The following is a 56,327-nucleotide window of genomic DNA, read 5'->3' on the forward strand; positions in this document are numbered from 1 at the left end:
CGCTGGGCTTCGGTTTCGGCGATGACGACCGGCCCAGCGCGTCGCTGGCCGTGTCGCCCACCAGCGCGGCGCCCGGCGACACCTTGCGCCTGGTGGCCGCGGCAAGCGACGACTATGGCGTCGACTTCGTCGAGTTCTACCGGATCGACGGCAGCGGCTCCACGCTGCTGGGCTTCGACGGGCTGCCGCCCTACCAGCTCGACACCACGGTGCCCGCCAACGCGGCCGGCAGCGTGCAGTACTTCGCCCGTGCGGTCGATGGCGGCGGGCAGCGTGGCGACAGTGCGGTCGTGTCGGTCGGCATCGGTCCCTGAGCGGGGCGTCGTCGACGAGAGACGATCGGGAGACGGAGACGCTGCAGCTGCCGGCCTCGTGCCGACGCTCAGCGCCCCGCGTCCAGCACCCGCAGGATCTCGCGCCCGTAGGCCTCGAGCTTCTTCGCGCCGACCCCGCTGACCTCGCCCAGGTCGCCCAGCGTGGCCGGCGCACGGCGCGCCATCTCGGCCAGCGTGGCGTTCGAGAAGATGATGTAGGTGGGCAGGTTGTGCTCACGCGCCACCTCGCCGCGCCAGGCGCGCAAGGCCTCGAAGCGAACCTGCGCGGCGGCGTCCAGGTCGGCTGGCGCGCCGCTGCCCTTCGCACCCCGGCCGGCGCTGCCACCGCCGCGGGCGAGGCGTCCGCGCTTCGGTGTGTCGCTCGGCACGCGCAGCAGCAACTGCACCTCGCCCTTGAGCACCGCGCGCGCGCCGTCGGTCAGCGCCAGCGTGTTGTATTCGCCCTCGGACACCACATGGCCCAGCGCGACCAGCTGGCGCAGCACGCCTCGCCACTGCTGCTCGGACAGGTCGGCGCCGACGCCGAAGGTCGACAGGCCGTCGTGGCCGTACTGTGCGACCTTCTCGGTGGCCTTGCCGCGCAGCACGTCGATCAGGTGAGCGGCGCCGAAGCTGCGCGGCCCGCGGCCGTGCTGACCGAAGCGGTAGATGCACGACAGCAGCTTGCGCGCGGCCTCGGTGGCGTCCCACACCGCCGGCGGATTCAGGCAGTTGTCGCAGTTTCCGCAGGACCGACTGGGCTCGCCGAAGTAATCGAGCAACCGCATGCGGCGGCAGTCGTGCGCCTCGGCCAGCGCCAGCAGCGCGTCGAGCTTGCCGCGCTGGGCGCGCTTGAACTCCTCGCCGGCCGGGCTGTCGTCGATCATGCGGCGCTGGTTCACCACGTCGGCCAGGCCGTAGGCCATCCAGGCCTCGGCGGGCTCGCCGTCGCGGCCGGCGCGGCCGGTCTCCTGGTAGTAGCTCTCGATGTTCTTCGGCAGGTCGAGGTGGGCGACGAAGCGCACGTCGGGCTTGTCGATGCCCATGCCGAACGCGATGGTCGCGACCATCACGATGCCGTCCTCGCGCAGGAAGCGGTTCTGGTGCCGCTGCCGCACCGCGGCGTCGAGCCCGGCGTGGTAGGGCAGCGCGGTGATGCCCTCCGTCTCGAGCCAGGCCGCGGTCTCGTCGACCTTCTTGCGCGACTGGCAGTACACGATGCCGGCATCGCCCTCGTGCTCGTCGCCGATGAAGCGCAGCAGCTGCTTGCGCGGATCGTCCTTTTCGACCACGCGGTAGCGGATGTTCGGCCGATCGAAGCTGCTGATGAAGACGCGCGCGTCCTCGAGCTGCAGGCGCGACACGATGTCGGCGCGCGTGTGCTCGTCGGCCGTCGCGGTGAGCGCGATGCGCGGCACGTCGGCATAGCGCTCGTGCAGCACGTGCAGGCCCAGGTAGTCCTCGCGGAAGTCGTGGCCCCACTGGCTCACGCAGTGCGCCTCGTCGATCGCGAACAGGCTCAGCAGTCCGCGCTCGTGCAGCGAGTCGAGCTGACCCAGCATGCGCGGCGTGGTCAGCCGCTCCGGCGCAGCGTACAGCAGCACCAGGCGGCCGCTCATCATCTCGCGCTCGATGCGCTGCACGTCGGCGAGTTCGAGCGAGGAGTTGAGGAAGGCCGCATGCACGCCGGCTTCCTCGAGCGCGCCGACCTGGTCGTGCATCAGCGCGATCAGCGGGCTCACCACCACGGCCACGCCGTGGCCGGCGCGGTGGCGCGCGATCGCCGGCACCTGGTAGCACAGGCTCTTGCCACCGCCGGTGGGCATCAGCACCAGCGCGTCGCCGCCGGCGCTCACGTGGTCGACGATCTCGGCCTAGTGTCCGCGGAAGGCGGTGTAGCCGAACACCTGCTGCAGCACGTTCAGCGGGTCGGTGGCGGGCAGGGTCGGGTCGGTTCGCGGCGGGGTCACGGGGCGGATGCTAGCGGAGCGCCCGCGTGTGCCGGCCGGGCGCGGGCGTCAGGGCCTGCCGGGAGCGGAGTCCTGGAATGCGGTGGTGGCGGTGCCCGAGTCCGGCGGCATCGTCGACGGCACGGCCGGCAGGCGTCGCAGCTGCAGCTCGGCCAGCTCGGCGTACAGCGGCCGGCTCAGCAGCCGCGAGACGCCGCTGGCCCCCAGCGCCGCAGCCATCAGGCTGAGCACCATCGCGTGGCCGTCGACCATCTCCATCACGATGATGAAAGCCGTGATCGGCGCCTGCGTCACGGCGGCCAGGAAGCCGGCCATGCCGATGGCGATCAGCGCCGCGCCGGCCGGCGAGCCGGTGAGCTGCGCGATGTCGGCGCCAATGCCCGCGCCGACCGACAGCGAGGGCGCGAAGATGCCGCCCGGCACGCCGCTCCAGGTCGACAGCCAGGTGCTGATGAACTTGAGCAGCACGAACAGCACCGGCAGGCCGGGTTCGCCGTCCAGCAGGCCCTTGGTCTCGTCGTAGCCGCTGCCATAGGTGAGGCCGCCGCTGACGATGCCGATCAGCGCCACCACGAAGCCGCAGCCGGCCGCGAAGCGCACCGGATGGCGCCGCCGCAGCGCGCAGAAGCGATCGGGCGCACCGACCATCGACACGATCAGCAGGCGCGAGAACAGGCCGCCCAGCAGGCCCGCGCACAGCACCACCAGCAGGCCGGGCAGCAGCACGCCGCTGTCGAGCCGGCCGACGCGGATGACGCCGAAGTACGTGGAGTTGCCGAAGGCCGAGACCGCCACCAGGCCGGCCAGCACGATGGCGGTGATGATGAGTCCGCTGTTGCGGTTCTCGATCTTGCGCGACAGCTCCTCGATCGCGAACACCACACCGGCCAGCGGCGCATTGAAGGCGGCGGCGATGCCGGCGGCGCCGCCGGCGATCAGCAGGCCGTGGTCGGTGACGCTCGATCGCGACGGCAGCCAGCGGCGTGCATGCAGCATCACTCCGGCCGCCACCTGCACCGATGGTCCTTCGCGCCCGGCCGACAGCCCGGCCAGCAGCGCGCCCGACGCCAGCACCAGCTTGGCCACGCTCAGCCGCAGCGACACGAACAGCCCACGCTGCGACGGCGAGGTGCGCGTGTCCAGCGCCGCCAGCACCTGCGGAATCCCGGAGCCGGCGGCCCCCGGCACCCAGCGCAGCGTGACCCACACCAGCGCCGCGGTGAGCGCCGGCATCCAGACCAGCGGCAGCAGCGGGTGCAGGGCGCGCAGGGCACCGAAGCCCTCGAGCGCCAGCTCGCTCAGCATCGTGAAGCCGACCACGGCGAGCCCCGCGGCGACCGCGTACGCCAGCACCACAGCGCGATCGCGCCAGGCGCGCCAGTCGACCAGTTCCTGGCGAACGGCCTGGGTGAAGTCGGGTTGCTTCTTCAAGGGTGCGGGACGGTGCGACGGTGCGCGAGCGGCGGCCCGCGCACCCACGGATGATGCCTGGGCCGGCTCATGCAAGAAGCGGGCGCAGGGCCATCGGGGTGGCGGGCATAATCATCGGCCGCCCCGGATTCCCGGGCCGCGGACCCCTCCGAATCCCTTCTTTCTCCTTACTGCGCGGGAGCAGCGGCATGGCCTCCATCAACAAAGTCATCCTGATCGGCAACCTGGGCCGCGACCCCGAGGTGCGCTACACGCCCAGCGGTTCGGCGGTGTGCAACATCAGCCTTGCCACCACCCGCAACTGGAAGAGCAAGGACAGCGGCGACAAGGTCGAGGAGACCGAATGGCACCGCGTGGTGTTCTACGACCGCCTGGCCGAGATCGCCGGCGAGTACCTGAAGAAGGGCCGCCCGGTCTACGTCGAAGGCCGCTTGAAGACCCGCAAGTGGCAGGACAAGGACGGCGCCGAGAAGTACACCACCGAGATCATTGCCGAGCAGATGCAGCTGCTCGGGGGCCGCGAGGGCATGGGTGGCGGTGACGACGGCGGTGGCGGCGGCTATTCCCGGGGTGACGAAGGCGGCGGCGAGGCCCCGCAGCGCGCGGCGCGCCCGCCGCAGCGACCGGCCGCCTCGCGCCAGGCGCCTGCACCGGCCCCGCAGAAGTCGGCCACCGGCTTCGACGACATGGACGACGACATCCCGTTCTGACGCGTCCCCGGCGCACCGTCCCGCAGGGCCTGCAACCCGAGGTTGCCGGCCCTTTTTCAATGCGGCCCGGGGCCGCGCGTTCCCCACATTCGGCGAAGGAGTACAGGCATGGCGGTCGAGGCAGCAGGCAACGAACAACTGGTCCGTGTGGTGGTGCTGCTGGCCGCCGGCGTGGTGGCGGTGCCGCTGTTCAAGCGCCTCGGCCTCGGCTCGGTGCTCGGCTACCTGGCCGCCGGGCTGGCGATCGGGCCGTTCGGCCTGGGGTTGTTCGTCGACGCGCAGACCATCCTGCACGTGGCCGAGCTGGGCGTCGTGATGTTCCTGTTCGTCATCGGGCTGGAGATGCAGCCCAAGCGCCTGTGGAGCCTGCGCCGCGAGATCTTCGGCCTGGGCCTGGCCCAGGTGGTGGCGTGCGGCGCATTGCTCACCGGCGTCGGCATGCTCGCCGGGCTGTCGGCGCCGGTGGCCTTCGTCGCCGCGATGGGCTTCGTGATGACCTCCACCGCCACCGTCATGCTGATCCTCGACGAGCGCGGCGAGACGGCCACCTCGCGCGGCCAGCGGGTGGTCTCGATCCTGCTGCTGGAAGACCTGGCCATCGTGCCGCTGCTGGCCATCGTGGCCTTCCTCGCGCCGGCGCACGCCGATGTCGACAGTTCCATCTGGCGCGCGCTGCTGCTGGCGCTGGTGGCGGTGGGCAGCGTCACGATCGCGGGGCGCTGGCTGCTCAATCCGATGTTCCGGCTGCTGGCGGCGGCGCGCGCGCGGGAGGTGATGACCGCGGCCGCGCTGCTGGTGGTGCTGGGCGCTGCGCTGCTGATGCAGTTCGGCGGCCTGTCGATGGCGATGGGCGCCTTCCTCGCCGGCGTGATGCTGTCGGAATCGAGCTTCCGGCATCAATTGGAGGCGGACATCGAGCCCTTCCGCGGCATCCTGCTCGGCCTGTTCTTCCTGAGTGTCGGCATGTCGCTCGACCTCACGGTGTTCGCCAGCCACTGGCCCCAGGTGCTGGGCGGCGTGGTGGTGTTCATGCTGGTGAAGGCGGCCGGCATCTACGTCGTGGCGCGCGCGCTCGGCGCGCCGCACGGCGACGCGCTGCACCGCATGGTGCTGATGGCCCAGGGCGGCGAGTTCGCGTTCGTGCTGTACTCGGCCGGCGTCAGCGCCGGGCTGCTCGACGGCCCGATGAATGCGGTGCTCACCGCGATCGTGATCCTGTCGATGGCGCTCACGCCGCTGGCGGTCGGGGCCCTGCGCTGGATGCTGCCGCGTGGCGCGGCCTCGCTCGAGGGCGTGGACCGGGCCGACGGCCTGACCGGCAGCGTGCTGATGATCGGCTTCGGCCGCTTCGGTCAGGTGGCCAGCCAGGCCCTGCTGGCGCGCGGGGTCGACGTGGCGATCATCGACTCGGACACCGAGATGATCCAGAGCGCCGACGGCTTCGGCTTCAAGGTCTACTACGGCGACGGCACCCGGCTCGACGTGCTGCACGCCTCCGGCGCCGCCACGGCCGAGGCGATCGCCGTCTGCGTGGACGACAAGGCGGCGGCGCTGAAGATCGTCGAGCTGGTGAAGCACTCGTTCCCGCAGGCCCGCCTGCTGGTGCGCTCCTTCGATCGCGAGCACGCGCTGAAGCTCATCGCCGCGGGCGTGGACTACCAGGTGCGCGAGACCTTCGAGTCGGCCAGTGCCTTCGGCGAGGCCGCGTTGCGGGCCCTGGGCGCCACGCCCGACGAGGCCGCGCAGGTGGCGGCCGAGGTGCGCCGCCGCGACGACGAGCGCCTGCAGCTGCAGATCACCGGCGGCCTGCGCGCGGGGGTGGGCATGATGCTCAGCAACCGCATGAAGCCCACGCCGCTGACCAAGCCGGCCCGTGCCGGCCTCGCCTTGAACGAAGAGACCGCGTCGGTCACGGCCAACGCGCCTTAGGACCTGCGCGACACGGGCGCGAGCCCTCCGGCAGCGTCAACAGGTCCTGACCGACGCCGAGCGGCCCCGGCCCCGGCGCGCCTTATGCGCCGCGCCGCTATCGACCACCGGAAAGCTTCGTTGGCCGGTGCGGCGAGTCTCCCTATCGTGCGGGCACTGCATCCCCGCACGGAGCCGCCTTGTCACTCTTCCGCTGTCCGGCCTGAACCGATCGCGACCCCTTTGACGCGGGGGCGGTTGCAGGCTGCGTCTCCTTCGCTTGTCTCTGCCTTCTGGCCTGGTTCATCGGCCGCCCCCGTCCTTTCTTTCCTCGTTGTTGCGCGCGGCGGCGATCGTCGCGTCCACGAACCGGAGTTCCCCATGAGCCATTCGGATTCTTCTTCCTCGTCCCGCTGGAGACGGCTGCCGCAGTCGGCCCGTCGCCACCTGCTGCAGGCCTTCGGCGCCGCCGCCGGCGCCGCGGCGCTCGGCACCTGGCCGCTGGCGCGTGCACAGTCCTCGGGCGCGGCGCGCGAGCCGCTGCGCGTGGGCTACCAGAAGTCGGCCAGCCTGTTCGTGCTGCAGAAGGCGCAGGGCTCGCTGGAGAAGAAGCTCGCGCCGCTGGGCGTGGGTGTGAAGTGGATCGAGTTCCCGGCCGGGCCGCAGTTGCTGGAAGGCCTGAACGTCGGCTCGGTCGACATCGGCCATGTGGGCGAGGCGCCGCCGATCTTCGCGCAGGCGGCCGGCGCCGACTTCGTCTACATCGGCCACGACCCGGCCGCGCCGGAGGCCGAGGCCATCGTCGTGCCGCAGGGCTCGGCGATCAGGAGCGTGGCCGAGCTCAACGGCAGGAAGGTCGCGCTGAACAAGGGCTCGAACGTGCACTACCTGCTGGTGCGCGCGCTCGAGAAGGCCGGCCTGAAGTACGCCGACATCCAGCCGGTCTTCCTGCCGCCGGCCGATGCGCGTGCCGCCTTCGAGAAGGGCGCGGTCGATGCCTGGGCGATCTGGGATCCCTTCCTCGCCGCGGTCGAGAAGCAGACCGGTGCGCGCGTGCTGGTCGACGGCCGCAACGGCGTCGCCAACAACTACCTGTTCTACCTGGCCGAGCGCAAGTTCGTGCAGAAGAACGGCGACGTGATCCAGGCGCTGTTCGCCGATTCGCAGGAGCAGGGCCGCTGGCTGAAGGCCGACTTGAAGCGCGCCGCGGCGATCATTGCGCCACTGCAGGGCCTGGACCCGGAGATCGTCGAGCTCGCGCTGCGCCGCTACAACTTCAATGTCACGCCGCTCAGCGAGCAGGTCGCGGCGCAGCAGCAGCAGATCGCCGACGTGTTCCACGAGCTCAAGCTGATCCCCAAGCCGATCCGCGTGGCCGACGCGCTGCCCGCGGTGCGCGTCGCGCAGAAGCAGCCCTGAGGTGACGGCGATGAGCTTCCATCGACATGCGTTGTTCGCCGGCGTGCTGGCGCTGGCCACCGGGCTGCTGGGGTTCGCGCCGGGGGCGCACAGCCAGCCGGCCGCACCGAAGGAGATCCGCATCGGCTTCCAGAAGAGCGCCGTCAACCTGGTGATCCTCAAGCAGCAGGGTGCGCTGGAGAAGCGCTTTCCCGACAGCAAGGTGTCGTGGATCGAGTTCCCGGCCGGGCCGCAGCTGCTGGAGGCACTGGCGGTCGGCAGCCTGGAGATCGGTCTGACCGGCGACTCGCCGCCGGTGTTCGCGCAGGCGGCCGGCAAGGACCTGCGCTACGTCGGCGCCGAGCCGCCCAAGCCGCAGAGTTCGGCCATCCTCGTGAAGCCCGACTCGCCGCTGCGCACGCTGGCCGACCTGAAGGGCAGGAAGGTCGCGTTCCAGAAGGGCTCCAGCGCGCATTACCTCGTGGTGCGCGCGCTGGCGCAGGCCGGGCTGCAGTGGAGCGACATCACGCCGATCTACCTGCCGCCGTCGGACGCGCGTGCCGCCTTCGAGCGCGGCAGCGTCGACGCCTGGGCCATCTGGGACCCCTACTACGCCGCGACCGAGCTCGACATCCAACCGCGCGTGCTGAGCAATGGCGTGGGCCTGTCGGGCAACAACTCCTTCTACCTGGCATCGACCGCGTTCACGCAGAACCACCCGCAAGCGGTGCAGGTCCTGCTCGACGAGCTGACGCGGGCCGATGCCTACGTGCAGTCGCACCGCAAGGAGTCCGCGCAGTTCATCGCCGACTTCAGCGGCCTGAGCCTGGCGACGGTGCACCTGTTCATTTCGCGCCGCCCGCCATCGCCGGTGAAGCCGCTGTCGCCGGCGCTGGTGGCCGACCAGCAGCGTGTGGCCGATGCCTTCCAGCAGCTCGGGCTGATCCCCAAGCCGGTGGCGGTGGCCGAGATCGTGTGGCAGCCCGGCGCCCCGGGGGCGGCGCGCCTCGCGAACGCCGCCCGCTGAGACAACAAGAACGACACGACCGAAGACGAAGGAGAGACGAGCGATGAAGCTGCTCTGGTTCATTCCCACCCACGGCGACTCGCGCTACCTCGGCAGCGCGCAAGGCGCACGCGCTGCGGACTACAACTACTTCCGCCAGGTCGCGATCGCGGCCGACAGCCTGGGCTACGAGGGCGTGCTGATCCCGACCGGTCGCTCCTGCGAGGACCCGTGGGTCGTGGCGTCCAGCCTGATCGGCGAGACGCGGCGCCTGAAGTTCCTGGTCGCCTTGCGGCCGGGGCTGGTGGCGCCGTCGCAGTCGGCCCGCATGGCGGCCACTTTCGATCGGCTGTCCGGCGGGCGCCTGCTGGTGAACCTGGTGACCGGCGGCGACGCCGAGGAGCTGGCCGGCGACGGCCAGTTCCTGAGCCACGCCGAACGCTACGAGCAGTCGGTCGAGTTCATGAAGATCTGGCGCGAGGTGATCGCGCGCTCGCACGAGCCGCAGAACGCGGTCGACTTCGACGGCAGGCATCTGCAGGTGAAGGGCGCGAAGCTGCTCTACCCGCCGATCGCGAAGCCCTATCCGCCGCTGTTCTTCGGCGGCTCGTCGGAGGCGGCGCACGAGCTGGCGGCCGAGCAGTTCGACACCTACCTCACCTGGGGCGAGCCGCCGGCCGCGGTGGCCGAGAAGGTGGCCGACATCCGGCGCCGCGCGGCGAAGCACGGGCGCACGCTGAGCTTCGGCATCCGCCTGCACGTGATCGTGCGCGAGACCGAGGACGAGGCCTGGCGCGCTGCCGGTGCATTGCTCTCGCACCTGGACGACGCCACCATCGCCGCCGCACAGCAGCGTTTCGGGCAGATGGATTCGGTGGGCCAGCGCCGCATGGCCGAGCTCAACAAGGGCAAGTTCAACCGCGCCAACATCCGCGAGGGCCTGGAGATCTCGCCCAACCTGTGGGCCGGCGTGGGCCTGGTGCGCGGCGGCGCCGGCACGGCGCTGGTCGGCAACCCCGAGCAGGTGGCCGCGCGCATCAAGGAGTACGCGGCGCTCGGGCTCGATCACTTCATCCTGTCGGGCTATCCGCACCTTGAAGAGGCTCACCGCGTGGCCGAGCTGGTGTTCCCGCTGCTGCCGCTGCAGCGCGAGACCGGCGCGGCGGCGGCGACCCATGTGCTCAGCGGGCCGTTCGGCGAGATCGTCGCCAACAGCTTCGTGCCGCCGCCGGCCGTCGCGCCGGTGCGCGTGAGTGCCAGCTGATCGACGGCCGGAAGGAGCCCACCATGTCCGTCATCGATGCCGCCGAGCCCGCGCCGGCGAGCGGTGCCGCGCCGTCCCGGCTTGCGCCGCGACGGACCTCCGGGGCCGCGCTGCGCCGCCTGCTGCCCTGGCTGCTGCCGGTCGCCCTGCTGAGCGGCTGGCAGCTGGCGTCGCAGCTGGGCTGGCTGTCGACCCGCATCCTGCCCGAGCCCTGGGCGGTGCTGAAGGCGTTCTGGACGCTGGCTGCATCGGGCGAGATGTGGCAGCACGTGGCCACCAGCACCTGGCGCGCCTTCGCCGGCCTGGCGATCGGCGGCGGCCTGGGCCTGGTGCTCGGCCTCGCGACCGGCACTTTCCGCACGCTCGAGACCGCGCTCGATTCGACGCTGCAGATGGTGCGCAACATCCCGCCGCTGGCGATGATCCCGCTGGTCATCCTGTGGTTCGGCATCGACGAGGGCGCCAAGCTCTTCCTGGTCGCCTTCGGCGTGTTCTTCCCGGTCTACCTGAACACCTTCCACGGCATCCGCGCGGTCGACCCGGCGCTGATCGAGATGGCGCGCAGCTACGGGCTGTCGGGCTTCGCGCTGTACCGGCAGGTCATCCTGCCGGGCGCGCTGCCGAACATCCTGGTCGGCCTGCGCTTTGCGCTCGGCCTGATGTGGGTGCTGCTGATCGTGGCCGAGACGATCTCGGCGCAGGCCGGCATCGGCTACATGACGATGAACGCGCGCGAGTTCCTGCAGACCGACGTCGTGCTGGTCGGCATCCTGCTCTACGCGCTGCTCGGCAAGCTGGCCGATCTGGCGGCCAAGGCGCTCGAGCGCTGGTGGCTGCGCTGGCATCCCGGCTACCGGTCGGTGCCGTGACGTCCCCCTTCTCTTCCGCTGCGGCACGACCATGCACCACCTCGAACTCGAACTGAACGAACTCGCGGTCGCGACGGCGCCCGAGTTCGCGTGGGCCGGCACGCGCCGGACCGATGCGCGCGGCGCGCCGGCCGCCGCCGAGGCGCCGGCCATCGTGCGCAGCACGAACGACACGCCGCGCGGTACCGCACTGCGGCTCGACCGCGTCGGCAAGCAATTCGGCGACCGTGTGGTGCTCGATGCGATCGACCTGCGCATCGAGCCCGGCGAGTTCGTCGCCATCGTCGGCCGCAGCGGCTGCGGCAAGAGCACGCTGCTGCGGCTCGTGGCAGGACTCGAGAGTGCGAGCCGCGGCAGCATCTCACTCGACGGCGCGGACGAGCCGCTCGCACAGCGCCGAGACCTGCGCGTGATGTTCCAGGACGCCCGCCTGCTGCCCTGGAAGCGCGTGCTGGACAACGTGGCGCTCGGCCTCGAGGGGCGTGATGCGAAGGAACGGGCCCGCGAGGCGCTCGCGCAGGTGGGCCTGGCCGAGCGCGCCGACGACTGGCCGGCGGTGCTGTCAGGCGGCCAGCGCCAGCGCGTGGCGCTGGCGCGCGCACTGGTGCATGCACCGCGCCTGCTGCTGCTCGACGAGCCGCTGGGGGCGCTGGATGCGCTGACGCGCATCGAGATGCAGCGCCTGATCGAAAACCTGTGGCGCCGCCACGGCTTCACCGCACTGCTGGTGACGCACGACGTGGCCGAGGCGGTGGCGCTGGCCGATCGCGTGCTGCTGATCGAGGACCACCAGGTGGTGCTCGACGAGCGCATCGCGCTGGCCCGGCCGCGCTCGCGCGGCGACGCCGGCTTCGCCGCGCGCGAGGAAGCCATCCTGCAGCGCGTGCTGCAGCAGCCGGCCGCCGAGCCCGTGGTCTCGGAGGCGCTGCCCGATCCGTACCGGGCCCATCGGCTGCGGTGGGCGGTCTGAGGGGGCAGCGGCCCGACCCATTCCCCCACCGCCCCGCGCGCCGCAGCCGCACAGGCACACTGCCGGCATGACGACGAGCGCGCGGGGCGGCAACGAGGACGACTGGCTGGTGGCCTGCCTGTGTGCGGAGTGGTGCGGCACCTGCCGCGACTACCGTGCGGTTTTCGAGGCGCTGGCGCGCGAGCAGCCGGCGCTGCGCTGCGTGTGGGTGGACATCGAGGACGACAGCGATGCGCTCGCGCCGCTCGACCTTGACATCGAGAACTTCCCGACCGTGCTCGTGGCGCGTGGCGCCGAGCTGCGTTTCTTCGGCACGCTGCTGCCGCATGCCACCACGCTGGCGCGCACGCTGGAAGCCGCGCGCGGCGCAGCGCTGGTCGCACTGCCGGCGGCGCAGGCCGAGGCGCTGGTGACGACGGTGCGCACGATCGGGCAGCCGGTGCGCTGAGCGCGGCCCGCCGCGCGGGCCCACATGCGGTTTGCGCATGTGGGCAGGCGAAGAGCTTCGTTGGTTGCAGAAGCGGTGAAGGCTACCTTCAGGTTTTGCACTGAAGAGGAAGTCCCCGCATGAGCATCACCGCCATCAATGTCCGCAACCAGTTCCGCGGCAAGGTCAAGGAGATCATCGAAGGGCCGGTGGTGTCGGAGATCGACGTCGAGACCCCGGCCGGACTGATCGTGACCTCGGTCATCACCACGCGCTCGGTCAAGGAGCTGCAGCTGGTGCCCGGCAAGGAAGTGATCGCGCTGGTCAAGTCGACCGAAGTGTCGATCGCCACGCTGTAGGCCGCACGCCATGCGCACCGCGGCGTTCCAGGTGCCTCGCCTGCTGGTGGTGCCCGGCCTGAACGACAGCGGGCCGGTGCACTGGCAGAGCTGGCTGCAGTCGCAGTACCGCGACGCCGAGCGCGTGGTGCAGCGCGACTGGTCCAACCCGCAGCTCGAACGCTGGGCCGCCCGCGTCGACGCGACACTGGAGCGCGCGGCGGGGCGCAGCCGCGGCGGCGAGCCGGACTCGTTCGTCGCGGTCGCGCACAGCTTCGGCTGCCTCGCGCTGGCCCGCCACCTGGCGCAGCGGCCCGATTCGCCGGTGCGCGCCGCGCTGTTCGTCGCGCCGGCCGACCCCGACAAGTTCGGCGTCGCCGGGCTGCTGCCTCAGCAGCGCCTCGCGGTGCCGAGCACCGTGGTGGCCAGCGACACCGATCCCTGGATGACCGCCGCCAGCAGCCGCCGCTGGGCCCAGCGCTGGGGCAGCGCCTGGTTGACGCTCGGCGACGCCGGGCACATCAACGCCGAGGCCGGCTTCGGCCCGCTGCCGCTGGCGCGGCGCTGGGTCACCGCGATGAGCGCGCGCCTCGCCCGCGAGCAACGGCTCGAACGCGCGACGCTGGCCGAGTGGTCGTTCGCGGTCCGAGGGGCGGCACACCGCCGCGGGTCGTCCTTCCTCCTCGATTCCCTGCCTCCATCCCATCCAGGAGCTCCACCATGCCAAGCCTGAGACTCGGCGACATCGCCCCCGATTTCGAGCAACAGTCCACCCAGGGTCCGCTCCAGTTCCACGCGTGGCTCGGCGACAGCTGGGGCGTGCTGTTCTCTCACCCGGCCGACTTCACGCCCGTCTGCACCACCGAGCTCGGATTGACGGCCCGCCTCAAGGCCGAGTTCTCCAAGCGCAATGTCAAGGTGATTGCGCTGTCGGTCGACCCGGTCGACAAGCACGGCGCGTGGATCGAGGACATCAACCGCACCCAGAACGCGGTGGTCGACTTCCCGATCCTGGCCGACGCCGACCGCAAGGTCAGCGAGCTCTACGACCTGATCCATCCGAACGCCAGCACGACCGCCACGGTGCGCTCGCTGTTCGTCATCGACCCGGCGAAGAAGATCCGCCTGACGATCACCTACCCGGCCTCGACCGGGCGCAATTTCGACGAGATCCTGCGCGTCATCGATTCGCTGCAGCTGACCGAATACCACAGCGTCGCGACGCCGGCGAACTGGAAGGACGGCGACGACGTGGTGATCGTGCCCGCGCTGCAGGACGCCGAACTGATCCGGCAGAAGTTTCCGAAGGGCTATACCGCCGTCACGCCCTATCTGCGCCTGACGCCGCAGCCCAATCGCGCCTGAGACTTCTTCGAGAAACGCATAAGCGTCCTTGCTTTCATTCGTTCCGCGTTGAAGCGGCGCTTTCTAGCATCTCCCCATTCGCTCATTCCCGCCCTGATTCCGTGATCCCGAGGACCTTCATGACCCGTTTCGCTTCCGTCCGTGGCGCGCTCGCCGCCTCGATCCTTGTTTTGGCCGCCGGTGCCGCCGCCGCCAAGGACGTGACCCTGCTCAATGTCTCCTACGACCCGACGCGCGAGCTCTACGTCGAGTACAACGCCGCCTTCGCCAAGTACTGGAAGGGCAAGACCGGCGACAACGTGACCGTGAAGCAGTCGCACGGCGGCTCGGGCAAGCAGGCTCGCTCGGTGATCGACGGCATCGACGCCGACGTGGTGACGCTGGCGCTGGCCTACGACATCGACGAGATCGGCGAGAAGGCCAAGCTGCTGCCGGCCGACTGGCAGAAGCGCCTGAAGCACAACAGCTCGCCCTACACCTCCACCTACATCTTCCTGGTGCGCAAGGGCAACCCGAAGGGCATCAAGAACTGGGACGACCTGGTGAAGCCGGGCGTGTCGGTGATCACCGCGAACCCCAAGACCTCGGGTGGCGCCCGCTGGGGCTACCTGGCGGCCTACGGCTTCGCGCTCAAGCAGCCCGGAGGCGACGATGCCAAGGCGCGCGAGTTCGTCGGCAACCTGTTCAAGAACGTGCCGGTGCTGGATTCCGGCGCCCGCGGCTCCACGGTGACCTTCGCCGAGCGTGGTATCGGTGACGTGCTGCTGGCCTGGGAGAACGAGGCTCACCTTTCGCTGAAGGAGTTCGGCGTCGACAAGTTCGACATCGTCTACCCGCCGCTGAGCATCCTGGCCGAGCCGCCGGTGACGGTGGTCGACAAGGTGGTCGACAAGAAGGGCACCCGCGACGTGGCCCAGGCCTACCTCGAGTACCTGTACACCGCGGAGGGCCAGGAAATCGCCGCGCGCAACTTCTACCGGCCGATCGACGAGAAGGTCGCGGCGAAGTACGCGAAGAACTTCCCGAAGGTCAACCTGTTCACCATCGACGAGGTGTTCGGCGGGTGGGCCAAGGCGCAGAAGACCCACTTCGCCGACGGCGGTGTGTTCGATCAGATCTATACGAAGAAGTAAGCACCGGGATTTTTTCGAGAGCAGGCGCCCACTTGCTGGGCGCCTGTCGGCGTTTGGCTACGCCATTTTTCTCATAAGCATTCGACGAATCTGTCGTTCCCGTTTTAAGCGACGGTCCCTAGCATCCGCTCCCATCGACCTTTCCGCGGGGACTCCGGGCCCTGCCACATCATGTCTCTCCTGCCTTCGTCGCTGCGGCGCGCACTGATCGTTTCTCCCCTGTTGCTGGCCGCCGGCTGGGCCACGGCCGCCGGGCCGACGCTGCTGAACGTCAGCTACGACGTGGCGCGCGAGTTCTACAAGGAGATCAACCCGGCCTTCCAGAAACAATGGAAGCAGGCCAGCGGCGAGGACGTGACGATCAACCAATCCCACGGCGGCTCGAGCAAGCAGGCCCGCGCGGTGATCGACGGTCTGGAGGCCGACGTCGTGACGATGAACCAGTCGAGCGACATCGACGCCATCGCCACCCGCGGCAAGCTGATCCCCGAAGACTGGGCGAAGCGGCTGCCGAACAACGCCGCGCCCACCACCTCGGTCACGGTGATCCTGGTGCGCAAGGGCAACCCGAAGAAGATCGCCGACTGGCCCGATCTCGCCAAGCCCGGCGTCAGCGTTGTGATCCCGAATCCCAAGGTCACCGGCAACGGTCGCTACAGCTATGTGGCCGCCTGGGGCTCGGCCATCAAGGCCGGCGGTACGCCGGCCCAGGCGCGCGAGCTGGTGCAGAAGATCTTCGCCAACGTGCCGGTGTTCGACGGTGGCGGCCGTGCGGCGACCACCACCTTCGCACAGCGCAACATCGGCGACGCGCTGGCGACCTTCGAGTCGGAGGTCAACCTGATCAAGGCCGAGTTCGGCGACAACTTCGACGTGGTCTACCCCAAATCGACCATCCTGGCCGAGAACCCGGTGAGCGTGATCGACACCGTGGTCGACAAGAAGGGCACGCGCAAGCAGGCCGAGGCCTACCTGAAGTTCCTGTGGTCCGACGAGGCCCAGGAGATCGCCGCCAAGCACCAGTTGCGCCCGCGCTCGCCCGCGCTGCTGGCGAAGTACGCGAAGGACTTCCCGAAGGTCAACACCTTCACGATCGACGAGATCTTCGGCGGCTGGAGCAAGGCGCAGAAGGAGCACTTCGACGACGGCGGGATCTACGACCAGATCCTGGCGGCGCGCAAGTGATCGTGCCGGTTCGATCATTTTCCTGAAGTACTGACCGTGTTCCTCTCTCGCGCCCTGCTGCGGCGACACAGCGTGCTGCCCGGCTTCGACCTCGCGCTCGGCTTCACGCTGCTCTACCTGAGCCTCATCGTGCTCATCCCGCTGTCGGCCGCGTTCCTGAAGACCTTCACGCTCACCTGGCCGGCGTTCTGGGAGGCGGTGAGTTCGCCGCGGGTGGTGGCGTCCTACCGGCTGACCTTCGGCGCCTCACTGGCGGGTGCGCTGCTCAACGCGGTGTTCGGGCTGGTCATCGCCTGGGTGCTGGTGCGCTACGAGTTCCCGTTCAAGCGCATCGTCGACGCGCTGGTCGACCTGCCATTCGCGCTGCCCACCGCGGTGGCCGGCATCGCGCTCACCGCGATCTATTCGCAGAACGGCTGGATCGGGCAGTACCTGCCCTTCAAGGTGAGCTTCACGCCGGTCGGCGTGTTCGTCGCGCTCACCTTCATCGGCCTGCCGTTCGTCGTGCGCACGCTGCAGCCGGTGCTCGAGGACCTGAGCAAGGAGATCGAGGAAGCGTCCGCCACCCTGGGCGCGAGCCGCGCACAGACCTTCCGGCTCGTGATCTTCCCGATCCTGATCCCGGCACTGCTGACCGGCTTCGCGCTCGCCTTCGCACGCGCGCTGGGCGAGTACGGCTCGGTGATCTTCATCGCCGGCAACCTGCCACTGGTCAGCGAGATCACGCCGCTGCTAATCATCACCAAGCTCGAGCAGTACGACTACGCCGGCGCCACCGCGATCGCGGTCGTGATGCTGGTGTCGAGCTTCGTGCTGCTGCTGGGCATCAACCTGCTGCAGGCCTGGTCGCGCCGTCGCCAGGGAGGAAACTGACATGACGACCGGCGCCACGCTGGCCCTGAAGGCCGCTGCACCCGCTGCGGCGGTCGCTCCGACGAACCTGCGCAACGCCACCTCGGAGGCGCCCTGGGTGCGCCGCACGCTGATCGGCATCGCGCTGGTGTTCCTGACGGTGTTCCTGTTCGTGCCGCTGTTCGCGGTGTTCTACGAGGCGCTGAAGAAGGGCTGGGATGTCTATCTCGCGGCGATCGTCGAGCCCGACGCGCTGTCGGCCATCCGGCTCACGCTGCTGGCGGCAGCGGTGTCGCTGCCGCTGAACCTGGTGTTCGGCGTGGCGGCGGCCTGGTGTATCGCCAAGTTCAACTTCCGCGGCAAGAACATCCTGCTGACGCTGATCGACCTGCCGTTCTCGGTGAGCCCGGTGATCGCCGGCCTGATCTTCGTGCTGGTGTTCGGCCTGCAGGGCTGGCTGGGCGGCTGGCTGCGCGAGCACGACCTGAAGATCATCTTCGCGCTGCCTGGCATCGTGCTGGCCACGGTGTTCATCACCTTCCCGTTCATCGCGCGCGAGCTGATCCCGCTGATGCAGGCGCAGGGCGTCGAGCAGGAAGAGGCGGCGCGCGTGCTGGGCGCTTCGGGCTGGCAGATCTTCTGGCGCGTGACGCTGCCCAACATCAAGTGGGCGCTGCTGTATGGCGTGATCCTGTGCAATGCGCGGGCGATGGGGGAGTTCGGCGCGGTGTCGGTGGTCTCGGGCCACATCCGCGGCCAGACCAACACGATGCCGCTGCACATCGAGATCCTCTACAACGAATACCAGTTCGCGGCGTCGTTCGCGGTGGCTTCGCTGCTGGCCGGGCTGGCGCTGGTGACGCTGGTGCTGAAGTACCTGGTGGAGCGACGGGTGAGAAACCAGATCAAGGGCGCGAGCGCGCTGGAGGCCGTATGAGCATCGAAGTCCGTAACCTGAACAAGCGCTTCGGCCCCACCGTCGTCTGCGACGACATCTCGATCGACATCCCCTCGGGCGAGCTGGTCGCGCTGCTCGGACCCTCGGGTTCTGGCAAGACCACGCTGTTGCGCATCATCGCGGGCCTGGAAGTGCCCGACAGCGGCAGCGTGCTGTTCCACGGCGAGGACGCCACCCGCACCGACGTGCGCGAGCGCCAGGTCGGCTTCGTGTTCCAGCACTACGCGCTGTTCGCGCACATGACGATCTTCGAGAACGTGGCCTTCGGGCTGCGCGTGCGCCCCAAGGCCACGCGGCCCAGCGAAGCCGAGATCCGCAGCAAGGTCACCGCGCTGCTGAAGCTGGTGCAGCTCGACTGGATCGCCGACCGCTTCCCGCACCAGCTGTCGGGCGGCCAGCGCCAGCGTATCGCCCTGGCGCGCGCGCTGGCGGTGGAGCCCAAGGTGCTGCTGCTCGACGAGCCCTTCGGGGCACTCGACGCCAAGGTGCGCAAGGAGCTGCGCCGCTGGCTGCGCCGCCTGCACGACGAGGTGCATGTGACGAGCGTGTTCGTGACCCACGACCAGGAGGAGGCGATGGAGGTCGCCGACCGCATCGTCGTGATGAACCAGGGCCGCGTCGAGCAGGACGGCCCGCCGGACCAGGTGTACGACCACCCGGCGTCGCCCTTCGTGCTGCAGTTCCTGGGGGACGTGAACCTGTTCCACGGCCGCTTCGGAGCAGGCCGGGGCGATGCGAAGGTCAGCGGCGAGGTCAGCTACGTACGCCCGCACGAGCTGGCGATCCTGGCTGCACCGGCCGAGGGCTCGCTGCCGGTGACGCTGTCGCAGGCGCTGACCGTGGGGCCTAACACGCGGGTGGAGTTCAAGCGCGTGGACGACGGCAGCTACATCGACGTCGAGCTGCCGCGCTCGGAGTTCCATGCGCTGCGCGAACGCTTCCCGCTCGATCCCGGCGCCACCGTGCACCTGCTGCCGCGCCGCGTGACGCGCTTCGCGCAGGAGTCCGAAGCCGATCCGGCCGCGATGATCTGATCGGGTCCCGGTCGGGCCGTCGCACCCGACCGAGCCGCGCACTGCTCAGAGTTCGACCTTGCCGCCGTCGAGCGCGCGCTGCACCACCTTGCGCGTCAGCGACGGCGCAAAGCTCTCGATGAAGTCGTACACATAGGCCCGCAGGTAGCTGCCGCGCTTGAGCGCCAGGCGCGTCATGTTCACGGCGAACAGGTGGCGCGCGTCGAGCGCGCGCAGGTGGCGATCGCGCTCGTCGTCGTAGGCGATCGAGGCGACGATGCCGACGCCCAGGCCCAACTCCACGTAGGTCTTGATCACGTCGGCGTCCATCGCCGTCAGCGCCAGCGTGGGCGTGAGGCCCTCGCGCTCGAAGGCCTCGTCGATGTGCGAGCGGCCGGTGTAGCCGGCGTCGTAGGTGATCAGCGGGTATTCGGCGAGCCGCTTCAGCGTGAGGGCGCCGCCGTCGAGCAGCGGGTGGTCGGGCGGCACCAGCACCGCGTGCGTCCAGCGGTAGCAGGGCAGCGCCACGAGGTCGGGGTACTGCGCCAGCGCCTCGGTCGCGATGCCGATGTCGGCCTCGCCGTCGAGCAGCATCTGCGCCACCTGCTTCGGCGAGCCCTGGTGCAGCTGCAACTGCACGCCCGGATGGCTGCCGCGGAAGTCGCGCACCGCTGGCGGCAGCGCGTAGCGCGCCTGCGAGTGGGTGGCGGCGATGGACAGCGGGCCGTGGTCCTGCTGGGCGTAGTCGGCGCCGGCGCGCTTGAGGTTGTCGGCGTCGTGCAGCAGCCGCTCCACGATCGGCAGCACCGCCTCGCCGGGGGCGGTGAGCCCGGTCAGCCGCTTGCCGGCGCGCACGAAGATGTCGACGCCGAGCTCGTCTTCGAGCTCGCGGATCTGCCGGCTCACGCCCGGCTGCGACGTGTGCAGCGCCTCGGCCACGTCGGTGAGGTTGAAGCCGAGCCGCACCGCCTCGCGGACGGAGCGCAGTTGCTGGAAGTTCATCGGGTCAGCCGCGAAGGCGAAGGCTTCGCGAAAACGAAAGTTTCCGAGTGTCCGGGCTGGCCGCGCGCGAGGGAACGACCGTTTCGTTGTTTGCTTTCGCGCCGTCGGCATAAGGCCCTCGGCGCGCGCGGCGCACTCAGTCCGCGGCGGTCGGGCCGGACGCCGGCTGCGCGGCCTTGGCCGCGAACGCCGCCCGCAGCGCCTTCAGCTTCTCGCGCGGGTCTTCCTTCACGCGGCCTTCTTCCAGCTTCATCTCGGCGATGAAGCGGCTGGGCGCGCCGGCCACGGTCTCGCGGCCGCGCTTGCGGCGCTTGAGCCAGCTGACCGCCAGGGTGCTGCGGGCGCGGGTGATGCCCACGTACATCAATCGCCGCTCCTCCTCCAGCCGCTGTACCAGCGCTGCCGCGGTGAGCGATTCGTCGTCGGTCTTGAACGGCAGCAGGCCCTCGTTGACGCCGGCCAGCACCACGTGCGGCCACTCCAGCCCCTTGGCAGCGTGCAGCGTGGAGAGCGTCAGCACGTTCTGATCGTCGCCGCGCTCGGCCAGGCTGATGATCACCGCGATGGTCTGCGCCACTTCGAGCACGCTGCGCCGCTCGCTCTCCTGGCCGCTGCCGTCGTCGGCCGTCTCGCCGCCGCAGCGCCTGGCGATCCACTCGACGAAGTCGAGCACGTTCGACCAGCGCGCCGCGGCCAGCTTCTCGCTGTCCTCGCCGTCGTGCAGATGCTGCTCGTAGCCGATGTCCTTCAGCCAGCCCATCAGCAGCGCGCGCGCATCCTCGGCACCGACGGTCTGGCGTGCGCGGTACTCGAGGTCGTTGACGCAACGGCCGAACTCGTGGAGCGAGCCGACCGCCTTCGCGCTGAGCACCGTGCCGAGCGATTCCGCGAACAGCGCTTCGTAGAGAGACACCTTCCAGCGGCCGGCGAACTCGCCCAGGCCGGCCAGCGTCTGGTGGCCGATGCCGCGCTTGGGCGTCGTCACGGCGCGCAGGAAGGCGGGGTCGTCGTCTTGGTTCACCAGCAGGCGCAACCAGGCGCACAGGTCCTTGATCTCGGCGCGCTCGAAATAGCTCTGGCCGCCCGACACCTTGTACGGGATCTGCGCCTTGCGCAGGGCCTGCTCGAACACGCGCGCCTGGTGGTTGGCGCGGTAGAGGATCGCGAAGTCCTTCCACTCGATGCCCTGCCCGCCCACCGCGCCGGCCGCCGCGCCGCCCTGGCCGCGCAGCGCCTGGATGCGCGCGACCGCGCGCTCGGCCTCGTGTTCCTCGCTGTCGCTCTCGACCACGCGCACCGGCTCGCCGTCGCCGAATTCGCTCCACAGCTTCTTGTCGAAGATCTTCGGGTTGGCCGCGATCACGTGGTTGGCGGCGCGCAGGATGTTGCCGGTCGAGCGGTAGTTCTGCTCCAGCGGGATCACCTGCAGGTCCGGGTAGTCCTGCGGCAGGCGCTTGAGGTTGTCGATCGTCGCGCCGCGCCAGCCGTAGATGCTCTGGTCGTCGTCGCCGACCGCGGTGAACATCGCCGGCCGGTCGCGCCCGCCCTGGCCGTCGCCGACCAGCAGCTTGAGCAGTTCGTACTGCTGCGCGTTGGTGTCCTGGTACTCGTCGACCAGCACGTGGCGCAGCGCGGCCTGCCACTTCGCGCGCACCACGTCGTGCCGCTGCAGCAGCGCCACCGGCAGGCCGATCAGGTCGTCGAAGTCCACCGCCTGGTAGGCGGCCAGCCGCTCCTGGTAGCGCGTCATCACGCGCGCGGCCTGCACCTCGTCGGGGTTCTTCGCCTCGGCTTCGGCCTGGGCCGGCGTCAGGCCCTGGTTCTTCCAGAGGCTGATGGCCCACTGCCAGCGCCGCGCGGTCTTGGCGTCGGTGGTGCCGCCGGCGTCGCGCAGGATGCCCAGCACGTCGTCGCTGTCGAGGATCGAGAACTGCGGCTTCAGGCCCAGCGCCGCGCCGTCCTCGCGCAGCAGCCGCACGCCGAGCGAGTGGAAGGTGCTGATCAGCAGGCCCTTGGCCGGCCGCGCCCCCACCAGGGCCTTGGCGCGCTCGCGCATCTCGGCCGCCGCCTTGTTGGTGAAGGTGATGGCGGCGATCTGCGACGGAGCCAGCCCGGCCTCCAGCAGGCGCGCGATCTTGTGCGTGATCACGCGCGTCTTGCCCGAGCCGGCGCCGGCCAGCACCAGGCAGGGGCCGGCCAGGTGGTGAACCGCCTGCATCTGGGCGGTGTTGAGCGAGACAGGCGCGGACAAGGAGGACGGAGCGGAGACGACGGGACGGAGCCGTGGCGAACGGCGGGGCGCGCGATGATAGCCAAGCGCTGCCGGCCGAGGCCTCGGTGCGCGGCCTGACATACTGCCGCCGCGATGCAAGCGATCCTGTCCGTCACGGTGCCGTTCTTCGCGCTCGTGCTGTGCGGCTACCTCGCGGCGCGCACGCGCGTGATGCCGGAGGCCGCGATCCCCGGCCTCAACGCCTTCGTGCTGTTCTTCGCCCTGCCCTGCATGCTGTTCCGCTTCGGCGCGGGCACGCCGATCGGCAACCTGCTGAACCCGACGATGCTGGCGGTCTACACGCTCGCGGGCCTCGGCCTCGTGGCGCTGACCGTCGTGCTCACTCTCGGTGCGCGCGTGCACCTCAAGGATGCGGCCTTCGGCGCGCTGGTGGCCGCTTTCCCGAACAGCGGCTTCATGGGCATGCCGATGATGACGGCGCTGATCGGTGCAGCCGCGGCCGGCCCGGTGATGGTCACGCTGCTGGTCGACATGTTCATCGTCAGCTCGGTCTGCCTCGCGCTGGCGCAGATGCATGCGGCCTCGCACCTGCCGCTCGGCGCACGCCTGCGCAACGCGCTGCGCGGGCCGATCGCCAACCCGCAGCCCTGGGCCATCGCGCTCGGGGCGCTGTTCTCTGCCGCGGGGCTGGTGCTGCCGGGGCCGCTGGCGCGCATCGTCGAGCTGCTGGCCGCCGCCGCGACGCCGGTCGCGCTGTTCACCATCGGCGCCGTGCTGTGGCGGGCCGGCGAGCACGCACGCCTGGACGCCGCCGCCAGCGACGGCGCGCGGCGTGCGTCCCTCGTCGCCGTGTTGCCGCTCGCGCTGATCAAGCTGTGCGTGCACCCGGCGCTGCTGTTCGCGATCGGCAGTGCGGCCATCGCGGTGGGCGCCGCGCTGACGCCTTTCAACCTGATGGTGCTGACGCTGACCGCCGCACTGCCGTCGGCCAGCGGCGTCTCGCTGCTCGCCGAGCGGCACGGTGCCGACACCGGGCGGGTGGCCCGCGTGATCATGGCGTCGACCGTGCTCGCCTTCGTCAGTTTCTCGGCGCTGGCGTGGTGGTTCGGCGTGCAGGGCGGCTGAGTTTGCGTGCGCCCTGAAGCGGTGCGCGGCCCGTGCGGCGCGCGATTTGTCGCGTTGGCGACAGCCTCGGGGGTGTGGTGGCAGGTGTTGCGTGAATGCGTCAGAAGCGCGGTTCTCGCGCCTGTTGCAGATCGTAAATGGTGGCTCCGGGCGGCGGCTTCACTAAACTTTCACGAGGCACCAACCGGTCCGCGTCTTCGATCAAGACGTTGGTTGTTCCGCCCCGCCAACCCTCCACGAAAGAGAGATTCCTGATGAAGAAACTCGCCCTCGCCGCCGCCCTGTGCGCGGCATTCACCGGCAGCGCGTTCGCCCAGAGCAGCGTCACGCTGTACGGCCGACTCAACACTTCCATCGAGTTCCAGGACAACGATGTGTCCGACGCGACCGTGATGAAGAACAACGCATCGCGTTGGGGACTTCGTGGCAACGAAGACCTCGGCGGTGGACTGAGCGCGTTCTTTCAACTCGAATCCGGCTTCGGCTCTGACGATGGCACCGGTACCGGTGGTTTCGGACGCGACGCCTATGTCGGCCTGAAGAGCACGTCTTGGGGTCAGATCAAGATGGGCAAGATTGCCCTCGGCGCTCTGTACGGCAGCACGATCGACTACATCGGCGTCTTCAACCATGACACCGGCACGACCTCGGAAGACAACATCTATTCGTTGCGTGTTGGTTTCAGCAATGCCGTCGAATACACCAGCCCGAATTTTGGTCCGGTCTCGTTCGCGGTGACGGTTGCTGCCGGTGAAGGCACTGGCCCGAAGACTTATGAAGGCGTTGTGAACTACGACGTCGATGGCCTGCACATCGGCGCTGGCTACAGCAAGAGCGAAGATACGTTCGGCAACGACACGATCAAGGGCTTCTCGGCTGGCGCGGCCTACACGATGGGTCCGTTCCTGTTGGGGCTGGCTTACGAAAATTCCGACGACGTCGTACTTGGCAAGCGCAATCAAGTGACGGGTACCGTTCAGTACACCGTCGGCGCTAGCGAGTTCCACGTGTCGGTCGGCTGGGCGGACGAGTGGGATAACTTGGCCGATTCCGATGCCATCCAGTACACGCTGGGCTACAACTACAACCTGTCCAAGCGCACCAAGGTCTATGCGTTCTATTACGCAATTGACAACAACTCGTTCCCGTACGGCGGGTCTGGCACGGCCACCCTGCCTGTGCTGGCCGACAACAAGTTCTCGTCGATTGGTCTTGGCATCCGCCATAACTTCTAAGTCTCGCGACGCACTTCGAAAAGCGGCCTCCGGGCCGCTTTTTTGCATCAACAATCCGGTGACAATCGGTCACCGCCGATGTGTCGCCATCGATTCCGGAGCCCCCACGAGGATCCCGCATGAAGCTCACGACCCGCCAGTTTCTGAAGACCGCCGGCCTGTTCGGTGCCGGCCTGCTGCTCGCCGCCTGCGGCAAGAAGGAAGAGCCGGCGCCCGCCGCCGCCCCCGCTTCCGCGCCCGCGCCGGTGGCTTCCGCTCCGGCGCCCGCGCCCGCCAAGGTCTACGTCGTCGGCACCGATGCCGCCTACGCCCCGTTCGAGTTCCAGAACGAGAAGGGCGAGATCGTCGGCTTCAGCATCGACCTGCTCCAGGCCGTGGCCGCCAAGGGCGGCTTCGAGGTGAAGTTCGTCAACACGCCGTGGGAAGGCATCTTCAACGCGCTGCAGCAGGGTGACCGCGACCTGCTGATCTCGTCGATCACCATCACCGACGAGCGCAAGCAGACGATGGACTTCTCCAACCCCTACTTCGACGCCTTCCAGCTGATCGCGGTGAAGGCCACCTCCAAGGTCGCGAAGTTCGACGACCTGAAGAAGCTCAAGGTCGGCGTGCAGACCGGCACCACCGGCGACGAGGTCGTGACCAAGCTGCAGGGCAAGAACAGCGCCAACGTCAAGCGCTTCGAGTCGACGCCGCTGGCGTTGAAGGAGCTCGAGGCGGGCGGTGTCGATGCCGTCGTGGCCGACAACGGCGTGATCATCAACTACGTCACCAACAACGCGGGCGCCAACTTCAAGACCGTCAGCGACAGCGCCTTCGCGCCCGAGCAGTACGGCATCGCCGTCAAGAAGGGCAACGCCGAACTGCTGGAGAAGGTGAACAAGGGCATCGCGGCCATCAAGGCCGACGGCAGCTACGACCAGGTCTACGCCAAGACCTTCGGTGCAGCCGCTCCCGCGGCGGCGGCTTCCAAGTAAGCAGCGGCTTCAGGACCCCGAGGATCTCCCATGGACTTTCGCTGGGAGATCCTGGCCGGCTACGGACCGCTGTTCCTGGCCGGCGTCCTGATGACGATCAAGCTGACGATCGTCGCGATCGTCGCCGGTCTCGCGCTCGGGCTGGTGCTGGGCCTGATCAGCAGCACGCGCTATGCGCCCAAGCCGAGGTCGCCGCTGGGGGCGGCGCTGCTGAAGCCGGCGCAGTGGCTGACCATCGCCTACGTCACCTTCTTCCGCGGCACGCCGCTGTTCGTGCAGATCCTGCTGGTGCACTTCGCGCTGATGCCGGCGCTGATCCACCCGGACAACGGCCTGCTGCTCACCGGCGAGGCCGCGCGTGAGTTCCGCCAGAACTACGGCGCCTTCTTCTCCGGCGCGCTGGCGCTCACGCTGAACGCCGGCGCCTACATCTCCGAGATCTTCCGCGCCGGCATCCAGAGCATCCACGGCGGCCAGACGCAGGCGGCCTACAGCCTGGGCCTCACGCACGTGCAGAGCATGCGCCACGTGATCCTGCCGCAGGCCGTGCGCCGCATGGTGCCGCCGCTGGTCAACGAGGCGGTCACGCTGATCAAGGATTCGTCGCTGGTGTCGGCGATCGGCCTGGCCGAGCTGGCGCTGGCCGCGCGCACCGTGGCCGGGGCCTACTCGCGCTACTGGGAACCCTACCTCGCGATCTCGGCGGTCTACCTGCTGCTCACTTGGCTGCTGTCCACGCTGGCCAAGCGGCTCGAATCGCCCGACCACCTGCGCGGGCGCTAGATCGCCAGCGGGTCCACGTCGACGGCCCAGCGCAACAGCCCCTTCTGCTCCGGCCGCTTGCGCCGCAGCGTGGCGTCCCAGGCCGTGAGAAAGCGCTGCAGCGCCGGCCGCGAGGCCGACTCCACCAGCAGTTGCGCCCGCTCCATGTCGGCCACGCGCTGCACGCTCAGCGGCACCGGCGGGTAGAGCGCCACCTGGTGCTGCTCGGCGAGTTCGCGGGCCTCGTCGCTCACCACCCGCAGCCAGGCCTGCGCCACCGACTGCTCGCGCGCGTCGGCGCGCAGCAGCGCCAGGTGGGTGTAGGGCGGCAGGCCCGCCGCGCGCCGCTCGGCGAGCTGCGCCTGCGCGAAGGCCGCGTAGTCGTGCGTGCGCAGCGCCGCGTACAGCGCGTGCTGCGGGTGCCAGGTCTGCACCCACATCTCCGCGCGATCGGCCTGCTCCGCAGCACGGCCGGCACGACCGGCGGCCTGCATCAGCAACGAGAACTGGCGCTCCGGCGCGCGGAAGTCGCTGCTGAACAGCGCCGCGTCGGGGTTCACCGCCGCCACCAGCGTCATGCGGCGGAAGTCGTGGCCCTTGGCGATCATCTGCGTGCCCACCAGCACGTCCACCTCGCCGGCGTGCACGCGGGACAGCTCGGCCTCCAGCGCGCCGCTGCGCCGCGTGGTGTCGGCGTCGATGCGACCCACGCGTGCGCCCGGCAGCGCCAGGGCCAGCTGCTCCTCCAGGCGTTCGGTGCCGCGGCCGGTGGGCTGGATGTCGGCATTGCCGCAGTCCGGGCAGGCGCGCGGCACGCGCTCGGTGAGGCCGCAGTGATGGCAGCGCAGCGTGCGGTCGAGCTTGTGGAACACCCGCCAGGCGCTGCAGTGCGCGCAGGCGCTCTTCCAGCCGCACTCGGTGCAATGCAGCACCGGCGCGTAGCCGCGGCGGTTCAGCAGCACCAGGCTCTGCTCGCCGCGCGCCAGCCGCTCGCGCAGCGCGCCCAGCAGCGCGGGCGACAGCGCGCTGTCGCGCAGCACCTCCTTGGGCAGCCGGCTCATGTCGACCAGCCGCACCGTGGGCAGCACGCCGCCGCCGATGCGCGCGGCCATGGTCAGGCGGGTGTAGCGGCCGGCACCGCCCTCGGTCGCCGGAAGCGCGTTGTGCCAGCTCTCCAGCGACGGCGTGGCCGAGCCCAGCAGCACCGGCACGCCCTCGACGCGGCCGCGCACCACCGCCAGGTCGCGGGCCGAGTAGCGCGCCCCCTCCTGCTGCTTGTAGGACGGGTCGTGCTCCTCGTCGACGATCACCAGCCCCAGCCGCGGCAGCGGCGCGAACACCGCCAGCCGCGTGCCGAGCACGAGGTCGGCCTCGCCCAGCAGCACCATCAGCCAGTGCTTCAGCCGACGCGCCGGCGTCAGGCCGCTGTGCAGCGACACCACCCGCCGCCCTGGGAAGCGCGCCAGGAAGCGCTCTTCGAGCTGCGGCGTGAGGTTGATCTCCGGCACCAGCACCAGCGCCTGGCGGCCGGCCTCGACCACGCGCTGCGCCTCGCGCAGGTAGATCTCGGTCTTGCCGCTGCCGGTGCTGCCGTGCAGCAGCGTCACGGGGGCATCGCCCGCGCTCGCGGCCAGCGCTTGCAGCACCTGCGCCTGCTCGGCGCTGGGGGCGGGCAGCGCGCCCTGCGCGCCGCTGGGCGGCAGCAGCTTGGCGCGCAGTCGCGTGAGCCGGCGCTCCAGCTGCGTGGCGCTCAACATGCGCAGTTCGGGCGGCAGCACCGCCAGCGCCACCTCGCCGGGGCTGCGCTGGTAGTACGAGGCAGCAAAGTCCACCAGCTCGCGCCAGGCGGCCGGCAGCGGCGGCAGCGCGTCGAACACCGCGGCCACCTCGCGCAACGTCACGCCATCGGGCACCGCCGAGTCCTCACCGGAGCGCGTGTCCCAGGCCACGCCCAGCACTTCACGGCGACCCAGCGGCACGCGCAGCAGGGTGCCTGGCGTGAGCGGGCGCTCGCTCAAATATCCGAGCGCCGCCTTCAGGCCGCTGTACTGCGGTGCGTCGATCACCACCGGCACCACGACCGGCTCGCGGGCGGGCGCCGGGGGCTCAGCGCCCGCCGCCGGTGCAGATGTGGCGGCCGCTCGCGATGAAGGTGACTTGCCCAAGGAATCTCAAGTTCTTATCAAGGAAAGCGGCCAAGCCGTTGATTCGTTTGGGGTTTTCGAGCTATCCACGTGCCCTGTGGAAAACTTTGTGGGAAACCTGCGCAAACGCACGCTAACTGCTTGATAGCACAGGCCGCGGCTTGCGCTGATGCTTTCGAAGGCAGAAAAATGTCTATATAAGAATCAACGACTTAGCGCATCCATCGGTCGAAAGGCTGTTGCGATGCAGCAGCCTCATCGCGGTGCGGGGCTTGACACGATTCTGGGGATAAGTCAGGCCTCTCGGGCGTCGTTTGCGGGTAAACCCGGCTTGCCGGATGCACCCAGCGCCGTCTCGACCCCCGGGTCAGCCGGCGGCGCCGCGCTGCTGCCGTGAATAGGAATGCACCGCATCCACCAGCACGCTCACGCTGTCGGGCGGCGTGTGCTGGCTGATGCCGTGGCCGAGGTTGAACACGTGGCCGCTGCCGGCCGACGGCGCGCCATAGCTGTCCAGCGTGCGCGCCACCTCGGCGCGGATCTGCTCCGGGTCGGCGAACAGCACGTTCGGGTCCAGGTTGCCCTGCAGGGCCACGCGGTCGCCGACGCGCGCGCGCGCCGCGCCGAGGTTCATGGTCCAGTCCAGGCCCACCACGTCGCAGCCGCTGTCGGCAATGGCCTCCAGCCACAACCCGCCGCCTTTGGTGAACACGATCTGCGGCACGCGATAACCGCCTTGCTCCTTCTTCAATTGGCGCAGCACGCGCTCGGTGTAGGCCAGGCTGAAGCGCTGGAAGGCGCCGTCGGCCAGCACGCCGCCCCAGCTGTCGAAGATCATCACCGCCTGCGCGCCGGCCTCGATCTGCGCGTTCAGGTAGGCCGCCACCGCATCGGCGTTCACCTCGAGGATGCGGTGCATCAGGTCGGGCCGGCGGTAGAGCAGGGTCTTGACGAGGCGGTAGTCGTCGCTGCCCGCACCCTCGACCATGTAGCAAGCCAGCGTCCACGGGCTGCCCGAGAAGCCGATCAGCGGCACCCGCCCCGGCGCGCCGGCCGGCGCCAGCGCACGCCGGATCGACGCCACCGCGTCGAACACGTAGCGCAGCTTCTCCATGTCGGGCACCTGCAGCTTGGCCACGTCGGCCTCGTCGCGCAGCGGGTGCGCGAAGCGCGGGCCCTCGCCCTGCGCGAAGCTCAGGCCCAGGCCCATGGCGTCGGGCACGGTGAGGATGTCGCTGAACAGGATGGCCGCGTCGAGCGGGTAGCGGTCCAGCGGCTGCAGCGTCACCTCGGTGGCGTACTGCGGGTTGGTGGCCAGCCCCATGAAGCTGCCCGCCTTGGCGCGCGTGTCGCGGTACTCGCTCAGGTAGCGGCCGGCCTGGCGCATCAGCCACACCGGCGTCACGTCGGTGGGCAGGCGCAGGCAGGCGCGCAGGAAGCGGTCGTTCGCGAGCGGCGGCAGGGAGGCGGTGGGGGTGGCAGTCATCGGTCGATTATCGCGGCCCTATCATCGGCGCCGACCATGGCCCGCGCGCAGATCCTGATCGTCGAAGACGAACCCGGCATCGCCGACACGCTGAGCTACGCCCTGCGCACCGAAGGCTTCGAGCCGCTGTGGTGCGCCACCGGCGAGGCGGCGCTGCAGCATCTGCCGCCGCAGGCGCCCGCCCCGGCGCTGGTGATCCTGGACGTGGGCCTGCCCGACCTCAACGGCTTCGAGCTCTTCAAGCGCATCCGCGAGCGCGCGGCCGATCTGCCCGTCGTCTTCCTTACCGCGCGCAGCGACGAGATCGACCGCGTGGTGGGCCTGGAGCTCGGCGCCGACGACTACGTGGCCAAGCCCTTCTCGCCGCGCGAGCTGGTGGCGCGCGTGCGCACCGTGCTGCGCCGCACGGCACGCGCCTCTGCTTCGCCGCCGCCCACCACCGTGGCCGGCGCCTTGACGCCGGCCGCTGCCGCGCTTCCAACCCCGATCGACGTGGACGAAGGCCGGCGCCGCATCCGCTACTACGGCCGGCCGCTGGAGCTGTCGCGCTACGAGTACGGCCTGCTCAAGACCCTGGCCGAGCGCCCGGGCCACGTGTACACCCGCGACGTGCTGCTGGAGCGGGTGTGGGACGACCCCGGCGACAGCTTCGACCGCACCGTGGACGCCCACGTGAAGACTCTGCGCGCCAAGCTCAAGGCGGTGGCGCCCACGCTGGAGCCCATCCGCACGCACCGTGGCAGCGGCTACGCGCTGGCCGAAGACCTGCCAGCCGAACTGCCGCGCGCATAGATCGGCCAGCCAGCCAGTGACGAAGCGCAACCGCATCTTCATCGGCATCCTGCTCGCCTATGCGCTGGGCGTGGCGCTGCTGCTGTGGCGGCTGGTGGGCGACATCGACCCGCGCTACCGCGAGTCGGCCGAGGAATCGCTGGTGGAAACGGCGCACCTGATGGCGAGCTGGATCGAGAGTCGCTCCAGCGAGGAGGGCATCGCCATCGACGCGCTGCGCCCGGTGTTCCGCGCCCTCTACGCGCGCGAGTTCCGGGCCGACATCTTCGGCTTCGAGAAGACCCGCGTGGAGCTGCGCGCCACCGTGGTGGACCGCTCGGGGCTCGTGCTGTTCGACTCCCTGGCCCGGCACGAGGGCGAGGACCACTCGGCCTGGCGCGACGTGCGGCTGGCGCTGGCCGGCGAGTACGGCGCCCGCACCTCGGCCGACGTGGACGGCGACCCCCACACCTCCGTGATGTACGTGGCCGCGCCCATCGTCGTGGGCGGCGAGATCGTCGGCGCGGTGTCGGTGGGCAAGCCTGTGCAGAGCTTCGGCCAGTTCGTGGAGAAGGCGCGCCGCCGCACGCTGCTGGTGGGGGCCACCTCGGTGGCCGCGGTGCTGCTGCTGGTGGTGATCGTCTCCATGTGGCTGGTGCGGCCCTTCGGCCTGGTGGCCGACGTGTGGCGCAGCGTGCGGGCCCAGAAGCGCGGCAGCTTCAGCCTGCGCCGGCTGGGCCGCCGCACCTGGGCCGCGGTGGGCGCCGCCTACGACGACATGCGCGACGCGCTGGCCGGCCGCAACTACGTGGCCGACTACGTGCAGACACTCACCCACGAACTGAAGAGCCCGCTGTCGGCCATCCGCGGCGCGGCCGAACTGCTGAACGACGAACCCGCCATGCCCGAGGCCGACCGCCAGCGCTTCCTCGGCAACATCCAGCGCGAGACGCTGCGCATCCAGGAGCTGGTGGACCGCATGATGGAGCTGGCCGCGCTGGAATCACGCCGCCAGATCGAGCACCCCGAGGCCGTGGCCCTGCGCCCGCTGCTGCACGAGCTGGCCGCCAGCGCGCAGCCGGTGGCCGCGGCGCGGCGCATCGAGGTGGTGGTGCTGCCGAGCGGCGACGGCGACGAGGGCGAGGGTGATGCGGCGGCGGTGGAAGGCGACGCGCTGCTGCTGCGGCGAGCCATCGGCAACCTGCTCGACAACGCCATCGACTTCTCGCCCACCGGCGGCCGCGTGACGCTGCAACTCGCGATCAACCGCCAACGCGGCGATAGCGTCGACATCATCGTTCGCGACCAGGGCCCCGGCATCCCCGACTACGCCGACGACAAGGTGTTCGAGCGCTTCTACTCGCTGGCGCGGCCGCACTCGCAGAAGAAGAGCACGGGCCTGGGACTGGCGTTCGTGAAGGAGATTGCGGAGCTGCACCGGGGGCGGGTGAACCTGCGCAATGCGGCAGACGGGAAGGGGGCGGTGGCGGTGTTGACGTTGCCGCAGATGACGGGGCGCTGACCCGACTTTCATGCACCTTGTCGATTTCAGGCCGCCCGCTTCGTCGTCAGTGCGTCCATCACCACTCCAAGGCAGCTCCCCATGAAATACCTCGGTCTCGCCTACTTCACCCCCGAAAAGTTTGCCGCGCTGGCGCCGGACGACGTCAAGGCGCTGGTGAGCCAATGCCCGCCGCTGGACGAGAAGATGCGCGCGACCGGCAAGGTCCTGGTGTCCGCGTCGCTCGGCGACCTGGAGCGCTGGCGAACGCTGCGCCCGCGCGGCGGCAAGACGCATGTCAGCGATGGGCCCTACACCGAGTCGAAGGAAGTGGCCGGCGGCCTCTTCATCATCGAAGCGGACACCCCTGAAGAGGCATTGCGCATCGCATCCATGCACCCGGCCGCCACGCTCGGCGAAGAGGGCGGATGGGCCGTCGAACTCATTCCGATGGATTTCTACCTGGCCCGATGAGGGCCAGGGCGTAGGCCTCAGGAAGGCTGCGGCGCGCGCTTCTCCGCACGCACCGTTGCGGCTTCGTTTGTCATCGCGGCGATGCGAGCTTCTGGCCGGGCGTTGCCGCTGCCGAATCTCGAATGGGTTTCTGCTGTGCAGCGGTCACCGCATTTCCATGTTCGCGAGTACCCGCGACGGGTCTCAAGTGGGCGGCGAACTCGCCCCAGGCGCCACCCAACCCATGGGCTGCATCTTCACTTGCAGGCGAGCCCGCAAGTCGTCAAGCAGCGTACGCGCCGGTAGTGACAACGCCCGGTCTTTTCGCCACACAAGGTGCCACTGGCGGCGCAGTGGGAATCCCGCGACAGAGAGCACCGCAAGGCCCTCAGTCATAGGGTCCGGTGCAAGGGTGTGACGTGACAACACGGCCACACCAAGGCCAGCACGCACTGCGTGCTTGATGGCCTCGTTGCTGCCAAGCGCCATGCGTGGTGGCCAATCAATGCCTTGGGCAGCAAAGGCCTGTTCGGCAGCCGCACGTGTGCCAGAGCCTACCTCGCGTGCAAGCAGGGGCTCGGCGGCCAACTCAGCCAGCTTCATGCGGCGTCGGCGGGTCAGCGCATGCCCGGCCGGCGCGATGATGACGAGCGGGTTCTCGAGGAACGGCCAGAGCGCCAGCGGCAGGTGCGAGGGCGGAAGCATCATCGCCGCCAATTCGTCGTCGCCGCGCTCGAGTCGTGCGACGACGGCGTTGCGGTTCTCGACCGCCAGCTCGATTTCGATGCCCGGGTACTGACGCGCAAATGGGCCCAGCAGATCCGGAAGGAAGTATTCGGTCGTGGTGACGGCCGCAATCCGCAGCCGGCCTCGCCTCAGCCCCTGGAGCGCTGCAGCATCCTCCTCGAAGCTTTGCCAAGCCGCGCCCATCGTACGCACTGCCTCGGCCAGGCGTCGTCCCACTGCTGTGGGCGCCAAACCGCGACCCTCGGGTTCGAAGAGTACGAGGCCCAACGCGGAAGCGAGCTCCTTGAGCTGCGTCGATACCGTGGGCTGTGCGAGGTGCAGCGCACGCGCCGCGCGCCCGACGCCACCCAGCCGGACCGCGGCCTCAAAGCTGCGCAGTTGCACAAGGCTTGCACGCGGAACGCGTTCAAGGCCGGGCGGTTGGGTCGATTGGATCATTGGAGAAGTCGATGTTTTGTATCAGAACATATCACTTGTTGAGGCAATTGAACGGCCCGAGCATCACGCTCCGTCATGCAAAACTTTCTCGACCCCGCGATCCTGTTCTTTGTATTTGGCCTCGTCGCCGGCGCACTGCGTTCGAACCTCGAGATTCCGCCTCCCATCGCGCGCTTCCTGTCGCTGTATCTGCTCATGGCGCTCGGCCTGAAAGGCGGCTTTGCGCTAGCCAAGTCGGGCTTGACGACTGAGGTGGCACTGAGCCTGGGGTGCGCATTGACGCTCTCAGTCCTCGTGCCGGCCATCGGCTACGCGCTTCTCGTGCAGCGGCTGTCGCGCTTTGACGCCGCAGCCATTGCCGCCACGTACGGCTCGGTCAGCGCGGTCACTTTCATTACCGCGGTTCAGTATCTGGAGACGCGAGGCACTCCCTACGGTGGACACATGGCGGCGGCGATGGCGCTGATGGAGTCGCCGGCGATCGTGATGGCGGTGGTACTCGCGAACCTCGCCCGCCGCCGGAAGGGACCATGCGCGGCTGGCCAGCCGCACGGCCTTGGCAAGGTGTTGCACGAATCGTTCACCGACGGTGCGCAATTGCTGCTGCTGGGGGCGATGGTGGTTGGCTTGGTGACCGGTGAGGCAGGCCAGAAGGCGATGCAACCGTTCTCCGGCGATCTGTTCAAGGGCATGCTCGCGTTCTTCCTGCTCGACATGGGTCTTCTCGCAGCGCGCAATCTCGGCGCCTTGAAGGGCACGTCGCTATGGCTGTTGGTTTATGCAATCGGTGGACCACTGGTGCACGCGTCACTTGCATTGGCGTTCGCCGCCGCCGCCGGCCTGTCGGTCGGGAATGCAACGCTGCTGATGGTGCTGGCCGGGAGCGCGTCGTACATCGCCGTGCCGGCAGTGGTGCGCCAGGCGATCCCGGAGGCCAACCCGTCGCTCTACTTCGGCATGTCACTCGGGCTGACGTTCCCGTTCAACATCCTCATCGGCATTCCACTCTATTCGTCATTGGCGCAACGCATGGCGTGATCGTGCGCTGACGTGGGGCGGCCACTGGACCACGTGGAACGGCAAAGTGACCCACTCGGTCGTTGAAGCAGGCCAGGCTCAAGTGACATTCACAGACCGGCCTCTCCTCTCATCAGTGCCCGCTGGTGCCCGCCTGCAGCCCTTTCTCTCATTGATCGAGTGCAAGTCGGTCTGGCTGGCAGTAGCGACTCTTCCGCCTTCACATCAACTTCACGCAGTCTTCACACACCCTCTCCCCAACTTCCTCGTCTTTTCTCACCCCCCGCGGAAGCTCCTCCCCGTGCCCGCCTCGCGGCACGTCGCCTCAGGAGCCCGCCATGTTCTTCCCCTCCCTGCGTCCGCGCGCCGTCATCCCGCTGCGCCCGCTGTCGCGCCCGGGCCGGCTGTGGGCCGTGGTCCTGGCGCTCGCCTGCCTGGCGAGCCTGCTGCTCGTCGCGCTGCCGGCGCAGGCCGATGACGCCGACGCGCGGCGCGCCGAGAGCCCGTACTTCTTCGTCAAGAGCGACGACCCGAGCGTCGACCGCCTGCCGCTGAAGGCCACCGAGGTCGACGCGCGCATCGCCGGGCCGATCGCCGACGTCACGGTGACGCAGCGCTACCGCAACGAGGGCCAGCGTCCCATCGAGGCGCGCTATGTCTTCCCCGGCTCCACGCAGGCCGCGGTGCACGCGATGACGGTGCGCGTCGGCCACCGCGTGATCGTCGCCGACATCCGCGAGAAGCAGCGCGCCCGCATCGAGTTCGAGGCCGCCAAGCGCGAAGGCAAGACCGCCGCGCTGCTGGAGCAGGAGCGGCCCAACGTGTTCTCGATGAACGTGGCCAACATCCTGCCGGGCGACGAGGTGGCGGTGGAGCTGCGCTACACCGAGCTGCTGCCGCCCACCGAGGGCCGCTACCAGTTCGTGTTCCCCACCGTGGTGGGCCCGCGCTATCGCTCCCCCGCCAACAAGGTCGCAACCACTGAAGAGCAAGCAAACGGCACGGCAGCGCCGTCCGGCAGCTTCCCCGCCGTGCCCTACCTGCCCGCGGGCGAGGCGTCGGACACCCGCTTCGACCTGCGCGTGGCCTTCGCCTCGCCGCTGCCGGTGAGCGGCCTGCGCTCCAGCTCCCACCAGATCGAGGTGGAAGGCGAAGGCAGCAACGGCGCGCGCGTCGCGCTGGGCGGTGACGCGGAGTCCTCCCGCCACAACGGCAACCGCGATTTCATCCTCGACTACCGCCTCGCCGGTGACGGCATCGCCTCGGGCCTCACGCTGTTCCCGGGCGCGCCCGGCGAGGAGAACTTCTTCCTCGCGATGGTGGAGCCGCCCCGGGCCATCGCCACCACGCAGATCAACCCGCGCGACTACGTGTTCGTGGTCGACATCTCGGGTTCGATGCACGGCTACCCGCTCGACACCGCCAAGACGCTGCTGCGCCACCTGATCGGCGGGCTGCGTCCCAGCGACACGTTCAACGTGCTGCTGTTCTCGGGCAGCAACCGCATGCTCAACGAGACCTCGGTGCCGGCCACGCAGGCCAACGTCGCGCAGGCGCTGCGCACCATTGCGCAGATGGGCGGCAGCGGCAGCACCGAGATCGTGCCGGCGCTCAAGCGCGTGGCCGCGCTGCCCAAGTCGCCCGACGTGTCGCGCAGCGTGATCGTGGTGACCGACGGCTACGTCACGGTGGAGAGCGAGGTGTTCCAGCTCATCCGCAGGAACCTCGGCCAGACCAACGTGTTCGCGTTCGGCATCGGCAGCTCGGTCAACCGCCATCTCATCGAGGGCATTGCACGCGCCGGCCAGGGCGAGCCCTTCATCGTCACGCGGCCCGAGCAGGCTGCCGCGCAGGCCGAGCGCCTGCGCCGCATGATCGACGCGCCGGTGCTCACGCAGGTGAAGGCGCGCTTCGAGGGCCTGGACACCTACGACGTGGAACCCGAGCGCCTGCCTGACGTGCTGGGTGGCCGCCCGGTGCTGGTGTTCGGCAAGTGGCGCGGCGAGCCGCGCGGCCAGCTCGTCGTCGAAGGCCAGGCGGCCCACGGCGCCTGGCAGGCGATGCTGCCGGTCGCCACGCCCGACGCGCAGGCCGTGGCGCTGCGCCACCTGTGGGCGCGCCACCGCATCCAGTCGCTGTCGGACCAGGAGGCGCTGCAGGGCGGCGACACGCAGCGCGAGGCCATCACCGCGCTGGGCCTGCGCTACAGCCTGCTCACGCAGTACACCAGCTTCATCGCCGTGGACCGCGTGGTGCGCAACCCCGCCGGCGGCAGCACGCCGGTGGACCAGCCCTCGCCCCTGCCGCAGGGCGTGAGCAACCTGGCCATCGGCGCCGAGGTGCCCAGCACGCCGGAGCCTTCGGCCTGGATCGCGCTGGGCGTGGTGCTGGTGCTGCTGGGTGCGGCGGCCTGGCACCGCGGCGGATCTAGCGCCAAGCGCCTGTGGCGCAAGCCGCGGCGCCTGGTGCGGTGAGCGGGGACCTCAACCATGCATTCGCAACCCTATCGACTGCGTCTCACCGGCACGCCCGGCCTGGCCGCGCTGCCTGCCGGGGCCTGGCTGGCGCTGCACGCTGCCGCGCTGTGGCCGCACGTCCGCTGGGCGGCCGGCCGTCTGCTCGACGGTTCGGACGACCCTCTCGGCCTCGCCGCGCTGGCCCTGCTGGGCCTCGTGCTCGTTCGAATGGCGCCGCGTTTGCGCGCGGCGCCGCGGCCGGGCTGGTTCGTCGCGAGCGCCGTGATGACGGCCGCGGCGACGTTCTCGCTGTGGGCGCTGCCGCCGCTCGCGGCCGCGGTGCTGGCGGTCCTGGCGCTGAGCCTGGCCTTCGCGGCCTGGCGTCCGGACGATGCACCGTGGCTGCCGTTCGCCGGCCTGGCGCTGCTGGCGCTGCCGCTGGTGGCGTCGCTGCAGTTCTATGCCGGCTACCCGCTGCGGCTGCTGACGGCGCAGCTCAGCACCTGGGCGCTGCAGCTCGCCGGCCTGGAGGCTGCGCGCAGCGGCGCCGCGATGACGGTGCAGGGCCAGCTGGTGATCGTCGACGCGCCGTGCTCCGGCGTGCAGCTGGTGTGGCTGGGCTACTTCTGCGCGTGCGCCGCGGCGGCGTGGGTCGGGCTGCGCGATGCGGTGCTGCTGCGCCGGCTGCCGGTGGTCGGCCTGCTGGTGCTGAGCGGCAATGTGCTGCGCAACACGCTGCTGGTCGCGCTGGAGGCGCGGCCCCAGGGGCTGGGCGAGGCCGCGCACCAGGCGATCGGCCTGGGGGTCACGGCCGCGGTGTGCGCCGCCGTGCTGGTGTGGACCCCGCGTGAACAGGAGAAGGAGCTGCGCCATGCAGACCGTCATTGAATGCCGGCACCACGAGCCGCTGGCGCGCTGGGGCGCGGCGCTGCGGCGTCGCGCCGCGCCGCTCGGCGGCCTGGTGCGGCTGGGTGCTGCGGCGCTGCTCGTGGCCTGCGCGCTCGCGCCGCTGGCACGCGACGCGGCGCCGGCCGACGGCGCGTTGCGTGCCGTCGAATGGCCGCGGCAGTTCGACGGTCGCACGCTGCGCCCGCTGGCGCTGAGCCCGGTGGAGCAGCGTTTCGCCAACGCTTTCCCCGGCGCGATCGGCCGCTTCAGCGACGGCGAGCGGCTGCTGGTGCTGCGCGACGTGCAGCGCCCCACGCGCATGCTGCACCCGGCGGCCGATTGCTATCGCGGCCTCGGCTACAGCATCGCCGCCGCGCGCCTGGAGCGCGACGCGCAACAGCGCCTGTGGCGCTGCTTCGAGGCCGAGCGCGGTGCGCAGCGGCTGCGCGTGTGCGAGCGCATCGCGGATGCGGAAGGCCAGGCCTACACCGACACCTCGGCGTGGTTCTGGGCCGCGGCGCTGGGCCGCTCGACCGGCCCCTGGCAGGCGGTGACGACTGTGGCGGTGGTGGACTCGGGAGCCATGCGATGAAGAACAGCGGCCCACTCCGTTCCCCCGCACGCCGCCTCAGCCTCATCACCTTCGCCCTCCTCGCCACCCTGCTCGCGCTGACGGCGGCACTCTTCGCCGTGGCCTGCCACGCGCTCGCGCCGCAGCCCGGCGAGTGGTCCCACACGCTGCGCATCGGCCCGCGCGGCTGGCAGATCGTGCGACCGGTCAGCGTGCCGGCGCTGCTGCGCGTGGCGACGCACCCGCTCGGGCTGGCGCTGCTCGGCGGCCGCAGCACTGACACGCCGCTCGGCCGCTGGACCTGGCAGCGCGTGGCGCCCGACCGCCTGGCCGGCCGCTGCGCGCCGTGCCTTCTGCCGTTCGACGCGCTGGGGCCGCAGCCACTGCTGCTGCCGCACGCCGAGCTGCAGCTGCAGCGCGTGGCGCAGGAGCGCTACCGCGGCACGCTGACGCTCGGCGAGGGCGAGCAGGCGGTGGTGCTGAAGGGTCGTGCCCAGCTCACGAGCACCGGGCTGGTGATCGACGCCGAGCTGGCCGACACCGCGCTGGCCGATGTCTACGCGGCCTTCGGCCCGGCGGCGATCCCCGAGTTGCGGCGCGCGCACATCGACGGCCGCGTGGCTGCGAAGCTGAACCTGCGCCTGCCCGAGCGGCGCCTGGTGGTGCAGCCGCGCATCGACGGCTTCGAGGTCAGCGGCCTGGGCACCGAAGCCCTGCTCGATGCCGAACCGGCTATGGCCTGCGCCGCCGGCGCGCCGCGCCCGGCGGCCGGTGAGGCCGGCACGCGCGTCATCGGCTGGCTGCCGCGCGCGGTGGTGGCGGCCGAGGACCAGCGCTTCGCCGAGCACGCCGGCTACGACCTGCCGCAACTGCTGGCCGCGTGGTCGGCCAACCAGAAGCAGCCGCAGCCGACGGCAGCGGGCGGCACGCGACCGCAGGGCGCGAGCACGCTGACGCAGCAGCTCGCCAAGCTGGTCTACACCGGTGACGAGCGTTCGGCGGTGCGCAAGCTGCGCGAGCTGCTCTACGCGGTGGAGATGGAGCGCACGCTCGGCAAGGGCCGCATCCTGCAGCTCTACCTGGCGATCGCACCCTGGGGCGAGGGCGTGTGCGGCGCCGAGGCCGCGGCGCGCCACTACCTGCGCAAGAGCAGCGCGCGGCTCACGCCGCTGGAAGCCGCGTGGCTGGCGAGCCTGCTGCGCGCTGCGCCGGCGCCGGGCGCGATGACTGCCGTCGACACCGAGCGCGTGGGCTGGGTCCTGACGAGCCTGCGCGGGCCGCTGCCGGCCGAGCGGCGGGCGGAGCAGATGGAGGTGTTGCGCAGCGGCTGGCAACCGCCGGCGCGGCGCTGAGCCACTCCTTCACCCCGGCCCTCTCCCGCGGTGCGGGAGAGCGAGTGTCGTGTCGCCGTGCAGCCAGCGTTGCACCACCGGCTCCGGTCCTTCCTTCTGCGCTGCCGCCCACAACAGCGGTGCCGCGGCGACGCGCGTCCCCGGCGCGGCGTCGCGCCATTGCCGCAGCACCTCGAACACGAAGGCCGCCACCGCACCGGCGCGCAGCGGTCGCTCCTGCTGCGGGATCATGTAGCGCAGCTGCGAGAGCATCCAGCGCGCCAGCCGTTGCGGCCAGGAGGTGACGGAAGCGGCCACGGCATCCTGCGTCGGCCGCACGAACAGCAGCCGCTCGAAGCCGAGCGCGGTGACCGCCTGCTCGTCGAGGTTGGCCAGGCCGTGCTGCAGCGCCTGCGGCAGCAGCGCCGGGGCGATGGGGCACACGACCACCAGCGTGTGCACGCCGCTGGCGCGCACACGCGCCGCCAGCGCGGGCAGGGCCTGCGGCTCGGGCAGGTGGTAGGCCTCGTCGCGGCCGTAGTGGTCGCGCCCGCGGTCGAACACCACCACGGCGATGTCGTGCGCCGGCAGCGCGGCGGTGTCGTCGTCTCCGCAAGGCACGGCGTGCAGCTTGCGCAGGCCGGCCTGCAGCGGCGCGCGCGTCAGCACGCCCACGCCGGCATAGCGGCCGTGGGCGAGCGCCTCCCGCAGCACCTCGCGCCCGAGCGGGCCGCCGGCACCGGCCACCAGCAGGCGGGGCGGCCGGGGTGCCGGCGCCTGCAGGCGGGTGGCGGCCTGCAGCGCGGTGGTCGGATCGAGTGCGAAAGATGGGTCCACAGTGGTTAGGATGCTAAGCGCCGCTTGAACCCGGCGCAGCCGACGGCATCTGCGCAGCACCGGTGCCGAAGACTGCCGCGCGCCGCCCCGAGTTCGCACAGAAAGGACCACCCCCATGCTCCGACGCCTTCTCGCCGCCCTGATGCTGCTCGCCACGCTGGCGCTCGGCGGCTGCGGCTACAACGACTTCCAGCGCCTCGACGAGGCGACCAAGAGCGCCTGGGCCGAGGTGCTGAACCAGTACCAGCGCCGCGCCGACCTGATCCCCAACGTGGTGGCCACCGTCAAGGGCGAGGCCAATTTCGAGCAGGAGACGCTGACCAAGGTGGTCGAGGCGCGCGCCAAGGCCACCAGCATCCAGGCCACGCCGGAGCTGATCAACAACCCCGAGGCCTTCCAGAAGTTCCAGGCCGCGCAGGGCGAGCTGAGCGGCGCGCTGTCGCGTCTGCTGGTGGTGACCGAGAACTACCCGAACCTGAAGGCCAACCAGGGCTTCCAGGACCTGCGCGTGCAGCTCGAGGGCACCGAGAACCGCATCACCGTGGCGCGCAACCGCTACATCAAGGCGGTGCAGGACTACAACGTGCTCGCGCGCAGCTTTCCCAGCAACCTGACCGCGATGGTGTTCGGCTACGCGGCCAAGCCCAACTTCACGGTGCAGAACGAGGCGCAGATCTCGGCGCCGCCGGCGGTGAGTTTCGAGAAGCCGGCCTCGAAGTGAGACCTTGATGCGACACGGCTGGCGGCGCTGGCTCGCAAGCCTGGCGCTGGCGCTGCTGGTGGGGCCGTGGAGCGCGAGCAGCGCCCAGGACCTGCGGCCGGTGCCGGTGCTCAGCGCCAGCGTGATCGACCAGACCGGCACGCTGACGCGCGCGCAGGTCAGCGCGCTGGAGGCCAAGCTCGCGGCCTTCGAGCGCGAGGCCGGTTCGCAGCTGGTGGTGCTGATCGTCGCGACCACCCAACCCGAGGACATCGCCGCCTACGCGCAGCGCGTCGGCGAGAGCTGGAAGATCGGCCGGCGCGAGGTGGGCGACGGGCTGATCGTGCTGGTGGCCAAGGACGACCGCAAGGTCCGCATCGAGGTGGCCAAGGCGCTGGAGGGCGCGGTGCCCGACCTGGCGGCCCGGCAGATCATCGACCGCGCGCTGACGCCGGCCTTCCGGGCCGGCGATTTCGCGGGGGGGCTGAACGCCGCGGTCGACCAGCTCGCGGCGCGCATCCGCGGCGAGGCGCTGCCGGCGCCGGGCTCGGTGTCGAAGGCACCTCAGTCCGGGGCGCAATGGCAGGACTTCGCGATGTTCTTCCTGCTCGCGGTGCCGATCGCCGGTGCCGTGCTCACTGGCGTGCTGGGCCGCAAGCTCGGCACGCTGGCCACCAGCGTCGGCGCCGGCGGTCTGGCCTGGGCGGTGTCGGCCAGCCTGCTGATCGGCGGCGCGGCGGCGTTGGTGGCGCTGGTGCTGGTAGGCGTGCTGGGCCTGGGCGCGGCGCGGCGGCGCGGCCTGGACACCGGCGGCCATGGCGTGCCGCCCATCATCTGGGGCGGTGGCGGCAGCAGCGGCGGCGGTTGGGGCGGCGGTGGCGGCGGGGGTTTCTCGTCCGGCGGTGGCGGCGATTTCGGCGGCGGCGGCGCGTCGGGAGACTGGTGATGATGGACCGGCTGATCCGACTGCTGCGCCACTGCTGGCTCGACGAGGACGACGCGCGCCGCGCGCTCGGCCCGGTGGCGCTGGAGCGCATCGAGCAGCGCGTGCGCGCCAGCGAGGCCGCGCACAGCGGCGAGATCCGCGTCTGCGTGGAGGCGGGGCTGCCGCTGGGCTACCTGTGGCGCAACGTCGACGCTCACGATCGCGCGCTGTCGCTGTTCGGCAAGCTGCGCGTGTGGGACACCGAGCACAACAACGGCGTGCTGATCTACCTGCTGCTGGCCGACCACCGCATCGAGATCGTGGCCGACCGCGGCCTCACGCGGCACGTGGACGCTGCGGGATGGCAGGCCATCGTCGACGGCATGGGCGCGGCGTTCCGCGAGCGGCGCTTCGAGGACGGGCTGCACGCCGCGATCGACGCCGTGGACGCCGTGCTGCGCCAGCATTTCCCGGCGGCGAGAGGGGATGGCAATCCGAACGAATTGCCGGACACTCCGGTGCTGCGCTGACCGACACCTTCACGACCTCCGACCGAATGACCTCCACGATGCGCTCTTGCTTCGCCTGGTTCGCGGCCGCCCTGCTCGCCGCACCGGCCCTCGCGGCCGACCACCCGTGGCTCAGCTCGCCGCTGCGCACCCAGCAGCCCGAGACCTACTTCACCAACCTGCGCGACGGCGACAGCATCGAGACGCCCTTCGTGCTGAAGTTCGGCCTGTCGCGCTACGGGCTGGCGCCGATCGTCAAGCCGGTCGACGGCGCCGGTCACCACCACCTGCTGGTCAACCGCGACCTGCCGCTCGACTTCACCCAGCCGCTGCCCTTCAACGACCAGTACATCCACTTCGGCAAGGGCCAGATGGAGACGGTGCTGACCTTCGTGCCCGGCACCTACACGCTGCGGCTGCTGCTGGCGGACCACAAGCACATCCCCTACTTCGTCTACAGCAAGCCGATGAAGATCACGGTGACGAAGAAGAACGACGACGTCGACCCGAAGACGCTGATCCAGCCCGGCGTCGCGATCCTCGAGCCGCGCAGCGGCGAGCCGCTGCGCACGCCGTTCCGGGTGCGACTGCACGCCTCGGGCCTGAACGTGGGCCACGTGGACATCCAGGACAAGGGCGTGGGCCACTTCCGGCTGGTCGCCGAGCGGGCCGGTGCGCCCACCGAGCGCATCGACCTCGTCAAGGGCCTGACCGAGGTCTGGCTCGCGCCGCCGCCGGGCACCTACAAGTTCAGGGTCGAACTGCTGCAGAACGCCGACCAGCAGGTGATGGCCACGTCGGCGCCGGTCGAGATCGAAGTGCCGCGCTGAGGGCAGCCGGCGCGCCCTCAGCCCGGTTCGCGCATCGAACCGGCCACCAGATCGAAGCGGAACAGCCGGCACTCGATCGGGCCGTTCCACATCGGCACGCGCCGGCTCTCCTTCAGGCGCATCGCCTGCGGCAGCTTCATGTCGGGGCTGAGCACCCAGGCGGTCCAGCCCGGGTAGGCGCGCTTCCAGTGGGTGGCGAGGCGGGTGAAGAACTCGTGGGCCGAGGCGCCGTCCGGCCCCGTCGCCGCGTGAGCCCTTGGGGTCGATGCGCTCGCCATAGGGCGGGTTGAGCATCAGCGTGCCGCGTTCGGCGGGGGCGGCGCGCTGCAGCGCGTCGACCGTCTTCAGCTCGATCGCGGCAGCGACGCCGGCGCGTGCCGCGTTGCGCGCCGCGAAATCGGTCATGCGGAAGGCCACGTCGCCGGCGAAGATGGGCACCGCGCTGGCATGCACGGCCGCCCGCGCGGCCTCGCGCAGCTCGCGCCAGGCACGCTGGGTGCCGGCGTCGCGGAACGGCCCGAGGCGCTCGAACGCGAAGCGCCGCAGCGAGCCGGGGGCAATGCCGCAGGCGATCTGCGCCGCCTCGATCGCGATCGTGCCGGAGCCGCACACCGGGTCGAGCAGCGGGCCGTCGGCCTCGCGGCCCTGCCAGCCGGCGGCGGCCAGCATCGCGGCAGCCAGCGTCTCCTTCAGTGGCGCCTCGCCCTGGTCCTCGCGCCAGCCGCGCTTGAACAGCGCCTCGCCCGAGGTGTCGACATACAGCGTGGCGTGCTCGGGCGCTAGGTGCAGCAGCAGCGGCAGGTCGGGGCGGCGGGTGTCGACGCTCGGGCGCGCGCCGAGCGCGTCGCGCATCGCGTCGCAGACACCGTCCTTGATGCGCAGCGCGGCGAAGTTCAGGCTCTTGAGCGGCGCGCGCTGCGCGGTCACGTCCACCTTCAGGGTCTGCGTCGGCGTGATCCAGTCGGGCCAGCGCGGGCTGCGGGCCAACGCGTACAGGTCGTCCTCGCTGCGGTAGGGCGCATCGGCCACCTGCCACAGCACGCGCTGGGCGAGCCGGCTGCCCAGGTTGAGTGCCATCGCCTCGCGCGGGCCGCCGCGCACCATCACGCCGCCGCGCTGCGTCTGCGCCGCCGCGCCCGGCAGCAGCCGGGCCACCTCGTCGGCGAGCAGCGCCTCGACGCCGGCCGCGCAGGGGAGGAACAAGGAGGACGACGGGGCGTCGGGCGGAAGGGCGACGTTCATGCGTGCAGAGGGGTTCGAGGGTTGCGCTCGCGCCTCGGTCGACACCGGGCGGGGCGCCGGGTCTTGTTGCCGGTTCGGGCCCGAGACCTCGTCGTTACATCATCGTGCGCCGCAGGTTGGCCGGCGCGATCTTCAGCGCCTCGCGGTACTTCGCCACCGTGCGGCGCGCCACCTGGATGCCCTGCTCTTCCAGCATGCTGCTGAGCTGGCTGTCCGACAGCGGCTTCTTGGCATCCTCGGCACTGACCAGCTGCTTGATCAGCGCACGCACCGCGGTGCTCGACGCATTGCCACCGGCCTCGGTGTTGAGCGAGGAGCCGAAGAAATACTTCAGCTCGAAGGTGCCGTAGGGCGTGGACATGTACTTGGCGGTGGTCACGCGCGAGATGGTCGACTCGTGCAGACCCAGCTCGTCGGCGATCTCGCGCAGCACCAGTGGCTTCATCGCGATCGCGCCGTGGCTGAAGAAGGCCTTCTGCCGCTCGACGATGGCCTGCGACACGCGCTGGATGGTGTCGAAGCGCTGCAGGATGTTCTTCATGAACCAGCGCGCCTCCTGCAGCCGCGAGCTCAGGCCCGCGCCCGATTCGGTGCGCGCGCCCCGCTGCTGCTTGATGGCCTGGGCGTAGAGGTCGTTGATGCGCAGCTTGGGCATCACGTCGGGGTTGAGCACCACGCGCCAGCCGCGGCCGGCCTTCTGCACGATGACATCGGGCACGATGATGTTGGCCTCGGCCTTGGTGAAGGGCCGGCCGGGCTTGGGCTCGCAGCGCACGATCAGCGCCTGCGCGGCCTTCAGCAGCTCCTCGTCGGCGCCGGTGGCCGCCATCAGCTTCTTGCCGTCGCGCCGCGCCAGCAACTCGAGGTGGTACTTGCAGATCAGGATCGCGATCATCTGCGCCTCGCAGCGCGGTCCGGCCCGCAGCTGCAGCGTCAGGCACTCCGACAGGTCGCGCGCACCGACGCCCAGCGGCTCCAGGTTGTGCAGCCACTTCAGCGCGCAGCGCAGGCGGTCGAGCAGCTCCTCGACCGCGATGTCGTCCTCGTCGCCGGCCAGGCGCTGGGCGATCTCTTCCAGGGGGTCGGCCAGGTAGCCGTCCTCGTCGAGCGATTCGATCAGCACCATCACCGCGCCGCGGTCCTCGTCGCTCAGGCGCATGCCGCGCAACTGGTCGCGCAGGTGGTCCTGCAGGCTCACCCCGGCGCTGCTGCGCTCCATGGGGTCGAACTCGTCGCTGTCGTTGTTGCCGGCCTTGCCGGGCGTCTCGCGGATGCCGTCGAAGTCCTCGCGCTCGGTGCCGTTCTCCCAGTCCTCGCGCTCGGTGGTGCCGAACTCGGCCGCATCCACCGCGACCGGCTCGGGGTCGGCGGCCACCTCGGACCCCGAGCCCTCCCAGGCGTCATCGGCCTGGCGCTCCGTGGCCGTGGCGCGCTCCACCGGCGCGTCGAACGGGGTCGGCGCATCTTCCTCCACTTCGAGGAAGGGGTTCTGCTCCAGCATCTGCTCGACTTCCTGGTGAAGCTCGAGCGTGGAAAGCTGCAGCAGCCGGATCGACTGCTGAAGCTGCGGCGTGAGCGCCAGATGCTGCGAAAAACGGACCTGCAGGGAAGGCTTCATCACATCCTGAAGTGCTCGCCGAGGTAGACCTTGCGGACGTCGGCGTTCTCGACGATCTGCTCGGGGGTGCCTTCGGCCAGCACGCGTCCTTCGCTGATGATGTAGGCGCGGTGGCAGATGCCCAGGGTCTCGCGCACGTTGTGGTCGGTGATCAGCACGCCGATACCGCGGCTCTTGAGGAAGCCGATGATTCGCTGGATCTCGATCACCGCGATCGGATCGACGCCGGCGAACGGCTCGTCGAGCAGGATGAAGCGCGGCTGCGTGGCCAGCGCGCGGGCGATCTCGACGCGCCGCCGCTCGCCGCCCGACAGTGCCGGTGCCGGGCTGTCGCGCAGCTTGTCGATCGACAGGTCGTGCAGCAGGCCGTCGAGCAGCTCGTCGATGCGTGCCTTGGTGTAGGCCTTGCCGCGCTCGTCGAACTGCAGCTCCAGCACCGCGCGGATGTTCTCCTCGACGGTGAGCTTGCGGAAGATCGAGGCTTCCTGCGGCAGGTAGGACAGCCCGAGGCGCGAGCGCTGGTGGATCGGCAGGCGCTCGATCGGCGCGCCGTCGATGCGGATCTCGCCGGCGTCGGCGCGCACCAGGCCCACGATCATGTAGAAGCTGGTGGTCTTGCCGGCGCCGTTCGGGCCCAGCAGGCCCACCACCTCGCCGGCCGCAACGGCCAGGTGCACGTCCTTGACGACCTTGCGGGCGCCGTAGCTCTTCTGCAGTCCGCGAGCCTCCAGGCGGCTCGCCATCGCCGTGTTCATGGCCGCGTCCCCGCCCCGGAGTTGGGCGCAGAAGCCGGGTTCTCGCGCGGCGTCAGCACGCCGCGCACCCGGCCTGGCGCGGCCGCGGAGGCCGGGCCGCCGAGCACCTGGAAGACCTCGGTCACGTTGTCGTAGGAGATGGTGTTGCCGGCCACTTCGTCGGCCAGCGTGCTGCCGCGGAAGCGCCGCAGCACGGCCTGGTTCACGAGCCGCACGGTGTCGCCGCGGCCGTCGTACTCGAGGCGCTCGGCCTCGCCCTCGATGTACTCGTCGTTGCTGCCGCGCTTCTGGCGGAAGTAGGCACGCTTGTTCGGCCAGCCGGTCGCCACCGCGGACTGGTAGCCCTCGGGACTCTGGCGCACCTCCACGCGGTCGGCGCGGATGACGATGCTGCCCTTGGTGATCTCGACGTTGCCCGACAGGATGTTCAATTGCTTGACCTCGTCGACCCGGGCCGAGTCGGCAGTGAAGGCCAGCGGCTGGGTGCGGTCAGCCTTTTCGGCGGCGAAGGCCGGCAGCAGGGCCAGCCCCAGCACCGCCAGGACGGCCCGGCAAACAGGCTGCGCCAGCAAGGTGCACCGCGATGCAGGATAGGGGGTCGGAGCGGACATGGAGGGAATCGGCATGAATCTTGCTGCCGATTCTAGGGTGAGTTCGACCGCTTGCCACGGCCGGCCGCCGCTCCGGCGGCCGCTGTCGCGTCGACGCCAAACGAGGGTCAGCCGCCCTTGCGGATCTGCGCGATCAGGTGGTCGGTGATCGCCAGCGCGCGGTCGTTGCTGCCGGCCAGCGAACCCGAGGTGTAGTAGGACCCGTTGATGCCGATCGCCGGCGTGCCGTCGATCTTGTAGCCGGCCGACAGCGCGGCGGCCTGGCGGGCCTTGGTCTGCACCGAGAACGAGTTCATCACGTCGAGGAACTTGGCCTTGTCGACGCCATTCTTCGCCACGAAGTCGCCGATCGCCTCGGGCGTGTTCAGCGGATTGCGTTCGACGTGCATCGCGGTGAAGACCTTGCGGTGCAGGGTGTCGACCAGCCCCAGGGCCTCGATCGCGAAGTACAGCTTCTGGTGCAGCACGAACGGCACCTCGCGGAAGGCGACCGGCAGGCGCCGGAAGGTGATGTCCGGCGGCAGCTTCTTGACCCAGGTTTCGAGCATCGGCTCGAAGGCGTGGCAGTGCGGGCAGCCGTACCAGAAGAACTCCACGACCTCGAGCTTCTTCGGGTCCTGCGTCGGCTGGCGCTGCGACAGCTTCACGTAGTCCTTGCCCTCGACCGGACCGCCCTGGGCGTGGCCGAAGGCCGGCAGCAGTCCGACGCAGGTGGTGGCCAGCGACAGGGTCGTGAAGTCACGACGGTTCATGAGCATCCTTTCAGCGTTCAGACAGACGCAGCGGTGGAGTCGTCCCCACGCCGCGAAGTTCATTTCTGCACCCGCACCAGCGCCGACACCATGCCGGCGCCGTCCAGCGTTTCCTTCACCTTCTCGGCCTCGGCGCGCTGCACGAACGGGCCGACGCGCACACGGTACATCGTCCGGCCCGATTGCTCGCGCTCGGTGATCTTGGACTCGAAGCCCTGGATCGCCAGCTTGGCGCGCTGGGCCTCGGCTTCCTCGGTGCGCGCGTAGGCGCCGACCTGCACGAAATAGACAAACGCCTCGGACGCGCCGGTGGTGGACAGGTCCGGGCCGGGCCGGGCCGGGCCGCCGCCGAGGATCGCGGCCGGGTCACGGCCGTCGGGCGCCGGCCGTGCCGTGCCGGTGGCCGGACCCGAGGCCGCGGGCGCCACCGGGACACCGGCGCCGGAGGCGGCTGGCGCCGGCTTCTTGCCATGCAGCGGCGTGTTGGGATCCCAGTTGCGGTTGCGTTCGGCCTCGGCCGCGTCCTGCTCCGCGGTGCGCTGCGGGACCTTGTTGATGAACGGGATCGGCACCTTGGTAACGTACAGCGCAACGCCCAGCGCCAGCGCCAGGCCGATCAGCAGGCCGGCGATCAGGCCGACGATGAAGCCACCGTGCTGCGACGAGCGACGAGAGAAGGGGAAGAAGGGCATGGCAGCTCCGGTCACATCCTGTCGGGGGCGCTGACGCCGAGCACCGCCAGGCCGTTGCGCAGCACCTGCGCGGTGGCGGCGAGCAGCGCCAGCCGCGCGCGGCTCAGCGCCGGGTCGTCGGTGAGAAAGCGCTCGGCCGCGTAATAGCTGTGGAAGGCGCCCGCCAGGTCGCGCAGGTAGAACGCCACGTCGTGCGGCGCCAGGCTCTCGGCGGCGCCGCTCAGCATCACCGGGTAGGCGGCCAGCTTGAGCATCAGTGCGGCCTCGGTGGGGGCCACCAGCCGCGCGAGATCGGCCTGGGCCAGCGTGGCCGGGTCGCCGGCCTGCTGCTCGCGCCACTGCACGATGACCGAGCAGATGCGCGCATGCGCGTACTGCACGTAGTAGACCGGGTTCTCGTCGTTCTTCTTCAGCGCCAGGTCGACGTCGAACACGAACTCGGTGTCGGCCTTGCGGCTGATCAGGAAGAAGCGCACCGCGTCCTTGCCGGTCCAGTCGATCAGGTCCCGCAGCGTCACGTAGCTGCCGGCGCGCTTGGAGATCTTGACCTCCTCGCCGCCGCGCATCACGGTGACCATCTTGTGCAGCACGTAGTCGGGGTAGCCCGCGGGAATGCCCACGTCGGCGGCCTGCAGCCCGGCGCGCACCCGCGCGATGGTGCCGTGGTGGTCGCTGCCCTGGATGTTGATGACCTTGTGGTAGCCGCGTTCCCACTTGTTGACGTGGTAGGCCACGTCGGGCACGAAGTAGGTGTAGCTGCCGTCGGACTTCTTCATGACGCGATCCTTGTCGTCGCCATAGTCCGTGGTGCGCAGCCACAGTGCGCCGCCGTCCTCGAAGGTCTTGCCGGCCGCGACCAGCTTGCCCACCGTGGCCTCGACGCGGCCGGTGGCGTAGAGGCTGGATTCGAGGAAGTAGTGGTCGAACCGGACGCCGAAGGCCTGCAGGTCGAGATCCTGCTCGTGGCGCAGGTAGGCCACGGCGAACTGGCGGATGCCGTCCAGGTCGGCGGGGTCGCCGGAAGCGGTGAACTCGCGGTCGTCGGCCTTGACGGTCTTGCGGGCCAGGAAGTCGGCGGCGATGTCGGCGATGTAGTCGCCGTTGTAGGCGCTCTCCGGCCAGCCCGCGTCACCCGGCTTCAGGCCCTGGAGGCGGGCCTGGGTCGACGCGGCGAGCGTGCCGATCTGCACGCCGGCGTCGTTGTAATAGAACTCGCGCGTGACCTGCCAGCCCTGCGTCTCGAACAGTTTGCAGATCGCATCGCCGAGCGCCGCCTGGCGGCCATGGCCCACGTGCAGCGGGCCGGTAGGGTTGGCGGAGACGAACTCGACCAGCGCCCGCTCGCTCGTGGCCGGCTGGCGGCCGAAATCGGTGCCGCTCGCCAGCACCTCGGCGACGATCTGCTGCTTGGTGGTGTCCTTGAGCCGCAGGTTGATGAAGCCGGGGCCGGCGATCTCGAGCGCCGCGACCCAGCGCTGCACCGCTTCACGGCGCTGCAGTGCGTCGATCAGGGCCTGGGCCAGCTCGCGCGGATTGCGCTTGAGCGGCTTGGCGAGCTGCATCGCCGAGGTGATGGCGAGGTCGCCGTGGGCGGCCTGTTTCGGACTCTCGAAGGCGGCAATCGGGGGCTGCTCGGGCGCCAGTTCGGCGAGGGCATCGCCGAGGGCCACCAGGAGCTCTTGCTGGGCACGGATCATCGCCGGATTCTAGGGGCGGGGTCGGCACGCGATCGATGGGCAGTCCTTCACGGCGGGCGGGCCGGCGAGCGTGGCATCCCCGTCCCTGACATCAGGGCGGTGGAATGATGCGGCCACACTTGCCTCCGCCATGAGTCCATCCCCCGCTTCCTCCGACGTCCTGCCCGAACGCATCGGCAAATACCGTGTGCTGCGCAAACTCGGCGAGGGCGCGACCAGCGAGGTCTTCCTGTGCCGGGACGACTTCAACGAGCGCGATGTCGCCGTCAAGCGCGTGCGCGCCAGTGCGCTGGCCGACGTGAGCGATGGCGCGCTGCACGCGCGCTTCTTCGCGGCCGAGGCGGCGCTGGTCGGGCGGTTGCAGCACCCCAATGTCGTGCAGATCTTCGACGCGGTGCCCGACCCGACCGAGCCCTACGTGGTCATGGAGCACGTGGCGGGCACCACGCTGCGGCCGTTCTGTCGCGCCGACCAGCTGCTGCCGCTGGACCAGGTGGTGGAAATCGGCTTCAAGTGCGCGATGGCGCTGGGCTATGTGTCGCGCCAGGGCCTGATCCACCGCGACGTGAAGCCGGCCAACCTGCTGGCCAGCACGAATGCGAACGGCGACATCGTCGACGTGAAGGTCAGCGATTTCGGCAGCGTGCTCAACCTGCAGGCCGACACGACCCAGGTGTTCCGGGTCGGCTCGCTGGCCTACATGTCGCCCGAGCAGCTCGATGGCGGCACGCTCGACGCCCGTGCCGATGTCTACTCGCTCGGTGCGGTGCTCTACCACCTGATCGCCGGCCGCCCGCCGTTCGACGCGAGCGCGCAGTCGGTGCTGATGGCGCAGATCTACAGCGCCCAGCCCGCCTCGCTGTGCGGCCTGCGCGGCGGGGTCGAGCCGGCGCTCGACGCAGTGATCCAGCGTGCGCTCGCCAAGCGCGCCGACGACCGCTACGCGGACTGGGACGAGTTCGCCCAGGCGCTGTCGGCGCTGGTGGCCAACCGCCAGGTGCCGCGCGGCCAGGTCCAGGGCGTGCTCGACTCGGAGCGCTTCACGCTGCTGCGCGCGCTCGAGTTCTTCAGCCAGTTCGGCGACGTCGAGCTGTGGGAGGTGGTGCACCGCTGCGCCTGGCAGCGCTATCCGCTGGGCCACCTGATCTACCGCCGTGGCGAGGAGGGCAACACCTTCCACATCATCGCGGAGGGGGCGGTCGACGTGTACCGCGACAGCCAGCGCGTGGCGCACCTCGGCGCGGGCACCTCGGTCGGCGAGATGGCCTACCTGGCGCCCAACCCCGAGCTGCGCCGCCACAGCACCGACGTGACGGTGGTCGCGCCGGCCACGATGATCTCCTTCACGCCGGACTCGATGGCGCGGCTCAGTCCCGGCTGCCGCCACCTGTTCGACGAGGCCTTCATCCGCGTGCTGGTGCGCCGCCTGCACGTGGCCCACGAGGCGCTGGCGCATCCGCGACGGATCGCCTGACCACGCGCCCAGCCTGACAGCCAGCCATCGGCGTCAACGCCGGTCGCGCGCCGCCGTTCAGGCGCTTGTGGTGTGCACGGGGGCCATGCTTCAATGGCTGCGGCGGTGCCCGCCGCATGCCCCGACCCCAAGCGAAGGAGATCCGATGAAGAAGCTGATCAACGCTGCGGCCCTGTGTGCGGCCGCCTTCGTGCTGCCCGCCCATGCCGCCGATGCGGCGGCGTCCGCGCCGACCGCGCAGCAGACCAAGATGTCCACCTGCAACAAGGACGCCGGCGAGATGAAGGGCGACGAGCGCAAGGCCTTCATGAAGAAGTGCCTGTCCGCCAAGCCCGCCACCCAGCAGGACAAGATGAAGAGCTGCAACAAGGACGCCGGCGAGATGAAGGGTGACGAGCGCAAGGCCTTCATGAAGGAGTGCCTCAGCAAGTAGCCGCCGCTGCGCGACGGCCACCGCCCCGGCTCAGTACACCTCGAGCCGACGTGCGCCGTCCTGCAGCACGATCTGCCCGAACTCGCTGAGGCCTTCGCCGTGGCCGAACAGGCTCACGCCGATCAGCCACACGCGCGTCACGCGCGCCGGGACCCGGTCGCCGATCGCCCGGCGATAGAGCGCGTGCAGGTTGACCGATTCCTCGACCCAGCGGCCCAGATCGGCGGTGCCTGAGCGCGTGACCACGTGGGTCTCGCGGTCCTTCCAGGCCGGCAGCGGGCAGGCGAAGATCTCGCCCACCGGCAGGCTGTGGCTCCACAGGAAGGTGAGGTCGCGGCCGTCGTCGAACTCCACCGCGATGCTCATGTAATCGTGCGTCGGCACCTGGTTCTCGGGCGCCCGGGCCGGCAGTCGCTCCGCCTTCCAGCGCCAGCGCAGCACGGTGTCGGGCGTCAGGTCGAAGGGGGTGTCCTTCTGCAGGATGCCGACATCGTCGCGGGTGTGCAGCCGGATCGCGCGGGGCGGGTGGCCGGGGCCGGTGGGGTGTTCGACCTCGGTGAAGATCTCGGCCGGGCCGAGTTCCCACAGGTAGTGCCAGTCGTCCGGTGGCGGTGTGGTGCCGCCGCCCAGGCGCTGGACTTCGGCCGCGGCCAGGGGCCCCACCACCGTGGGCAGCGCGGCGAGCCGCTGCAGTTCGGACCCGATGTGCACGCCGGCGCGCCATTGCAGCAGCGCGACGCTGACGCCGCCGCCGGCATCCGGGTTGGCGGCGGCCGGTTCGCCCGCGTAGCGGCCGGTCTCGTCGAGCCAGCGCAGTCCCGGATAGAGCTTGAGCTGCAGCGTGCCGGCACGGTCGGCGGTCACGGTGTCGGTCGCGCGCTCACCGCGGAAGATCGGGCCCTGGTCACCGATGCGGCTCCAGACGGCCATCGGGGCGTCGAGCGACAGCGCGTAGGCGCGTGACCACCACACCCGCCCGCTCTTCAACAGCGTGACGCGGTCGCCGGGCAGCAGCGCGAGGCCGGTGTCCAGCCAGGGCCCGACATCGCCGCTCAGGTGCAGCACCTTGAGCCCCACGATCGCCTGCCCGGCCTGGGGTGCGACGGCCTGTCGCACCGCCGTCTCGAAGGCGCCGTGGTCGACCGCGGACGGTGGGGGCGGTGCGGCCGTGGCCGTCGCGGCCACGGCCGCGGCGATGCCGGCGGCCCACAGCGCGAGGGCGAGGAGGGAACGTCGTGCCGCCGGGAGCGGGAGTGTCATGAGGCAGTCTCCTGTAGGGATCGTCGCGGCGCCGCGCTGCGGCAGGCCGGCCCGGCGCGATGCCGGGCGACGTCACCTTAGGAGCCAGGGGCCGGTCGCCGCAGAGCAGATTGCCCGCGGCGGGCCGGGAAGATCGCCCCCGGTGCGATTCAGGGCATCGCGGGCGACCAGTAGGTCGAATCGCCGTAGGTGTGCTTCAGGAAATCGATCCACAGCCGCACGCGCAGCGGCAGGTGCTTGCGCTGCGGGAACACCGCGTAGATGCCGTTCGGCGGCGCCGCGAAGTCGTCGAGCAGCGTGACCAGCGCGCCGCTGGCCACCTCCTGCTCCACCTCCCAGGTGCTGCGCCAGGCGATGCCGTGGCCGGCGAGGCACCAGTCGTGCAGCACCTGGCCGTCGGAGCAGTCGTAGCGGCCGCTCGGCCGCAGGTGCGTCAGTTCGCCGTCGACGCTGAACGCCCAGCCGCGCGCCTGGCTGGCGTTCGAACTCAGCGTGAGGCACTGGTGGCGGCCCAGTTCGCCGGGATGCTGCGGCGTGCCGGCGCGCTGCAGGTAGGCCGGGGCCGCCACGCACAGGCGGCGGTTGTCGGCCAGCCGCAGGCTGACCAGGCTGGAGTCGGGCAGGTCGCCGACCCGCACCGCGCAGTCGTAGCCCTCGTTGACGATGTCGACCACCCGGTCGCTGAGGTTCAGCGACACCGACACGTCGCGGTGCGCCTCGGCGAAGCGCGGCACCAGCGGCGCCACGTGGCGCCGGCCGAAGCCGGCTGGTGCGGTGAGGCGCAGGTGGCCACTGGCCTTCACGCCGCCGGCGCTGACGCTGGCCTCGGCATTGGCCAGATCGGTCAGCAGGCGCTGGGCGTCCTCGAGGAAGGCGCTGCCTTCGTGCGTCAGCGTGATGCGCCGGGTGGTGCGCACCAGGAGCTTCACCCCCAGGCGCTCTTCCAGTGCATCGATGCGGCGGCCGATCACGGCCGGAGCCACGCCCTCGGCGCCAGCGGCGGCGGTCAGGCTGCCCTTGGTGGCGACGGCGGCGAAGGATTCGATCTGCTTGAGGCGATCCATGGCGGGCAAATGGGGCGGATTCGGGGCAGATTACTGATGCTTCAGTAAAAGATCAAGCGCAAATCGGTCGCTAAATGCGCACTCAGGTTCGTAATAAAGTGGCCTCTCGATGAAGTCACCCAAGCCGTCCCTCTCCGTCCAAGCCGTGCTGTTCGACGCGTACGGCACGCTGTTCGACGTCTACAGCGTCGGTACGCTGGCCGAGCAGCTGTTTCCCGGCCAGGGCGAGGCGCTGGCGGTGCTGTGGCGTGACAAGCAGATCGAGTACACGCGCCTGGTGTCGATGAGCCAGCGCTACCGGCCGTTCTGGGAGCTCACGCGCGCGGGGCTGCGCTACGCCTGCGCGCGGCTGCAGCTCGACCTGACGCCGGAGCGCGAGACCCAGTTGCTCAACCAGTACCGCCACCTCGGTGCCTTTCCCGAGAACAAGGCGGTGCTGACGGCGCTGAAGGCGCGCGGCGTGACCACCGGCATCCTCAGCAACGGCGACCCCGAGATGCTGGGCATCGCGGTGCGCAGCGCCGGCTACGTGGACGACAAGGGCCAGGGCCTGCTCGACCACGTGCTCAGCGTCGAGAGCGTGCAGCGCTTCAAGACCGACCCGGCCGCCTATGCGCTGGGCCCGCAGGCGCTGGGCATTCCGGCCCGGCAGATCCTGTTCGTTTCCAGCAACGGCTGGG

Annotated in this window: 51 protein-coding genes and 2 pseudogenes (2 of these 53 only partly in view); 36 read left to right on the forward strand and 17 right to left on the reverse strand. The window is 70.3% G+C overall.

From position 1 onward, the window contains the following. A protein-coding gene (locus tag MPE_RS00520) for an Ig-like domain-containing protein (protein ID WP_011827708.1) crosses the window boundary here: on the forward strand, positions 1-314 show its 3' portion. Its footprint begins 88 nt before the window's first position; the window shows 314 of its 402 coding nt (coding positions 89-402); the start codon falls outside the window, past its left edge; the stop codon is at positions 312-314. A gap of 68 nt (positions 315-382) precedes the next feature. Here MPE_RS00520 and recQ read toward each other — a convergent pair. Together recQ and MPE_RS00530 are read right to left on the reverse strand one after the other, a co-directional pair. Beyond that, positions 383-2,284, reverse strand: a pseudogene (recQ, locus tag MPE_RS00525) (DNA helicase RecQ). A gap of 48 nt (positions 2,285-2,332) precedes the next feature. Continuing rightward, on the reverse strand, positions 2,333-3,715 hold the full coding sequence (locus MPE_RS00530) for a chloride channel protein (protein ID WP_148210862.1): 1,383 nt from the start codon (positions 3,713-3,715) through the stop codon (positions 2,333-2,335). Positions 3,716-3,903: 188 nt separating this feature from the next. On the opposite strand from MPE_RS00530, the gene ssb reads away from it, so the two are divergent. The 16 genes from ssb (at position 3,904) to MPE_RS00610 (ending at position 19,132) form a co-directional block, all read left to right on the forward strand. Next, a complete protein-coding gene (gene ssb / locus MPE_RS00535; protein WP_011827712.1) occupies positions 3,904-4,425 on the forward strand; it encodes a single-stranded DNA-binding protein in 522 nt (173 codons plus the stop codon). A 108-nt stretch (positions 4,426-4,533) separates the two neighbouring features. Then, complete coding sequence (locus MPE_RS00540) at positions 4,534-6,354, forward strand: monovalent cation:proton antiporter-2 (CPA2) family protein (protein ID WP_011827713.1); 1,821 nt, start codon at positions 4,534-4,536, stop codon at positions 6,352-6,354. A gap of 360 nt (positions 6,355-6,714) precedes the next feature. Beyond that, positions 6,715-7,752: a sulfonate ABC transporter substrate-binding protein gene (locus tag MPE_RS00545; RefSeq protein WP_011827714.1), complete on the forward strand. Its 1,038-nt coding sequence runs from the start codon at positions 6,715-6,717 to the stop codon at positions 7,750-7,752. 10 nt (positions 7,753-7,762) lie between these two features. Continuing rightward, a complete protein-coding gene (locus tag MPE_RS00550; RefSeq protein WP_011827715.1) occupies positions 7,763-8,758 on the forward strand; it encodes an aliphatic sulfonate ABC transporter substrate-binding protein in 996 nt (331 codons plus the stop codon). A gap of 43 nt (positions 8,759-8,801) precedes the next feature. Further along, positions 8,802-10,001, forward strand: coding sequence for an FMNH2-dependent alkanesulfonate monooxygenase (gene ssuD, locus MPE_RS00555; RefSeq protein ID WP_011827716.1), 1,200 nt, complete (start codon positions 8,802-8,804; stop codon positions 9,999-10,001). A 23-nt stretch (positions 10,002-10,024) separates the two neighbouring features. Beyond that, entirely contained in the window at positions 10,025-10,870 is an 846-nt protein-coding gene (gene ssuC, locus MPE_RS00560; RefSeq protein WP_011827717.1) for an aliphatic sulfonate ABC transporter permease SsuC, read from the forward strand. 31 nt (positions 10,871-10,901) lie between these two features. Further along, complete coding sequence (locus MPE_RS00565; protein WP_011827718.1) at positions 10,902-11,840, forward strand: ATP-binding cassette domain-containing protein; 939 nt, start codon at positions 10,902-10,904, stop codon at positions 11,838-11,840. A 67-nt stretch (positions 11,841-11,907) separates the two neighbouring features. Further along, complete coding sequence (locus tag MPE_RS00570; RefSeq protein ID WP_011827719.1) at positions 11,908-12,288, forward strand: thioredoxin family protein; 381 nt, start codon at positions 11,908-11,910, stop codon at positions 12,286-12,288. 119 nt (positions 12,289-12,407) lie between these two features. Then, the gene (locus MPE_RS00575; RefSeq protein WP_011827720.1) at positions 12,408-12,626 is read left to right on the forward strand and encodes a TOBE domain-containing protein; all 219 of its coding nucleotides are present in this window, start codon (positions 12,408-12,410) and stop codon (positions 12,624-12,626) included. Positions 12,627-12,636: 10 nt separating this feature from the next. Further along, positions 12,637-13,338: an RBBP9/YdeN family alpha/beta hydrolase gene (locus tag MPE_RS00580; RefSeq protein WP_011827721.1), complete on the forward strand. Its 702-nt coding sequence runs from the start codon at positions 12,637-12,639 to the stop codon at positions 13,336-13,338. Next, entirely contained in the window at positions 13,326-13,970 is a 645-nt protein-coding gene (locus MPE_RS00585) for a peroxiredoxin (RefSeq protein ID WP_011827722.1), read from the forward strand. The genes MPE_RS00580 and MPE_RS00585 overlap by 13 nt, the downstream gene beginning before the upstream one ends. 119 nt (positions 13,971-14,089) lie before the next feature. Next, positions 14,090-15,103, forward strand: coding sequence for a sulfate ABC transporter substrate-binding protein (locus tag MPE_RS00590; RefSeq protein ID WP_011827723.1), 1,014 nt, complete (start codon positions 14,090-14,092; stop codon positions 15,101-15,103). A gap of 171 nt (positions 15,104-15,274) precedes the next feature. Then, positions 15,275-16,288 carry a sulfate ABC transporter substrate-binding protein gene (locus tag MPE_RS00595; RefSeq protein ID WP_011827724.1) on the forward strand — a complete coding sequence of 338 codons (1,014 nt, stop codon included), beginning with the start codon at positions 15,275-15,277 and terminating at the stop codon, positions 16,286-16,288. Positions 16,289-16,324: 36 nt separating this feature from the next. Then, entirely contained in the window at positions 16,325-17,161 is an 837-nt protein-coding gene (gene cysT, locus MPE_RS00600) for a sulfate ABC transporter permease subunit CysT (protein WP_011827725.1), read from the forward strand. 1 nt (position 17,162) lies between these two features. After that, positions 17,163-18,077, forward strand: a complete 915-nt coding sequence (cysW, locus tag MPE_RS00605) for a sulfate ABC transporter permease subunit CysW (protein WP_011827726.1) — start codon at positions 17,163-17,165, stop codon at positions 18,075-18,077. Beyond that, a complete protein-coding gene (locus tag MPE_RS00610; protein WP_011827727.1) occupies positions 18,074-19,132 on the forward strand; it encodes a sulfate/molybdate ABC transporter ATP-binding protein in 1,059 nt (352 codons plus the stop codon). Before cysW ends, MPE_RS00610 begins: the two co-directional genes overlap by 4 nt. A 45-nt stretch (positions 19,133-19,177) precedes the next feature. On the opposite strand, the gene MPE_RS00615 is transcribed toward MPE_RS00610, so the two are convergent. After that, positions 19,178-20,113: a CysB family HTH-type transcriptional regulator gene (locus MPE_RS00615; RefSeq protein ID WP_011827728.1), complete on the reverse strand. Its 936-nt coding sequence runs from the start codon at positions 20,111-20,113 to the stop codon at positions 19,178-19,180. A gap of 136 nt (positions 20,114-20,249) precedes the next feature. After that, positions 20,250-22,364 (reverse strand): ATP-dependent helicase, encoded by a 2,115-nt coding sequence (locus tag MPE_RS00620; RefSeq protein WP_041929483.1) that lies wholly within the window; start codon positions 22,362-22,364, stop codon positions 20,250-20,252. A 114-nt stretch (positions 22,365-22,478) separates the two neighbouring features. Here MPE_RS00620 and MPE_RS00625 point away from each other — a divergent pair, with 114 nt between their 5' ends. From MPE_RS00625 to MPE_RS00640, 4 genes are all read left to right on the forward strand, one after another. Next, complete coding sequence (locus MPE_RS00625; protein WP_011827730.1) at positions 22,479-23,471, forward strand: AEC family transporter; 993 nt, start codon at positions 22,479-22,481, stop codon at positions 23,469-23,471. A 254-nt stretch (positions 23,472-23,725) separates the two neighbouring features. Further along, positions 23,726-24,706, forward strand: coding sequence for a porin (locus MPE_RS00630; RefSeq protein WP_011827731.1), 981 nt, complete (start codon positions 23,726-23,728; stop codon positions 24,704-24,706). A 119-nt stretch (positions 24,707-24,825) separates the two neighbouring features. Further along, positions 24,826-25,683, forward strand: a complete 858-nt coding sequence (locus MPE_RS00635; protein ID WP_011827732.1) for a basic amino acid ABC transporter substrate-binding protein — start codon at positions 24,826-24,828, stop codon at positions 25,681-25,683. 30 nt (positions 25,684-25,713) lie between these two features. Then, positions 25,714-26,466, forward strand: coding sequence for an amino acid ABC transporter permease (locus tag MPE_RS00640; RefSeq protein WP_011827733.1), 753 nt, complete (start codon positions 25,714-25,716; stop codon positions 26,464-26,466). On the opposite strand, the gene priA is transcribed toward MPE_RS00640, so the two are convergent. Then, positions 26,463-28,520 (reverse strand): replication restart helicase PriA, encoded by a 2,058-nt coding sequence (gene priA / locus MPE_RS00645; RefSeq protein WP_375136173.1) that lies wholly within the window; start codon positions 28,518-28,520, stop codon positions 26,463-26,465. The genes MPE_RS00640 and priA overlap by 4 nt on opposite strands. Positions 28,521-28,956: 436 nt before the next feature. Next, positions 28,957-30,075 (reverse strand): uroporphyrinogen decarboxylase, encoded by a 1,119-nt coding sequence (gene hemE, locus MPE_RS00650; RefSeq protein ID WP_011827735.1) that lies wholly within the window; start codon positions 30,073-30,075, stop codon positions 28,957-28,959. A 36-nt stretch (positions 30,076-30,111) separates the two neighbouring features. On the opposite strand from hemE, the gene creB reads away from it, so the two are divergent. From creB to MPE_RS00665, 3 genes are all read left to right on the forward strand, one after another. Further along, positions 30,112-30,867 (forward strand): two-component system response regulator CreB, encoded by a 756-nt coding sequence (gene creB / locus MPE_RS00655; protein ID WP_011827736.1) that lies wholly within the window; start codon positions 30,112-30,114, stop codon positions 30,865-30,867. A 16-nt stretch (positions 30,868-30,883) separates the two neighbouring features. Then, the gene (gene creC, locus MPE_RS00660; RefSeq protein ID WP_011827737.1) at positions 30,884-32,368 is read left to right on the forward strand and encodes a two-component system sensor histidine kinase CreC; all 1,485 of its coding nucleotides are present in this window, start codon (positions 30,884-30,886) and stop codon (positions 32,366-32,368) included. An 81-nt stretch (positions 32,369-32,449) separates the two neighbouring features. After that, positions 32,450-32,821, forward strand: coding sequence for a YciI family protein (locus MPE_RS00665; RefSeq protein WP_011827738.1), 372 nt, complete (start codon positions 32,450-32,452; stop codon positions 32,819-32,821). A gap of 183 nt (positions 32,822-33,004) precedes the next feature. Here the strand turns inward: MPE_RS00665 and MPE_RS00670 are convergent, their stop codons facing one another. Continuing rightward, positions 33,005-33,985 (reverse strand): LysR family transcriptional regulator, encoded by a 981-nt coding sequence (locus MPE_RS00670; RefSeq protein ID WP_011827739.1) that lies wholly within the window; start codon positions 33,983-33,985, stop codon positions 33,005-33,007. Between the two features lie 75 nt (positions 33,986-34,060). On the opposite strand from MPE_RS00670, the gene MPE_RS00675 reads away from it, so the two are divergent. From MPE_RS00675 to MPE_RS00695, 5 genes are all read left to right on the forward strand, one after another. Further along, positions 34,061-35,023: a sodium-dependent bicarbonate transport family permease gene (locus tag MPE_RS00675; RefSeq protein ID WP_011827740.1), complete on the forward strand. Its 963-nt coding sequence runs from the start codon at positions 34,061-34,063 to the stop codon at positions 35,021-35,023. Positions 35,024-35,340: 317 nt separating this feature from the next. After that, positions 35,341-37,476, forward strand: coding sequence for a VIT and vWA domain-containing protein (locus tag MPE_RS00680; protein ID WP_011827741.1), 2,136 nt, complete (start codon positions 35,341-35,343; stop codon positions 37,474-37,476). A gap of 15 nt (positions 37,477-37,491) precedes the next feature. Beyond that, positions 37,492-38,346, forward strand: coding sequence for an exosortase Q (xrtQa, locus tag MPE_RS00685; protein WP_011827742.1), 855 nt, complete (start codon positions 37,492-37,494; stop codon positions 38,344-38,346). Next, complete coding sequence (xrtQb, locus tag MPE_RS00690) at positions 38,330-38,938, forward strand: exosortase Q subunit 2 (RefSeq protein WP_011827743.1); 609 nt, start codon at positions 38,330-38,332, stop codon at positions 38,936-38,938. Before xrtQa ends, xrtQb begins: the two co-directional genes overlap by 17 nt. Continuing rightward, on the forward strand, positions 38,935-40,269 hold the full coding sequence (locus MPE_RS00695) for a biosynthetic peptidoglycan transglycosylase (RefSeq protein WP_011827744.1): 1,335 nt from the start codon (positions 38,935-38,937) through the stop codon (positions 40,267-40,269). Before xrtQb ends, MPE_RS00695 begins: the two co-directional genes overlap by 4 nt. A 9-nt stretch (positions 40,270-40,278) precedes the next feature. Here the strand turns inward: MPE_RS00695 and MPE_RS00700 are convergent, their stop codons facing one another. Beyond that, a complete protein-coding gene (locus tag MPE_RS00700; RefSeq protein WP_011827745.1) occupies positions 40,279-41,085 on the reverse strand; it encodes a Rossmann-fold NAD(P)-binding domain-containing protein in 807 nt (268 codons plus the stop codon). 115 nt (positions 41,086-41,200) lie between these two features. Here MPE_RS00700 and MPE_RS00705 point away from each other — a divergent pair, with 115 nt between their 5' ends. The 4 genes from MPE_RS00705 to MPE_RS00720 are packed head-to-tail and all read left to right on the forward strand — an operon-like array spanning position 41,201 to position 44,049. Beyond that, positions 41,201-41,806: a LemA family protein gene (locus tag MPE_RS00705; RefSeq protein ID WP_011827746.1), complete on the forward strand. Its 606-nt coding sequence runs from the start codon at positions 41,201-41,203 to the stop codon at positions 41,804-41,806. 7 nt (positions 41,807-41,813) lie between these two features. Next, positions 41,814-42,731 (forward strand): TPM domain-containing protein, encoded by a 918-nt coding sequence (locus MPE_RS00710; RefSeq protein ID WP_011827747.1) that lies wholly within the window; start codon positions 41,814-41,816, stop codon positions 42,729-42,731. Continuing rightward, positions 42,731-43,240 carry a TPM domain-containing protein gene (locus MPE_RS00715; protein ID WP_041929485.1) on the forward strand — a complete coding sequence of 170 codons (510 nt, stop codon included), beginning with the start codon at positions 42,731-42,733 and terminating at the stop codon, positions 43,238-43,240. Before MPE_RS00710 ends, MPE_RS00715 begins: the two co-directional genes overlap by 1 nt. Positions 43,241-43,278: 38 nt before the next feature. Beyond that, entirely contained in the window at positions 43,279-44,049 is a 771-nt protein-coding gene (locus MPE_RS00720) for a DUF4399 domain-containing protein (RefSeq protein ID WP_051495971.1), read from the forward strand. A gap of 17 nt (positions 44,050-44,066) precedes the next feature. Here MPE_RS00720 and MPE_RS00725 read toward each other — a convergent pair. From MPE_RS00725 to argS, 7 genes and pseudogenes are all read right to left on the reverse strand, one after another. After that, positions 44,067-45,291, reverse strand: a pseudogene (locus MPE_RS00725) (THUMP domain-containing class I SAM-dependent RNA methyltransferase). A gap of 94 nt (positions 45,292-45,385) precedes the next feature. Continuing rightward, the gene (locus MPE_RS00730; protein WP_011827749.1) at positions 45,386-46,909 is read right to left on the reverse strand and encodes an RNA polymerase factor sigma-54; all 1,524 of its coding nucleotides are present in this window, start codon (positions 46,907-46,909) and stop codon (positions 45,386-45,388) included. Then, positions 46,909-47,664 carry an LPS export ABC transporter ATP-binding protein gene (gene lptB, locus MPE_RS00735; RefSeq protein ID WP_011827750.1) on the reverse strand — a complete coding sequence of 252 codons (756 nt, stop codon included), beginning with the start codon at positions 47,662-47,664 and terminating at the stop codon, positions 46,909-46,911. Before lptB ends, MPE_RS00730 begins: the two co-directional genes overlap by 1 nt. Continuing rightward, positions 47,661-48,275: a lipopolysaccharide transport periplasmic protein LptA gene (gene lptA, locus MPE_RS00740; protein WP_148210864.1), complete on the reverse strand. Its 615-nt coding sequence runs from the start codon at positions 48,273-48,275 to the stop codon at positions 47,661-47,663. The genes lptB and lptA overlap by 4 nt, the downstream gene beginning before the upstream one ends. A gap of 107 nt (positions 48,276-48,382) precedes the next feature. Then, positions 48,383-49,027: a thiol:disulfide interchange protein DsbA/DsbL gene (locus tag MPE_RS00745; RefSeq protein WP_011827752.1), complete on the reverse strand. Its 645-nt coding sequence runs from the start codon at positions 49,025-49,027 to the stop codon at positions 48,383-48,385. Positions 49,028-49,086: 59 nt separating this feature from the next. Then, entirely contained in the window at positions 49,087-49,719 is a 633-nt protein-coding gene (locus MPE_RS00750) for an SPOR domain-containing protein (protein ID WP_011827753.1), read from the reverse strand. A gap of 11 nt (positions 49,720-49,730) precedes the next feature. Next, positions 49,731-51,416 carry an arginine--tRNA ligase gene (gene argS, locus MPE_RS00755; protein WP_011827754.1) on the reverse strand — a complete coding sequence of 562 codons (1,686 nt, stop codon included), beginning with the start codon at positions 51,414-51,416 and terminating at the stop codon, positions 49,731-49,733. A gap of 130 nt (positions 51,417-51,546) precedes the next feature. Here argS and MPE_RS00760 point away from each other — a divergent pair, with 130 nt between their 5' ends. Both MPE_RS00760 and MPE_RS00765 read left to right on the forward strand, forming a co-directional pair. Next, the gene (locus MPE_RS00760) at positions 51,547-52,890 is read left to right on the forward strand and encodes a serine/threonine-protein kinase (protein ID WP_011827755.1); all 1,344 of its coding nucleotides are present in this window, start codon (positions 51,547-51,549) and stop codon (positions 52,888-52,890) included. A gap of 145 nt (positions 52,891-53,035) precedes the next feature. Beyond that, positions 53,036-53,323, forward strand: coding sequence for a PsiF family protein (locus MPE_RS00765; RefSeq protein WP_011827756.1), 288 nt, complete (start codon positions 53,036-53,038; stop codon positions 53,321-53,323). A gap of 30 nt (positions 53,324-53,353) precedes the next feature. On the opposite strand, the gene MPE_RS00770 is transcribed toward MPE_RS00765, so the two are convergent. Next, positions 53,354-54,583 (reverse strand): DUF3047 domain-containing protein, encoded by a 1,230-nt coding sequence (locus MPE_RS00770; RefSeq protein WP_011827757.1) that lies wholly within the window; start codon positions 54,581-54,583, stop codon positions 53,354-53,356. Between the two features lie 149 nt (positions 54,584-54,732). Then, a complete protein-coding gene (locus MPE_RS00775; protein ID WP_011827758.1) occupies positions 54,733-55,647 on the reverse strand; it encodes a LysR family transcriptional regulator in 915 nt (304 codons plus the stop codon). Positions 55,648-55,756: 109 nt separating this feature from the next. Here MPE_RS00775 and MPE_RS00780 point away from each other — a divergent pair, with 109 nt between their 5' ends. Then, positions 55,757-56,327, forward strand: the 5' portion of a protein-coding gene (locus MPE_RS00780) for a haloacid dehalogenase type II (protein ID WP_011827759.1). 140 nt of this gene lie beyond the right edge of the window; 571 of the gene's 711 nt are visible here — the first part of the coding sequence; it begins with the start codon at positions 55,757-55,759; its stop codon lies beyond the right edge, outside the window.

Source organism: Methylibium petroleiphilum PM1 (assembly GCF_000015725.1).
Lineage (GTDB): Bacteria > Pseudomonadota > Gammaproteobacteria > Burkholderiales > Burkholderiaceae_C > Methylibium > Methylibium petroleiphilum.

Bases quoted from the DNA above. Each gene is read 5' to 3' on its own strand.
- xrtQa (WP_011827742.1), top strand. From the start codon at position 37,492: ATGCATTCGCAACCCTATCGACTGCGTCTCACCGGCACGCCCGGCCTG.
- argS (WP_011827754.1), bottom strand. From the start codon at position 51,416: ATGATCCGTGCCCAGCAAGAGCTCCTGGTGGCCCTCGGCGATGCCCTC.
- MPE_RS00730 (WP_011827749.1), bottom strand. From the start codon at position 46,909: ATGAAGCCTTCCCTGCAGGTCCGTTTTTCGCAGCATCTGGCGCTCACG.
- MPE_RS00765 (WP_011827756.1), top strand. From the start codon at position 53,036: ATGAAGAAGCTGATCAACGCTGCGGCCCTGTGTGCGGCCGCCTTCGTG.
- MPE_RS00750 (WP_011827753.1), bottom strand. From the start codon at position 49,719: ATGCCCTTCTTCCCCTTCTCTCGTCGCTCGTCGCAGCACGGTGGCTTC.
- MPE_RS00665 (WP_011827738.1), top strand. From the start codon at position 32,450: ATGAAATACCTCGGTCTCGCCTACTTCACCCCCGAAAAGTTTGCCGCG.
- cysW (WP_011827726.1), top strand. From the start codon at position 17,163: ATGACGACCGGCGCCACGCTGGCCCTGAAGGCCGCTGCACCCGCTGCG.
- MPE_RS00615 (WP_011827728.1), bottom strand. From the start codon at position 20,113: ATGAACTTCCAGCAACTGCGCTCCGTCCGCGAGGCGGTGCGGCTCGGC.
- MPE_RS00775 (WP_011827758.1), bottom strand. From the start codon at position 55,647: ATGGATCGCCTCAAGCAGATCGAATCCTTCGCCGCCGTCGCCACCAAG.
- MPE_RS00695 (WP_011827744.1), top strand. From the start codon at position 38,935: ATGAAGAACAGCGGCCCACTCCGTTCCCCCGCACGCCGCCTCAGCCTC.
- MPE_RS00585 (WP_011827722.1), top strand. From the start codon at position 13,326: ATGCCAAGCCTGAGACTCGGCGACATCGCCCCCGATTTCGAGCAACAG.
- MPE_RS00595 (WP_011827724.1), top strand. From the start codon at position 15,275: ATGTCTCTCCTGCCTTCGTCGCTGCGGCGCGCACTGATCGTTTCTCCC.
- MPE_RS00580 (WP_011827721.1), top strand. From the start codon at position 12,637: ATGCGCACCGCGGCGTTCCAGGTGCCTCGCCTGCTGGTGGTGCCCGGC.
- MPE_RS00675 (WP_011827740.1), top strand. From the start codon at position 34,061: ATGCAAAACTTTCTCGACCCCGCGATCCTGTTCTTTGTATTTGGCCTC.
- MPE_RS00565 (WP_011827718.1), top strand. From the start codon at position 10,902: ATGCACCACCTCGAACTCGAACTGAACGAACTCGCGGTCGCGACGGCG.
- MPE_RS00570 (WP_011827719.1), top strand. From the start codon at position 11,908: ATGACGACGAGCGCGCGGGGCGGCAACGAGGACGACTGGCTGGTGGCC.
- MPE_RS00550 (WP_011827715.1), top strand. From the start codon at position 7,763: ATGAGCTTCCATCGACATGCGTTGTTCGCCGGCGTGCTGGCGCTGGCC.
- MPE_RS00610 (WP_011827727.1), top strand. From the start codon at position 18,074: ATGAGCATCGAAGTCCGTAACCTGAACAAGCGCTTCGGCCCCACCGTC.
- MPE_RS00715 (WP_041929485.1), top strand. From the start codon at position 42,731: ATGATGGACCGGCTGATCCGACTGCTGCGCCACTGCTGGCTCGACGAG.
- lptA (WP_148210864.1), bottom strand. From the start codon at position 48,275: ATGTCCGCTCCGACCCCCTATCCTGCATCGCGGTGCACCTTGCTGGCG.
- xrtQb (WP_011827743.1), top strand. From the start codon at position 38,330: ATGCAGACCGTCATTGAATGCCGGCACCACGAGCCGCTGGCGCGCTGG.
- MPE_RS00745 (WP_011827752.1), bottom strand. From the start codon at position 49,027: ATGAACCGTCGTGACTTCACGACCCTGTCGCTGGCCACCACCTGCGTC.
- MPE_RS00670 (WP_011827739.1), bottom strand. From the start codon at position 33,985: ATGATCCAATCGACCCAACCGCCCGGCCTTGAACGCGTTCCGCGTGCA.
- MPE_RS00710 (WP_011827747.1), top strand. From the start codon at position 41,814: ATGCGACACGGCTGGCGGCGCTGGCTCGCAAGCCTGGCGCTGGCGCTG.
- MPE_RS00680 (WP_011827741.1), top strand. From the start codon at position 35,341: ATGTTCTTCCCCTCCCTGCGTCCGCGCGCCGTCATCCCGCTGCGCCCG.
- MPE_RS00640 (WP_011827733.1), top strand. From the start codon at position 25,714: ATGGACTTTCGCTGGGAGATCCTGGCCGGCTACGGACCGCTGTTCCTG.
- ssb (WP_011827712.1), top strand. From the start codon at position 3,904: ATGGCCTCCATCAACAAAGTCATCCTGATCGGCAACCTGGGCCGCGAC.
- MPE_RS00575 (WP_011827720.1), top strand. From the start codon at position 12,408: ATGAGCATCACCGCCATCAATGTCCGCAACCAGTTCCGCGGCAAGGTC.
- MPE_RS00760 (WP_011827755.1), top strand. From the start codon at position 51,547: ATGAGTCCATCCCCCGCTTCCTCCGACGTCCTGCCCGAACGCATCGGC.
- MPE_RS00705 (WP_011827746.1), top strand. From the start codon at position 41,201: ATGCTCCGACGCCTTCTCGCCGCCCTGATGCTGCTCGCCACGCTGGCG.
- creB (WP_011827736.1), top strand. From the start codon at position 30,112: ATGGCCCGCGCGCAGATCCTGATCGTCGAAGACGAACCCGGCATCGCC.
- MPE_RS00720 (WP_051495971.1), top strand. From the start codon at position 43,279: ATGCGCTCTTGCTTCGCCTGGTTCGCGGCCGCCCTGCTCGCCGCACCG.
- MPE_RS00540 (WP_011827713.1), top strand. From the start codon at position 4,534: ATGGCGGTCGAGGCAGCAGGCAACGAACAACTGGTCCGTGTGGTGGTG.
- hemE (WP_011827735.1), bottom strand. From the start codon at position 30,075: ATGACTGCCACCCCCACCGCCTCCCTGCCGCCGCTCGCGAACGACCGC.
- MPE_RS00625 (WP_011827730.1), top strand. From the start codon at position 22,479: ATGCAAGCGATCCTGTCCGTCACGGTGCCGTTCTTCGCGCTCGTGCTG.
- ssuD (WP_011827716.1), top strand. From the start codon at position 8,802: ATGAAGCTGCTCTGGTTCATTCCCACCCACGGCGACTCGCGCTACCTC.
- MPE_RS00590 (WP_011827723.1), top strand. From the start codon at position 14,090: ATGACCCGTTTCGCTTCCGTCCGTGGCGCGCTCGCCGCCTCGATCCTT.
- ssuC (WP_011827717.1), top strand. From the start codon at position 10,025: ATGTCCGTCATCGATGCCGCCGAGCCCGCGCCGGCGAGCGGTGCCGCG.
- MPE_RS00635 (WP_011827732.1), top strand. From the start codon at position 24,826: ATGAAGCTCACGACCCGCCAGTTTCTGAAGACCGCCGGCCTGTTCGGT.
- MPE_RS00770 (WP_011827757.1), bottom strand. From the start codon at position 54,583: ATGACACTCCCGCTCCCGGCGGCACGACGTTCCCTCCTCGCCCTCGCG.
- lptB (WP_011827750.1), bottom strand. From the start codon at position 47,664: ATGAACACGGCGATGGCGAGCCGCCTGGAGGCTCGCGGACTGCAGAAG.
- MPE_RS00630 (WP_011827731.1), top strand. From the start codon at position 23,726: ATGAAGAAACTCGCCCTCGCCGCCGCCCTGTGCGCGGCATTCACCGGC.
- MPE_RS00545 (WP_011827714.1), top strand. From the start codon at position 6,715: ATGAGCCATTCGGATTCTTCTTCCTCGTCCCGCTGGAGACGGCTGCCG.